The 55,886-nt window shown below is 61.9% G+C and carries 57 protein-coding genes (1 of these 57 running past the window's edge); 15 read left to right on the plus strand and 42 right to left on the minus strand.

Annotated features, from left to right (window positions below):
- The 10 genes from WKI89_RS08925 to WKI89_RS08970 form a co-directional block, all read right to left on the minus strand.
- Positions 1-959 (minus strand): transaminase (locus tag WKI89_RS08925; protein ID WP_337868896.1); only part of this gene is annotated, 959 nt, incomplete at its 3' end.
- Between the two features lie 12 nt (positions 960-971).
- Positions 972-1,403 (minus strand): aminoglycoside 6'-N-acetyltransferase, encoded by a 432-nt coding sequence (gene aac(6'), locus WKI89_RS08930; protein ID WP_337868898.1) that lies wholly within the window; start codon positions 1,401-1,403, stop codon positions 972-974.
- A complete protein-coding gene (locus WKI89_RS08935; protein ID WP_337868900.1) occupies positions 1,400-2,941 on the minus strand; it encodes an amidohydrolase in 1,542 nt (513 codons plus the stop codon). The genes aac(6') and WKI89_RS08935 overlap by 4 nt, the downstream gene beginning before the upstream one ends.
- Before the next feature lie 195 nt (positions 2,942-3,136).
- A complete protein-coding gene (locus WKI89_RS08940; RefSeq protein WP_337868902.1) occupies positions 3,137-3,433 on the minus strand; it encodes a hypothetical protein in 297 nt (98 codons plus the stop codon).
- A gap of 70 nt (positions 3,434-3,503) precedes the next feature.
- Entirely contained in the window at positions 3,504-3,806 is a 303-nt protein-coding gene (locus tag WKI89_RS08945) for a nucleotidyltransferase family protein (protein WP_337868904.1), read from the minus strand.
- Between the two features lie 132 nt (positions 3,807-3,938).
- On the minus strand, positions 3,939-4,595 hold the full coding sequence (locus WKI89_RS08950) for a GNAT family N-acetyltransferase (RefSeq protein WP_337868905.1): 657 nt from the start codon (positions 4,593-4,595) through the stop codon (positions 3,939-3,941).
- 9 nt (positions 4,596-4,604) lie between these two features.
- A complete protein-coding gene (locus tag WKI89_RS08955; RefSeq protein ID WP_337868907.1) occupies positions 4,605-5,633 on the minus strand; it encodes a spermidine/putrescine ABC transporter substrate-binding protein in 1,029 nt (342 codons plus the stop codon).
- A 51-nt stretch (positions 5,634-5,684) separates the two neighbouring features.
- The gene (locus tag WKI89_RS08960) at positions 5,685-6,641 is read right to left on the minus strand and encodes a threonine/serine dehydratase (RefSeq protein WP_337868909.1); all 957 of its coding nucleotides are present in this window, start codon (positions 6,639-6,641) and stop codon (positions 5,685-5,687) included.
- 7 nt (positions 6,642-6,648) lie between these two features.
- On the minus strand, positions 6,649-8,001 hold the full coding sequence (locus WKI89_RS08965; RefSeq protein WP_337868910.1) for an aminotransferase class III-fold pyridoxal phosphate-dependent enzyme: 1,353 nt from the start codon (positions 7,999-8,001) through the stop codon (positions 6,649-6,651).
- A gap of 151 nt (positions 8,002-8,152) precedes the next feature.
- On the minus strand, positions 8,153-9,424 hold the full coding sequence (locus WKI89_RS08970; protein ID WP_337868911.1) for a serine hydrolase domain-containing protein: 1,272 nt from the start codon (positions 9,422-9,424) through the stop codon (positions 8,153-8,155).
- Between the two features lie 288 nt (positions 9,425-9,712).
- On the opposite strand from WKI89_RS08970, the gene WKI89_RS08975 reads away from it, so the two are divergent.
- Together WKI89_RS08975 and WKI89_RS08980 are read left to right on the plus strand one after the other, a co-directional pair.
- On the plus strand, positions 9,713-11,332 hold the full coding sequence (locus WKI89_RS08975; RefSeq protein ID WP_337868915.1) for a hypothetical protein: 1,620 nt from the start codon (positions 9,713-9,715) through the stop codon (positions 11,330-11,332).
- A gap of 851 nt (positions 11,333-12,183) precedes the next feature.
- Positions 12,184-12,630 (plus strand): hypothetical protein, encoded by a 447-nt coding sequence (locus WKI89_RS08980; protein ID WP_337868917.1) that lies wholly within the window; start codon positions 12,184-12,186, stop codon positions 12,628-12,630.
- 49 nt (positions 12,631-12,679) lie between these two features.
- Here the strand turns inward: WKI89_RS08980 and WKI89_RS08985 are convergent, their stop codons facing one another.
- From WKI89_RS08985 to gabT, 5 genes are all read right to left on the minus strand, one after another.
- Positions 12,680-13,708 carry a spermidine/putrescine ABC transporter substrate-binding protein gene (locus tag WKI89_RS08985; RefSeq protein ID WP_337868919.1) on the minus strand — a complete coding sequence of 343 codons (1,029 nt, stop codon included), beginning with the start codon at positions 13,706-13,708 and terminating at the stop codon, positions 12,680-12,682.
- 310 nt (positions 13,709-14,018) lie between these two features.
- Positions 14,019-14,804, minus strand: coding sequence for an ABC transporter permease (locus WKI89_RS08990; RefSeq protein WP_337868921.1), 786 nt, complete (start codon positions 14,802-14,804; stop codon positions 14,019-14,021).
- A 214-nt stretch (positions 14,805-15,018) separates the two neighbouring features.
- Complete coding sequence (locus WKI89_RS08995) at positions 15,019-15,924, minus strand: ABC transporter permease (protein WP_337868922.1); 906 nt, start codon at positions 15,922-15,924, stop codon at positions 15,019-15,021.
- Positions 15,917-16,972 carry an ABC transporter ATP-binding protein gene (locus WKI89_RS09000; protein WP_337869054.1) on the minus strand — a complete coding sequence of 352 codons (1,056 nt, stop codon included), beginning with the start codon at positions 16,970-16,972 and terminating at the stop codon, positions 15,917-15,919. Before WKI89_RS09000 ends, WKI89_RS08995 begins: the two co-directional genes overlap by 8 nt.
- A 96-nt stretch (positions 16,973-17,068) precedes the next feature.
- Entirely contained in the window at positions 17,069-18,373 is a 1,305-nt protein-coding gene (gene gabT / locus WKI89_RS09005; protein WP_337868923.1) for a 4-aminobutyrate--2-oxoglutarate transaminase, read from the minus strand.
- A gap of 71 nt (positions 18,374-18,444) precedes the next feature.
- Here gabT and WKI89_RS09010 point away from each other — a divergent pair, with 71 nt between their 5' ends.
- Positions 18,445-18,687, plus strand: a complete 243-nt coding sequence (locus tag WKI89_RS09010) for a hypothetical protein (protein ID WP_337868925.1) — start codon at positions 18,445-18,447, stop codon at positions 18,685-18,687.
- Positions 18,688-18,705: 18 nt separating this feature from the next.
- Positions 18,706-19,389: a TIGR02466 family protein gene (locus WKI89_RS09015; protein WP_337868927.1), complete on the plus strand. Its 684-nt coding sequence runs from the start codon at positions 18,706-18,708 to the stop codon at positions 19,387-19,389.
- On the opposite strand, the gene WKI89_RS09020 is transcribed toward WKI89_RS09015, so the two are convergent.
- Both WKI89_RS09020 and glyA read right to left on the minus strand, forming a co-directional pair.
- The gene (locus tag WKI89_RS09020) at positions 19,383-19,784 is read right to left on the minus strand and encodes a hypothetical protein (protein WP_337868928.1); all 402 of its coding nucleotides are present in this window, start codon (positions 19,782-19,784) and stop codon (positions 19,383-19,385) included. The genes WKI89_RS09015 and WKI89_RS09020 overlap by 7 nt on opposite strands.
- 191 nt (positions 19,785-19,975) lie before the next feature.
- A complete protein-coding gene (gene glyA / locus WKI89_RS09025; protein WP_337868930.1) occupies positions 19,976-21,208 on the minus strand; it encodes a serine hydroxymethyltransferase in 1,233 nt (410 codons plus the stop codon).
- Positions 21,209-21,260: 52 nt separating this feature from the next.
- On the opposite strand from glyA, the gene WKI89_RS09030 reads away from it, so the two are divergent.
- Entirely contained in the window at positions 21,261-21,515 is a 255-nt protein-coding gene (locus WKI89_RS09030) for a hypothetical protein (protein WP_337868932.1), read from the plus strand.
- A 4-nt stretch (positions 21,516-21,519) separates the two neighbouring features.
- Positions 21,520-22,413 (plus strand): EamA family transporter, encoded by an 894-nt coding sequence (locus tag WKI89_RS09035; protein ID WP_337868934.1) that lies wholly within the window; start codon positions 21,520-21,522, stop codon positions 22,411-22,413.
- Here the strand turns inward: WKI89_RS09035 and WKI89_RS09040 are convergent.
- Together WKI89_RS09040 and WKI89_RS09045 are read right to left on the minus strand one after the other, a co-directional pair.
- Positions 22,364-22,753, minus strand: a complete 390-nt coding sequence (locus WKI89_RS09040; RefSeq protein ID WP_337868935.1) for a DUF6036 family nucleotidyltransferase — start codon at positions 22,751-22,753, stop codon at positions 22,364-22,366. The two genes, WKI89_RS09035 and WKI89_RS09040, sit on opposite strands and share 50 nt — an antisense overlap.
- Before the next feature lie 116 nt (positions 22,754-22,869).
- Positions 22,870-23,073, minus strand: a complete 204-nt coding sequence (locus WKI89_RS09045; RefSeq protein WP_337868937.1) for a hypothetical protein — start codon at positions 23,071-23,073, stop codon at positions 22,870-22,872.
- A gap of 88 nt (positions 23,074-23,161) precedes the next feature.
- Between WKI89_RS09045 and WKI89_RS09050 the strand changes: the two genes are divergently transcribed.
- Positions 23,162-25,312 (plus strand): alpha-amylase family glycosyl hydrolase, encoded by a 2,151-nt coding sequence (locus tag WKI89_RS09050; protein WP_337868939.1) that lies wholly within the window; start codon positions 23,162-23,164, stop codon positions 25,310-25,312.
- Here WKI89_RS09050 and WKI89_RS09055 read toward each other — a convergent pair whose 3' ends face one another.
- From WKI89_RS09055 to WKI89_RS09105, 11 genes are all read right to left on the minus strand, one after another.
- On the minus strand, positions 25,313-26,254 hold the full coding sequence (locus WKI89_RS09055; protein WP_337868941.1) for a hypothetical protein: 942 nt from the start codon (positions 26,252-26,254) through the stop codon (positions 25,313-25,315).
- Positions 26,235-26,909 carry an ABC transporter ATP-binding protein gene (locus WKI89_RS09060; RefSeq protein ID WP_337868943.1) on the minus strand — a complete coding sequence of 225 codons (675 nt, stop codon included), beginning with the start codon at positions 26,907-26,909 and terminating at the stop codon, positions 26,235-26,237. Before WKI89_RS09060 ends, WKI89_RS09055 begins: the two co-directional genes overlap by 20 nt.
- Before the next feature lie 11 nt (positions 26,910-26,920).
- Positions 26,921-28,156 (minus strand): FtsX-like permease family protein, encoded by a 1,236-nt coding sequence (locus WKI89_RS09065; protein ID WP_337868944.1) that lies wholly within the window; start codon positions 28,154-28,156, stop codon positions 26,921-26,923.
- A gap of 46 nt (positions 28,157-28,202) precedes the next feature.
- On the minus strand, positions 28,203-28,934 hold the full coding sequence (locus tag WKI89_RS09070; RefSeq protein ID WP_337868946.1) for an outer membrane lipoprotein-sorting protein: 732 nt from the start codon (positions 28,932-28,934) through the stop codon (positions 28,203-28,205).
- Positions 28,935-28,981: 47 nt separating this feature from the next.
- A complete protein-coding gene (locus WKI89_RS09075; RefSeq protein ID WP_337868948.1) occupies positions 28,982-30,217 on the minus strand; it encodes an FtsX-like permease family protein in 1,236 nt (411 codons plus the stop codon).
- A gap of 63 nt (positions 30,218-30,280) precedes the next feature.
- Entirely contained in the window at positions 30,281-30,769 is a 489-nt protein-coding gene (locus WKI89_RS09080; protein ID WP_337868950.1) for a MarR family transcriptional regulator, read from the minus strand.
- Between the two features lie 140 nt (positions 30,770-30,909).
- A complete protein-coding gene (locus WKI89_RS09085) occupies positions 30,910-31,266 on the minus strand; it encodes a hypothetical protein (protein ID WP_337868952.1) in 357 nt (118 codons plus the stop codon).
- A gap of 9 nt (positions 31,267-31,275) precedes the next feature.
- Positions 31,276-31,725 carry an Hsp20/alpha crystallin family protein gene (locus WKI89_RS09090; protein ID WP_337868954.1) on the minus strand — a complete coding sequence of 150 codons (450 nt, stop codon included), beginning with the start codon at positions 31,723-31,725 and terminating at the stop codon, positions 31,276-31,278.
- A gap of 109 nt (positions 31,726-31,834) precedes the next feature.
- Positions 31,835-32,782, minus strand: a complete 948-nt coding sequence (locus WKI89_RS09095; protein WP_337868956.1) for a universal stress protein — start codon at positions 32,780-32,782, stop codon at positions 31,835-31,837.
- Positions 32,783-32,828: 46 nt separating this feature from the next.
- Positions 32,829-33,965, minus strand: a complete 1,137-nt coding sequence (locus tag WKI89_RS09100) for a VLRF1 family aeRF1-type release factor (protein WP_337868958.1) — start codon at positions 33,963-33,965, stop codon at positions 32,829-32,831.
- Between the two features lie 197 nt (positions 33,966-34,162).
- Positions 34,163-34,981 carry a BTAD domain-containing putative transcriptional regulator gene (locus WKI89_RS09105; protein WP_337868960.1) on the minus strand — a complete coding sequence of 273 codons (819 nt, stop codon included), beginning with the start codon at positions 34,979-34,981 and terminating at the stop codon, positions 34,163-34,165.
- Between the two features lie 277 nt (positions 34,982-35,258).
- Between WKI89_RS09105 and WKI89_RS09110 the strand changes: the two genes are divergently transcribed.
- On the plus strand, positions 35,259-35,696 hold the full coding sequence (locus tag WKI89_RS09110) for a universal stress protein (protein ID WP_337868962.1): 438 nt from the start codon (positions 35,259-35,261) through the stop codon (positions 35,694-35,696).
- 244 nt (positions 35,697-35,940) lie between these two features.
- Here the strand turns inward: WKI89_RS09110 and WKI89_RS09115 are convergent, their stop codons facing one another.
- The 7 genes from WKI89_RS09115 to WKI89_RS09145 form a co-directional block, all read right to left on the minus strand.
- On the minus strand, positions 35,941-36,399 hold the full coding sequence (locus WKI89_RS09115) for a CBS domain-containing protein (RefSeq protein WP_337868964.1): 459 nt from the start codon (positions 36,397-36,399) through the stop codon (positions 35,941-35,943).
- Between the two features lie 10 nt (positions 36,400-36,409).
- The gene (locus WKI89_RS09120) at positions 36,410-36,859 is read right to left on the minus strand and encodes a universal stress protein (RefSeq protein ID WP_337868965.1); all 450 of its coding nucleotides are present in this window, start codon (positions 36,857-36,859) and stop codon (positions 36,410-36,412) included.
- A 14-nt stretch (positions 36,860-36,873) separates the two neighbouring features.
- Positions 36,874-37,851, minus strand: coding sequence for a universal stress protein (locus WKI89_RS09125; protein WP_337868967.1), 978 nt, complete (start codon positions 37,849-37,851; stop codon positions 36,874-36,876).
- A gap of 279 nt (positions 37,852-38,130) precedes the next feature.
- Positions 38,131-39,858, minus strand: coding sequence for a DNA polymerase/3'-5' exonuclease PolX (gene polX, locus WKI89_RS09130; RefSeq protein ID WP_337868969.1), 1,728 nt, complete (start codon positions 39,856-39,858; stop codon positions 38,131-38,133).
- Positions 39,855-40,661 (minus strand): hypothetical protein, encoded by an 807-nt coding sequence (locus WKI89_RS09135; RefSeq protein WP_337868971.1) that lies wholly within the window; start codon positions 40,659-40,661, stop codon positions 39,855-39,857. Before WKI89_RS09135 ends, polX begins: the two co-directional genes overlap by 4 nt.
- Positions 40,658-43,093, minus strand: a complete 2,436-nt coding sequence (locus tag WKI89_RS09140; protein WP_337868972.1) for an ATP-binding protein — start codon at positions 43,091-43,093, stop codon at positions 40,658-40,660. The genes WKI89_RS09135 and WKI89_RS09140 overlap by 4 nt, the downstream gene beginning before the upstream one ends.
- On the minus strand, positions 43,086-43,778 hold the full coding sequence (locus WKI89_RS09145; protein WP_337868974.1) for an alpha/beta fold hydrolase: 693 nt from the start codon (positions 43,776-43,778) through the stop codon (positions 43,086-43,088). Before WKI89_RS09145 ends, WKI89_RS09140 begins: the two co-directional genes overlap by 8 nt.
- 212 nt (positions 43,779-43,990) lie before the next feature.
- Here WKI89_RS09145 and WKI89_RS09150 point away from each other — a divergent pair, with 212 nt between their 5' ends.
- The gene (locus WKI89_RS09150; RefSeq protein ID WP_337868976.1) at positions 43,991-44,773 is read left to right on the plus strand and encodes an NYN domain-containing protein; all 783 of its coding nucleotides are present in this window, start codon (positions 43,991-43,993) and stop codon (positions 44,771-44,773) included.
- A 130-nt stretch (positions 44,774-44,903) separates the two neighbouring features.
- Here WKI89_RS09150 and WKI89_RS09155 read toward each other — a convergent pair whose 3' ends face one another.
- The 3 genes from WKI89_RS09155 to WKI89_RS09165 form a co-directional block, all read right to left on the minus strand.
- Complete coding sequence (locus WKI89_RS09155) at positions 44,904-45,209, minus strand: ferredoxin family protein (protein ID WP_337868977.1); 306 nt, start codon at positions 45,207-45,209, stop codon at positions 44,904-44,906.
- A 77-nt stretch (positions 45,210-45,286) separates the two neighbouring features.
- Entirely contained in the window at positions 45,287-45,571 is a 285-nt protein-coding gene (locus WKI89_RS09160; protein WP_337868979.1) for a hypothetical protein, read from the minus strand.
- A 112-nt stretch (positions 45,572-45,683) separates the two neighbouring features.
- Positions 45,684-46,859, minus strand: coding sequence for a hypothetical protein (locus WKI89_RS09165; RefSeq protein WP_337868980.1), 1,176 nt, complete (start codon positions 46,857-46,859; stop codon positions 45,684-45,686).
- Positions 46,860-47,030: 171 nt separating this feature from the next.
- On the opposite strand from WKI89_RS09165, the gene pdxH reads away from it, so the two are divergent.
- From pdxH to WKI89_RS09180, 3 genes are all read left to right on the plus strand, one after another.
- The gene (gene pdxH / locus WKI89_RS09170; RefSeq protein ID WP_337868982.1) at positions 47,031-47,663 is read left to right on the plus strand and encodes a pyridoxamine 5'-phosphate oxidase; all 633 of its coding nucleotides are present in this window, start codon (positions 47,031-47,033) and stop codon (positions 47,661-47,663) included.
- A 220-nt stretch (positions 47,664-47,883) separates the two neighbouring features.
- Positions 47,884-48,699, plus strand: coding sequence for a SprT family zinc-dependent metalloprotease (locus WKI89_RS09175; protein WP_337868983.1), 816 nt, complete (start codon positions 47,884-47,886; stop codon positions 48,697-48,699).
- 132 nt (positions 48,700-48,831) lie between these two features.
- The gene (locus tag WKI89_RS09180; protein WP_337868985.1) at positions 48,832-50,904 is read left to right on the plus strand and encodes a prolyl oligopeptidase family serine peptidase; all 2,073 of its coding nucleotides are present in this window, start codon (positions 48,832-48,834) and stop codon (positions 50,902-50,904) included.
- On the opposite strand, the gene WKI89_RS09185 is transcribed toward WKI89_RS09180, so the two are convergent.
- Positions 50,876-51,547: a phosphoribosyltransferase gene (locus WKI89_RS09185; RefSeq protein ID WP_337868986.1), complete on the minus strand. Its 672-nt coding sequence runs from the start codon at positions 51,545-51,547 to the stop codon at positions 50,876-50,878. The genes WKI89_RS09180 and WKI89_RS09185 overlap by 29 nt on opposite strands.
- Positions 51,548-51,767: 220 nt before the next feature.
- Between WKI89_RS09185 and WKI89_RS09190 the strand changes: the two genes are divergently transcribed.
- Together WKI89_RS09190 and WKI89_RS09195 are read left to right on the plus strand one after the other, a co-directional pair.
- Positions 51,768-52,760: an ATP-binding cassette domain-containing protein gene (locus WKI89_RS09190; RefSeq protein WP_337868989.1), complete on the plus strand. Its 993-nt coding sequence runs from the start codon at positions 51,768-51,770 to the stop codon at positions 52,758-52,760.
- A 61-nt stretch (positions 52,761-52,821) separates the two neighbouring features.
- Positions 52,822-54,420 carry an FAD-dependent oxidoreductase gene (locus WKI89_RS09195; RefSeq protein ID WP_337868990.1) on the plus strand — a complete coding sequence of 533 codons (1,599 nt, stop codon included), beginning with the start codon at positions 52,822-52,824 and terminating at the stop codon, positions 54,418-54,420.
- A 29-nt stretch (positions 54,421-54,449) separates the two neighbouring features.
- On the opposite strand, the gene WKI89_RS09200 is transcribed toward WKI89_RS09195, so the two are convergent.
- Positions 54,450-55,109: a hemolysin III family protein gene (locus tag WKI89_RS09200; protein ID WP_337868992.1), complete on the minus strand. Its 660-nt coding sequence runs from the start codon at positions 55,107-55,109 to the stop codon at positions 54,450-54,452.
- 451 nt (positions 55,110-55,560) lie between these two features.
- On the opposite strand from WKI89_RS09200, the gene WKI89_RS09205 reads away from it, so the two are divergent.
- Positions 55,561-55,886, plus strand: the 5' end (the start) of a protein-coding gene (locus WKI89_RS09205) for a glycoside hydrolase family 5 protein (protein WP_337868994.1). The gene runs 1,081 nt beyond the window's last position; the window shows 326 of its 1,407 coding nt (coding positions 1-326); it begins with the start codon at positions 55,561-55,563; its stop codon lies off the right edge, out of view.

The following is a 55,886-nucleotide window of genomic DNA, read 5'->3' on the forward strand; positions in this document are numbered from 1 at the left end:
ATTCCGCCAGTATCGGCATAGGGGGGCTGGATGACCGCCTGGGCCCGCCGGCCCACTTCCTCGCTAAATCCGTAGGCGGCGCTGGGAATGCCGCTGCCCAGGGGCTTGCCCACCGTAAGCATGTCGGGCTCGAGGCCGTGCGCGCGGGTATAGCCGCCCGGCCCCGCCGAGAGGGTGTGGGTCTCGTCCAGGATCAAAAGCGTACCGTAGCGGCGGGTGAGCTCGCGCAGGGCCTGATGAAAGCCGGGGGCGGGCTGCACGATGCCCACGTTGGTCATCACCGGCTCGGCCAGCACCGCCGCCACGTCGCCGGGGCGCAGGGCCTCTTCCAGGGCCTCCGGGTCGTTCCATTCCACCACCTTGCTGGTGAGGGTGGGGTCTACCTGCGGCCCGATGTTGCCGGGACGGCTAGCGGGCTTGCCCTCTACCAGCCAGGCATAAGCCTCGTCCACGGTGCCGTGGTAGCAGCCGTGGAAGACCAGCACCCTGGGCCGGGCGGTGATGGCCCGCGCCAGCCGGAGGGCAAAGCGGTTGGCGTCGGTGGCCGAGAGGGCAAACTGCCAGTACTTCAGGCCAAAGCGGCGCTGCAACTCCTCGGCCACCCAGAGGGCGTTTTCGCTGGGCAGCATGGTGGTGATGCCCTTGTGGAGCTGTTCGGCAATGGCCGGTAGCGCGGCGGCAGGGGCGTGGCCGGTCATGGCCCCGGTGTCGCCCAGGCAGAGGTCAATGTATTCGTGCCCGTCCACATCGCGGAAAGTAGCACCCCTGGCCTCAGCCACAAAGATGGGGAAGCCCCCCGGCCAGCGGGTCATCCAGTGCATAGGCACGCCCGCGAGGAGGGAGTTTTTGGCGCGCTGGTAGTGTGCCTGCGAACGCGGGTGCTGCTCGGCAAAGTGCTGCTGCTCGGCTTGCATCAGGGCCCGAACTTTGCTGCGGTCTATGGTTGCGGTATGGCGCATGGCACCTCTCCTTCATAGAGATTTGCGAAAACAGACGATGCGCTCTACTTCCTGGTAGCCCAGACGCGCGTGGGCCTGGTGGCTCTGGGTGTTGGATAGCTCGCTGTCGGAGGCCATCTCGCTACAGCCTTTTGCCCGGGCCCAGTCCTCGGCAGCCTGCACCAGCCGGCGCCCGATGCCGGTTTTACGGTGCTTTGGCGCAACATACCAGCCTTCCAGGTAGCCCACCGGGCTGCTCTCGCAGCCCTCGGCATAGTCTCGGAGCGAAACCTCCACAAAACCGATAAGCTGCCCGTTTTGCTCGGCCACAAAGCTGGTGAGGTGAGGGTGGTTCAGGATTTTGCTTACCTCGAGCTCGAAGTCGGCTGCGCTGTCGGGCCACAGGGCCGTACGGAGGGCGAAGTAGGCGGGTAGGTCGGCGGGGTGCAATGGGCGGATGGTCATGGACTCACCTCTCCGCCCACCACCGTCTGGTAGATGCGCAGGCTATAGGGGTCGCGCAGGTTGCCCTCGAGCACCACCAGATCGGCCCACTGGCCCACCTCCAGACGCCCCCGGTGGGCCCCGTCGCCCTGGGCTACGGCCCCGCCCACGGTGTAGGCCCAGAGGGCTTGCTCGAGGGTCACCTCGTTACCCTCCACCAGAGGCTCCCGCAGGGCGGCTTGCAGGCCCTTGAGCGGCTCCACCTGCTGTACCACCGGCCCATCCGAACTGAAGGCCACCGTGAGGCCTGCCTCGAACATGGCCCGCAGGTTGAAGCAGCGCGCCAGCCAGGCCTCGGGCACGTAGCGCAGGTAGTTGGCCCGCAGCTCGCGCAGGAAGATGGGCTGGGGTACGGCAATAATCCCCAGCTGACGGGCCTTGTGCAGGTGCTCGGGGCCGGCCAGCCCGAAGTGCTCGATGCGGTGGCGCGGGCCGGGCGCTTCCTGGTACAGCCGCTCGTAGACCCGCAAAACCTGATCCAGCGCCCGGTCGCCAATGGCATGGGTGCCGATGCGAAAACCCGCGCGGTGGGCTTCCAGGGCCAGCTCGAGCAGCTCTTCTTCCGCAAAGCGCAGGATGCCGTACTGGGGGGGCTCGAGGGTTTTATAGGGCTGCGAGATGGCCGCCGTGGCCCCCGAGAGGCCCCCATCGGCAAAAAACTTGACCGAGTCGCAGCGCAGCCAGTCCGAACGGTGCTTCTCGGGCAGCGGGAAGGTCTCGCTGCCCCCGTCTGGGCGGCGGATGTAGAGCAGATTAACCCGGATGGGCAGCTCGCCGCGGGCCTCCAGGGCCCGGTAGGCCGCGTAGAGCGGGGGGTCTACGGCGGGGTCGGTGGCGCTGGTGATGCCCAGGCTCTGCAGGTATTCCAGGCCCGCCTTGATCCACTGCTCGTACTGGGCCTGGCTGGGCTCGCCCATGGCCTTGAACACCAGGCCGTAGGCGGTCTCGTAGAGCAGGCCCCGCTCAAATTCGATTTCGCCGCCGGGCACGTGGGTTTGGGGGGTGATACCAGCGCGCTGTAGGGCCTGGGAATTCACCGCGTGGATGTGGGCGCAGGTGCGGGTGAGCAGCACCGGGTTGTGCGGGGCCAGCCGATCCAGCGCGGCCTTATCGGGCATGGCCCTCTCGGCCAGCAGGGCCTCGTTCCAGCCGCGCCCCCACAGCCACTCACCGGGCTTTAGCATCTTGGCCCGCGCCTCCACAAGGCGGTAGAGCTCTTCCAGACTGGGCACCCCCCGCAGGTCGAGCAGGGTGGTGCGGAGCTGCCCCACCTTCCAGATGTGGACATGCGCGTCGTTGAAGCCCGGCAGCAGGGTGCGGCCTTCCAGATTAATCCGCTTGGTGTCGGGATTGGCCAGGTTTTCCACCTCCGCTAGCCGGCCCACTGCGGCGATCTTGTCATCGCGGACAAGGAGGGCCTCGAGGGGCTTTAGAACGTAGCCTGACCCTTCAAGGGTAGGGGAGAGGATGTTACCGCCAAACAGGAGGTGCTGGGGCATGGGGTTATTGTATGGCTTTGGGGGCTCGAGTTTATCTATACGGATCAGCCGCAGTCGTGAAACAGTGGTATGTTGCATGTGTTGGCTAGTTACCCTCTTGTTCCAGGATTTTCTCCAATCGCAAAGCAACCTTGGGCAGTTCGACGGTAACTATCGCCCATACGATGTCTAGGTTCACCCCAAAATAATGGTGAATCAATCGGTCTCGAACACCGGCCATGCTCTTCCAGGGAATACGGGATATTTTGCCCTCAGCGTAGCGGATAGCTTCTTGGTTGCTTCGCCAACAACCTCAAGATTGCGTATAACTGCATCCTGGGTCTTCTCATACCGTTTCCGCTTGAATCCTTCACCGTTGGACGCAGTCAGAGGTGAAGGATTCAAGCCGACCGAAGGGAGTAGAAAAGCATTTCGGTAGTATCGTTTAGGCTTGTCAAAGTGAACGACACTACCGAAATGCGTATCATCGGCCAAGAATGCTTCGTAGGTCATCCCCGCGGTATAAGACATCATTCTGCGAGCGGCCTCTTGAATGTCGCTCAGTAATTCACGATCCGCTCACTCAGACATACTCGATGCTCCCAGCAATGTCCTTGGCGATGGGGGCTACCCTAATCCCCTGTATGCCTGCCGGCGTGAGTATATCCACCTGGCGACCTAATAATCCCTCGAGATACTCGGCCAGCTCAACGAACCTAAAGCCAATGGGTCGCTCAAACTCCACGACCAAATCCACATCACTTTCGTCCGTGGGTTGTCCTCTGGCAAAAGACCCAAACACACCAATCCGTTGTACCCCATAAACGTCGGAGAGATGGGCACGGTTTTGCTTGAGCAAGGCCAGGGTTTGTTCTTTTGATAGCATGTTCGCTTCCTAAAAGATGAACCAAACTGTGTTTAACCGAATATCAATTGTGAACGAACCGAGTTTGATGAGGCGAACCAGATTGGAAGTTAGGGAGTTTGTGTGCCATGAATTCATTTCATCTTTGCCTTATCATAGCAACCGCTCCGGATTCCGCCACACGATAAACACCCCGTAGTTGCCACAACTGGGGTCGTCGAGGTAATCCGGCATAATGCCCCACACACAGTAGCCCCGCTTGAGCTGTACCGAGAGCACCGGGTCGAACATCTCGCCGCGCACCACTTTTTGCACGTACTGCTCGATGGCCAGGTCGCGCTGGTAGGGGGCGTAGCCCTTGGGCATGGCCCCGGCCACGTGGCCCTCGAGGCCCAGGCGGCGCACCAGGTTTTGCCGGGCGGTGTAGAGCAGGGTGGAGAGGCCCAGGCCGCGGTACTCGGGGTGGACGCCGATGTCGGCGCCGTAAAGCCAGTCGCCGGTGGGGTTGTGGGTGGTGAGCCAGTTGCCGCCCACGGCCTCGAGGTAGCGGTGCTGGAAGTGGCTAAAGTCTACCTGGGTGCAGAGGTCGGTGGAGCAGGCCGCCACCTTGCCGCTCGAGCGTTCGATCACGGCGTGCTGGCCTTCGGGGAAGACCTGCATATGGGCTCGGTAATGCTCGGCAGTAATGAGTTGGTCTTTGGCCAGTGACGGGAAAGATGCCTGCTGGATGGCCTCGAGGGCCTCGGCCATCCAGGGCTCGGACTGCACCACGGCAAAGCGCTTATCGGGGCTTTGGAGGAGTTCAATCATATTTTTGGGCTAGCGGCTTTTGACCCGTGTCCAGGCTTCGTCCAGCACGCGGTTGTTGCTGCCCTGATCGAGGATGAACTCGAGCACCCTCATCTGCGCCTCGGTGGGCCAGATGGCGGGGTTCTTGAGCATCTCGGGCTCCAAGAGCTTCTTGGCCGCGGCATTGGGGGTGGCCGACTGCTGGTACTCGGCCAGGCGGGCCCCAATCTTGGCGTCCAGAATAAAGTTGATAAACCTGTGCGCGGCCTCGGGGTTGGGGGCCTTGGCCGGGATGGCCATGCTGTCAATAAACAGGGTGCTGCCCTCGCGGGGGATGGTGAAGCCGTAGCGGGGGTTGCCCTCGGCGGTGCGCAGGGCGTCCTGGTTGTAGACCACCGCCGCCACAATCTGGTTGGCCAGGAGCAGCTTGGTGGCCGAGACCCCACCCTGGAAGCCCTTGAAGTTGCGGCTTTGTTTGGCTGTTAGAAGGGTGTTTATCACCCGGCGAATCTGGGCGGGGTCGGTGTTGTTGACCGAGAGGCCCAGGTAGCGCTGGCCAATGCCCAGCATCTCGCGCGGGGAGTCCATCAGGGTAAAGGGCCCTTTCTGCTGCTTGGGATCGAAGAGCACGCTCCAGGAGGCAGGCGGGGTTTTGAAGATATCGGTGCGGTACATCAGGCCCACCGTGCCCCACAAATAGCCCACGGTGTAGCGGTTTCCGGGGTCGTAGGGCGGATTGGCAAACTTGGGGTCGAGGTTTTTCAGGTTGGGGATTTTGCTCTTGTCTAGGGGTTGCAGCAGCTTTAGGTTAATCAGCACCGGCACAATAAAATCCGAGGGCACCACCAGATCGAACTGGCTCACGCCCCCGGCCTGGAGTTTGGCCTGCATCTCCTCGTTGGATTCGTAGTAGGTGATGCGCACCTTGATGCCGGTGGCCTGTTCGAAGTCCCTGACGATGCTGGGGTCAATGTAGTCGGTCCAGGTGTAAAGCTGGAGGGTCTGGTTCTGGGCCCAGGCCAGGGACATGGCTACCACAAGGGCAAGAATCGTTCGCATGGTTGGCTCCTTTTTTTCGTCAAGATACCGTTTGGGTGTGTGCCCGCGCAACTAACACAGCACCGTTTGCAGGGCCGATAGCCCGATGTTGGCCCCGCAGATCACCACCACCACCCGCTGCCCCCGGTAGCGCGCGGCCCTTTTGAGCAAAGCGGCCAGGGCCACCCCGGCGGCCCCTTCCAGAAGCTGGTGCTGGGTCTCGATAAAAAGCCGCATGGCGGCCTTGATTTCTTCCTCGCTTACCGTAACCCAGTCGTCCACCAGGGTTCGGCACAGCTCGAAGGTGATGGTGTTGGCCTCGAGGCCCCCCGCGCTGCCGTCCGAGAGGGTGGGCTGGGCCTGGATGAACACGATGCGCCCTGCCTGCACCGAGGCCCACATGGCCGCGTCGTTTGCCGGCTGGCAGCCGATTATCTGGGTTGCTGGGCTGAGCGACTTAAGGTACGCGGCGATGCCGGAGATCATCCCCCCGCCCCCCACCGTCACGAAAACGGCCTGGGGGGGCTGGGGTAGCTGCTGGGCGATTTCCAGCCCGATGCTGCCCTGCCCGGCGATCACCTCGGGGTCGTTGTAGGGCGAGATGTAGGTCAGGCCGTGTTGGGCCGCGTAGGCCCGAGCATATACCTCGGTGTCGTCGCCGCTGTTACCGAAAATCCGCACCTCTGCGCCATAGTGCCGAATGGCCTCGAGCTTGGTGGGGCTGGCCCCCTCCGGCACAAAGACCAGGCCCCGCGCGCCCAGCTTGGCCAGACCAAAGGCCACCCCCGCCCCGTGGTTGCCGCTGCTGGCCGCTACCACGCCTTGTTGCAATTGCTGGGGGGATAGCGAGAGCAGCTTGTTCAGGGCCCCCCGCACCTTGAAGCTTCCGGTGGGCTGAAGGTTTTCCAGCTTCAAGTGCACCTCGGCCCCAGTGATGTGCGAGAGGGCCGGCGAAAGCTCCAGCGGCGTCTCGCGCAGGTAGGGCCGCAGGCGGGCGTGGGCCTGCCGGATGGCCAGGGGCCAGTTCATGCTGGGCTCAGGCCCCCACCGCCAGGGTCTGGTAGGTCTCGCGGATGGCCCCGGCCACCACCCCCAGGGCCTCGCGCAGCATGGCCTCGGGGATGTCGAGGGCGGGCAGGAAGCGGATGCAGTTGGTGTAGAGCCCGGCCCGGATCAGAATCACCCCGCGGCGGGAGGCCAGTTGGATGGTTTGCATGGCGAACTCCTGCCAGGGTTCTTTGGTTGTGGGGTCTTTGACGAACTCGAGCGCCATCATGGCCCCCAGCCCGCGCACGTCGCCCAGCACCGGGATTTCTTTTTGCAGGGGTGCGAAGCTCTCGCGGATGATCCGCTCGATGTGTTGGGCCTGCTCGAGGAAGCCCGGCGATGTCAGGATTCGCAGGGCCTCGAGGGCCGCCGCGCAGGCCAGCGGGTTGCCGCCGTAGGTGCTGCCTACCCCGCCCAGATGGGGGCTGTCCAGAATCTCAGCCCGGCCAGTGACGGCGCTGATGGGCAGGCCGGCCCCCAGACTCTTGGCGCTGATGAGCAGGTCGGGCACCACCCCGCTGTGCTCGATGGCCCAGAGCCTTCCGGTGCGGCCCGAGCCCGACTGAATCTCGTCGGCGATCATCACCGCCCCGGTCTGGTCGCAGACCTCTCGAATCTTGCGCAAAAACTTGTGCGGCACCGGGATAAAGCCTCCCTCGCCGATCACCGGCTCTATCACGATGGCCGCCAGGGCCGAGGGGTCAATGTGCGCGGTAAGGGCGTTTTCCAGGTTCCAGCAGGCCCAGTCTACGTACGCCTCGGGGGTCATGCCCGGCGGGGTGCGGTAGAGGTTGGGCACCGGCAGCCGGTAGACCTCGGGGGCAAAGGGGCCAAAGCCCTTCTTGAACAGGCCCCATTTGCTGGTCATGGCCATGGTCAGGTTGGTGCGCCCGTGGTAGGCCCCCTCGAAGACGATAATCCCAGGGCGTCCGGTGTAGCGGCGGGCAAACTTCACGGCGTTTTCCACCGCCTCGGCCCCGCCGTTGGCCAGAAGGGTCTTTTTGGGGAAGTCGCCAGGGGTGATGCGGTTCAGGGCCTCACAGACCGCCACATAAGGCTCGTAGTTGGCCACGATGCTGCACATGTGCAAGAGCTCGTTTGCCTGGGCTTTGAGGGCCTCCACCACGCTTTGGGGGGTGTGCCCTACGGCCAGTGCCCCAATGCCGCCGGCCAGGTCGATGAGGGTGTTGCCGTCCACGTCTTCCACCAGCGCGCCGTGGGCTTTCTTAACCGCGATGGGGTTGGCCTGGGCCAGCGCGCTCGAGACGGCGGCGGCCCGGCGGGCCTGGAGTTCCTGGCTTCTGGGGCCAGGGATGGGGGTTTTGAGCTGGATATAGGCCATAGATTCCTCTAATAGTTGCTAGTCGCTGGGCCGACCCCCGGCAATGCTCGAAGGGGTCGAAACAGGGCTGGTCAAAGGGTCGAAGCAGGCAGACCAGGGCTTACCAGGCCAGTGGGGGCGGGATGCACGCCTTTTGCACATCCATTTGCCTTTAGCTTAGCAGACCGTACAGCGCGCTTAAAACCTGCTCTTCCCAGCGGGTGTAGGCCGAGTAGAGGCCCCTATGCTGGGCGGGGTCACAGCCCTGGCCCCCCAGGATGTACACCAGCGCGTGAGCGGCCTCGAGGTCGAACAGCAGGCCGCTCAGAAGGCCATAGGCATCGCCTAAGTGGCCGAACCAGGGCCGGGGGTGGCCCTGCACCGGGCAGTCCTGGCCCGGCTGGTTGGTAAAACGCCAGACCCCCAGCCCCCAGCTTAGGGCCTGGCCGTTCATCGAATCGCCGTTGGAGCCTTCGAAGATCCATTGGGCTTCCATCATCTTTTGCAAAGTTGCCGCCTTCAAGAACGGGGTCGGCCCCACCCGGCCTTGGTGCAAAAAAAGCTGGGCTATCCGGGCCAGCTCGAGGGCCGAGGCCCGCAAGCCCCCTTGCGGCGAGAAGAAGGTAGAATTGGTTCCAGGCCGGTAGGTATTTAGATCAACGGTAATAAAGCCATTGTCGGGCCGGTCAGGGTTTGGTGTGACGGGGCCCGCAGGAACCACCCCGCGGTGGTCGTCCACCTGCGCCACCCAGGGGCCAGCCGGGTTCCATACCCCGCCGGTTTGCTTGCGGTAGAGCACCGCTAAGTTGCCCAGGGCTTCCGGGGAAAGGCGGCTAGGGTTGAAGCCACCCCCCAGGCCCAGGGGGCGCAGCACCTCGTTCTCCATGAACAGGTCGAAGCGTTGGCCCGACGCGCACTCCAGCAGGGTGCCCAGCACGCCGGTATTAAGGTTGGCATAGCAGGCGTAGCCGCCGGGCGGGTGGGCCGGGTCGAAGTGAGCGCCCCCCTCAAAAAAACGCCCCTCTGGATGAAAAAAGTCCTGCAAGGTGTAAGGGCTGGGAATGGAGTAGCGCGAGCCGTCGCGCAACGAGGAGGTATGCGAGAGCAGGTGCCGAACCCGGATGGTCGCCTGTGGAAACGCCGGGTTGCGCAGGGGAAAGCCCAGGTACTGGCTGACATCGGCCTCGAGGTCGAGCTTTCCCTGCTCCACCAGCCGCATGGCCCCCAGCGCCACTACCAGCTTGGAGATCGAGGCCACCCGGAAGCGGGTCTGATGGTTCACGGGCAGACTTTGGCTGGGGTCGGGGTCAATGTGGCGATACCCAAACGACTGGGCATAGACGACTTCCCCGCTCCGAACCACCGCTACCTGTAGGCTGGGAACGGCACAAAAGGAGTTGCCGAGCAGCGGTAGTAGGCTTTGGCTAACCTTTTCAGGCCCCATTAGCCCAGATTGTATCGGGTGCGTGCAGAGGGCTTTTCACAAAAATGTACCAAGTATATACGGTGCCCACCCAACTTGACTATAACCTCCAACCCTGCCATACTGAATCAGGCTATCTCGAAATGTAGCCTGAACTATGGAGGTGTATTCAGCCATGCGTGTTTCTGTCGTTGGTCGTTGGTCGTTGGTCGTTGGTCGTTGGTCGTTGGTCTAGTCCTGTTGCTGGCGGCGTGCGGGACGCAGCAGGTCAAAACTGCATATGATGCACAGCCATGGGATGGTGAACCGGTGCCGCTGGCCCTGGCCCAAGCCCTGACCCTGGGGATGAAGGTTTCTGCGGGTGGTGTGAGCCTGCAGGAAGCGAAGGGCTACAAATTTGCCCGCGAAACCGTTTATGACCTCTCCCTCAAACCTTTGCATCACCTGTTGTTGGTGGGTCCAGAAACCGCCGATTTTTGGAGCACCATCGCCAACCCCAAAGACAAAAACTACGCGCTGTACGCGATTGGTGCAACAGATAAACGTAGCTTCTTTTCGTTCATCCTGCCTGCCGCCAGCTTCAAGAGCCTGACCGAAACACGAGCCAGGGCAGGATCGTTCAAGCGCTTCTTGAGTCCAGCGGCAGGGGTGCTGTACCTGGAAGACAACACAGGACGGGTTTGGGATGTGAATACCGCTACAGAAGTGAGCGCCGAGCAGATGCAGGTGTGGCGCCAAGCCCAGCGGGTGCTGTTCGAGCAGCGGCAGAAGGATGGGATTCTGGACAAAATTAAGGAAGACTGGGACAGACTTCGCGCTGAAGCCAGCCAGAAGGGACTGGCCCAAAGCGGGGGGCTCCCCACCCTGGACGAGGTTACCCTGCCCAACGGCCACCTCGACGTGCCCAAACTGCTAAACGCACTGGAAGCCCAGAAAGCCGCCAGGGGGGTTAGCGCCAACTACACCAACGAACGGGCCTGGTGCATGGGCTGGTTCTGTGCGGGTATGGGTTATGCCAGTGTGGTGCGCAAGAACCGCTACAATGGTGACCTGGCGAATAACAACCTCTACAACCCGGATAACCCCGAAGACTGCACCACAGCCAACAAGTGCCGGATTACAAGCGACATTCGTAACGCGGACTTGGGCAACTGGCAATATATACCTAATTTCCGCACCGTTCCAGATGGCGGTTACTGGGGTGCTTGGGATTTTGGCCTTTCTGGGTTGCCACCGCTGGAGTATGTTGGTTGTGGGCCTATGTCCATCGTGCGCGTTTTTGCATGGTATGCCACTCAGCGGAGTGCATTTGGCAGTGGTGCGAACGTGAATTTCGTAAATGCGAACGCTACGCCCCCCAGTTCAGCACGGGATGTTGCCCACCAGATGTTTGAACCGGTTCACCTAGGTGGAAATGCGTATCAACCACGCATAGCCCGCTACACCGATACCTGGTTCTTCATGGGAGGTGGCATGACCCGCGATACCAACATAATTCCCGGTGCCAACAACTGGATTCGAGATAATGCCAGCATAGAGGGCAAAAACTGGGAGATGCGCGGCAGCCACAAAGCTTTTGTTAACTTTGTATATGCCGGAGCTACCCTGACCATCGTTGGGCTTCCCATCGCCTGGATAGACTTCAGTCAACATACCTGGCGCGTGCGCGATATAGCGCGTGGCAAGATTGGTCGGGACAATGAACCGGTGATTGCGCTGTATCCCACCGGAGGAGGTGGGGGCCTCGAGGGTCACTATGCCATGTCCCAGGCTTACATTGTGCATGAGGGCTGGTTCTCTGCAAATGTGTTGCTATGGATTACCAATATTCAAGAAGATTGGAAGAAAGATGCTCGGGCAGGAAGTTTTGTTAACGTGACCGATATGGCCGCTTACTACAGTGGTGCGTACGGCATGTACCGGAGGTAACCTCAATGTACAAGTGGCTTCTAACTGTGCTTGCTTTGCTATTGACAGCATGTCCTGTTTTTTCCTTCCATAATGCGCCTGCCATCCCAATTGAATACAGAGCAGCGGGGGTGTGCCAGGGGGTGGAACTAACCAATAACAATGCTGATGGCCAATGGAGCATTCATTACATGCGGCGACCTGAACCTCATAACACCAATCTTCCATCAGGACAGGCTGTTCGTATCCCCGATCCCAACCCCTCACCTGAGTTGACCTTATATGTGATATCGAGGGAATTAATGAGGACCGGTTCTGAGTTTGAGGTCGATCTCAGCTGGCGGTGTTTGCCGGATAAGCAGCCCGAACGGGTTCGGTTTACCTACCGCTGGTCTCGTGAGGGATTGGTAATCACAGAGGATGCCAGCCTGGCTTCTGGGCTTAGGATTGTTCAAGAGAGCCGAAACGCTTGGTGAGTGCGGCAACAGATACCCCCAAGCCTTGGCCCGATATTCCGCACCCTCCTCACTCCAGGTGGCAATATGCCCGCAAGATATGGATTACCGCAGCGCTGCACATTGATAGACTTCAGTCAACACACTTGGCGGGAACGCGGCATTGTGTGTGGAAAAATTGGTCGGGACAATGAACCGGTGATTGCGATGTATGGGCTGGGCACTTTGGGCCACTTTGCTATGTCCCAGGCCTACATTGTGCACGAGGGCTGGTTCTCGGCGAATGTGTTTCTGTGGATCAGGAGAGAAGCAGACTACAGGAGGCAAGATATGTTGCAAGGTAGTTTTGTCAACGTTACCGACATGGGCAGTTACTATAGCGGGGCATATGGAATGTACAGGAGGTAGGTGGTTGCGATGAAGTTTTACTGGCTGTTTCCCCTCCTGGCCGTTGCCTTAGCAGGATGCGTGTGTTGTTACACTGTACCTAGCACCGAAGCAGAATACACATCAAAAGGGGTATGTTCGGGGGTTGAGCTGACGACCAACAACCAAAAAATAACGGGTATTCGCTACATGTACAGTACAGAGGGTAGAACAGACTCGGTACTTCTGACACCAGGCCAGCCTGTGCGCATTCCAGACCCGAACCCTGAGCCCAGGCCAACCTACTATGGTCTTGGTTTTGATGGCCCTGTGCGCAACTCAGCGGAGGTAGACCTTACCTGGAGGTGTTTGCCGGATAAATCGCCCTTAAGGGTACAGTTTATCTATTATGTCGGCCAGTTCCCGAAAAAAGAGCTGCGGATTACGGAAAACCCGGCCTCGCCCCACGGATTTGACATCGAAGTGGTGAATCTCTAGTGTGCGAGCACCTCAGATCAAGGACACTGCAAGGAGGGGTCAGCAGGTTTTACCGGCTCTTGACGGCCGTCCAGACCTCGTCGTAGAGGCGGGTGTCTTTGCCCAGATCGAGCACAAACTCGAGCTTCTGCATGGTCGTGGTATCGGGATAGATGGCCGGGTTCTTGCGGTCTTCGGCGTTGATGAAAGGCAGCGCGGCCTTGTTGGGGGTGGCGTAGCGGTTGAAGTTGGAGAGCTGGGCCCCAATTTTGGCGTCCAGAATAAAGTTGATGAACTGGTGGGCGGCCTCGGGGTTGGGGGCTTTGGCCGGAATGGCCATGTTGTCCAGGAATAGGGCAGCTCCTTCCTTGGGTACCACAAAGTTCACGTTGGGGTTCTCGGCAGCGGCCTTGAGGGCATCGCCGTTGTAGACCACCGCGTAGGTGGCTGTGCCGGCGACCAGGCGGTTCTTGGCCCCCACGCCGCCTTCAAAGCCCAGGAAGCGGGGGTTTTTCTTGGCATTCAGAAGCACCTGGCCGGCGGCCCGCACCTCGGCGGGGTTCCGGGTGTTGATGGACTTGCCCTGGAAGCGCAGCGCCGCCCCCAGCATCTCGCGGATGGAGTCCATCAGCACGAAGGGCTTATCGGCCCCGGGCCCCAGAATCACGCTCCAACTGGTGGGGGTGGGGACGCGGTCTTTGCGGTACATGATGCCCGACATGCCCCACTGGTAGGCCGCGCTGTAGCGGTTGCCGGGGTCGAAGGGCGGGTTGGCAAACTTGGGGTCGAGGTTTTTCAGGTTGGGGATTTTGCTTTTGTTAAGGGGCTGGATTAGCTTGAGCTGGATCAGGGTGGGGATGATGTAGTCGCCCGGTACGATGACGTCGTACTGCGAGACCCCCCCGGCCTGGAGCTTGGCCAGCATGTCCTCATTGGATTCGTAGAGGTCAATGCGTACCCGCAGGTTGAACTTTTGCTCGAAGGCTTTGATGATGGCCGGGTCCATGTACTCCGACCAGATAAAAAGCCGCATTTCGCGTGGCTGAGCAAACGCCAGTGACAAAGCCAGCAGGGTCAATAGGGCCACAAAACCTTTCATCAGGGGTTCCTCCTTATACCAACTCTACGCGTGAGTGACGCATATGGCATCACTCACTTGCCGCTTAGGTTCCGGCTGTGCTAGTGCTTCGCACCAGGATCGCGTAAGCGACTTTGCCTGGGCGCATCCGAGGGTCTCTTCCATAGCTTTTCGGGTCAGTCATGCGCAGAACCTGTGCTACATTTTACTGCAGTCTATCGGTGTGGGTTGAAGTAATTATTAGCGAACACTACCGATTGGCCGCGTCCTGGCAGGCCCTGTGTGGGATGGTTCCCTCAGGTGGAGCAAGCTCGCAGATCAAAAAAAGCCATCAGCGACGGGTCAAACGTTCGGAGGTCAGTACCAGCAAAACGGTCGCCAGAAAGATCAGGGTCGAGAGGGCGTGAATTTCCGGCGTGACCCCCCGCCGCACCGAGGCGTAGATGAGCAAGGGCAGGGTTTGGGAGGTAGGGCCAGCGGTGAAAAAGCTAATCACGAAGTCGTCCAGCGAAAGCGTGAAGGCCAGCATGGCCCCGGCCACAATACCTGGGGTCAACAGGGGCAGCAGTACCCGGCGTACATAGTAGCCATAGCTGGCATAGAGGTCGCGGGCAGCCTCGTCAAGGTCGTGCCCCAGGCTCTTGAGGCGGCTTCGCACCGTGAGGGCCACAAAGGCCACCTGGAAGGTGACGTGTCCCAGAACCATGGTGGTCATGCCCAGCTCGAAAATGCTCGAGAGGGTTCGCAAGGCTCCAAAGGCGACCACCAGCGCCACAGCCAGGATGATGTCGGGCGTAACCACCGGAAGATAGAGAATATTCTCCAGAAAACCCGAGCTGCGGCGAGGCCAGGGATAGCGCTCCAGTGCAATGGCCAATAGGGTGCCCAATACGGTGGCAATGAGGGTGGAGACCACCGCCAAGAACAAGGTGTTGCGGGCGGCCTCGAGGATATCGGGGTTGTTCAGGAGCCGCACATACCAATCCCAGGTGAAGCCGCTCCACTGCATCCCGTAGCGGGTTTTGTTGAAGGACAGAACGGCCACTGCCAACATGGGCAGATACAAGAATGCCAGGGTAGCCAGAGCAGTGAGGCTGATCCAGGGGTTCAGGCGCACGGGCCGCCTCCGATTGTGTTCAGAGTCGAGGGTCTTGGCTGTGCTGCGGCAAGGTTGACAGACGGGTGGAGAAGCGACCTTGAACCAAGCCCACCCCCGGCACCGTACTCGAGCGGCTTCTGGCCTATGCATCGTGCAGGCATATCGTGAAACCACTGAGCGTCGAGTGCTGGCCTGACCCTCGACCCTTGACCCGTGGCTCTCGACCTTCGCCTCATACCAAATCCACATCCTTGCCCCGGCGGCGATAGATAGCCAGCCCGATCAGGGTCATGAGCATCAGGCCCAGGCTGATCGCGGCCCCATAGGGCCAGTCGCGGCTGGCGTAGAACTGCTGCTGGATCAGGTTGCCCACCAGCAGGTACTTGGCCCCGCCCAGCAGGTCGGGAATCACGAACATGCCCATGGCCGGGATAAAGGTCAGGATGATGCCCACCGTGAGGCCCGGCAGGGTCTGGGGCCAGATGGCCTGGAAGAAGGTGCGGATGCGGCTGGCGTAGAGGTCCTGGGCGGCCTCCACCAGGCTCCAGTCCAGCCGCTCCACGCTGGAGAAGAGCGGCATCACCACAAAGGGTAGAAAAGCCGTAATCATGCCAATATAAACCGCCAGCGGGCTGGGGTAGAGGCCGGAATCGGGGGCCAGCAGGCCCAGGGCCTGGGCCAGTTTGGCGAAGGGAAGGTCGGGGGCCAGGAGCATCTGCCAGGCGTAGGCGCGGATGACCAGGTTGGTCCAGAAGGGAATAATCACCAGGGCCAGCCAGAGGTAGCGGGTGCGGGGGGGGCGGCTGGCGATGAAGAAGGCCAAGGGATAGGCCAGCACGATGCAGATGAGGGTGGTCACGAAGGCCACCCAGAGGCTTCGCAGCAGAATCAGGATGGTGTCGGGGCTCCAGCCGAAGATGCCGTAGCCCAAAAGGCGGCGGTAGTTTTCCAGGCTGAAGTTCCAGACCACCTCGCCGTACGGTCCCCGCTCGGCAAAGGAGAGGGCCACCAGCGAAAGACCGGGGATCACCAGCAGGCCCAGAATCCAGATGGCGGCGGGCAGCAGGAACCACAGCCCCCGGCGGTAGAGCTGGGCCGGGGTGGTCAGCTCGCCGAACCAGACCACGCGCCTATTCATCCAGCACCACCAAGGAATCTACAGGTAGCTCGGCCCAGAGTTCCTGCCCGGCCTGCAGGGTGGGGTGGGGGGTGGTGCGCACCCGGAGTTCGCAGGGCTCGAGCCAGACCTCCTGATAAGCCCCGCGATAGACCGCCTCGCGCACCCGCACCCGGAGGGCGTTCTGCCGGGGTTCTACCTCGGATAGGCGCACCCGCTCGGGCCGAATGGCCACATAGCCCTCGTCCCAGGGGGGGGTCTGGCTCAGGGCCAGCTTGCCGTAGGGGGTGTCGAGGCCCAGGGGCAGCCTTTGGCCCCGAATCAGGTTGGCCGCACCCAAAAACTCGGCGGCGTAGCGGGTGCGGGGCCGCTCGTAGACCTCGTCCGGGGTACCGACCTGCTCGAGGTGGCCCATCCGCATCAGGGCGATGCGATCCGAGACCGCCATGGCCTCGTCCTGGTCGTGGGTGACCAGGATAAAGGTCAGGCCCAACTGCTGCTGGAGCCGCCGGAGCTGTACCTGTACCTCGGCCCTGAGCTTGGCGTCGAGGGCGCTCATGGGCTCGTCCAGCAAGAGCACCTGGGGCTCGTTGACCAGGGCCCGGGCCAGGGCCACCCGTTGCTTCTGGCCGCCCGAAAGCTGGTGGGGCAGCCGCTCGGCAAAGCGCTCGAGCTGCAACATCTCCAGGCCGTACCTCACCCGTCGCTCCACCTCGGCCTGGTTCATGCGGCGGCTTTTGAGGCCAAAGGCGATGTTTTCCCGCACCGTAAGGTGTGGAAACAGGGCGTAGCTCTGAAACACCGTATTGACCGGGCGGCGGTTGGCAGGGAGGGGTGTAAGGTCTTGGCCCATCAGCACCACCCGGCCCTCGCTGGGCACCTCGAGGCCGGCAATAATCCGCAGCAGGGTGGTTTTGCCGCAGCCCGAGGGCCCCAAAAGGGTGAAGAACTGGCCCGCAGGCACCTCGAGGCTCACCCCGCCCAACGCGGTAAAATCGCCGAATTTTTTGACCACGTTCTGTATGGAGAGGGACTCCCCTGTGGCCGGAGGCCGTATGGCGGCGGTCATGGTTGGCGAACAGATTACCAGAGGGGGCCGGGGGTTGACCAGGGTGGCCATCGAAAAAACCCGCCCCCTACAGGAGGCGGGCCTTGCACACCGGGGCTATTTGGCTTCGTTCAGGGCTTGCTCGAGGCTGGCCTCCAGAATCTCCAGTCCCTTGCGGGCCTCGGCCTCGCTCACCACCAGCGGCACCAAGCAGCGGATCACGTTGGCGTGCATTCCTGCCTTGAACAGCAGTAAGCCCTTCTCGCGGGCAACCTCGAGCAGCCGGTTGGTGAGCTGCGGGTCGGGGCTCTTGGAGCTGGGATCTTTGACCAGCTCCATGGCGATCATGGGCCCCAGGCCGCGCACATCCCCCACGCTTTGGGGGAAGCGGGCCTGAATTTTGCGGAAGCCCTCGTGCAATAGCTCGCCCAGCCTCTGGGCTTTTTCCAGCAGGTTTTCCTGCTCGAACACCTCCAGCACGGCCAGCGCGGCGGCACAGGCCAGGGGGTTGCCGCCAAAGGTGCTGCCCAGCCCGCCCACCGCAGGTGCGTCCATAATCTCGGCCTTGCCCAGCACCCCCCCGATGGGCAGCCCGCCGCCGATGCTCTTGGCGAAGCAGATCAGGTCGGGCTCCACCTCGGCGTGCTCGATGGCCCAGAATTTGCCGGTACGGCCAATGCCGGTCTGTACTTCGTCGTCAATGAAGACGATGCCGTGCTTCTGGGTGAGGCTTCGCAGGGCCTTGAGGAAGGGCTTGGGGGCCGGTACAAAGCCACCCTCACCCAGTTGCGGCTCGATGATGATGGCGGCCACCCGCTCGGGCTGAATCTGGGTATCGAAGACCTCGTGCAGCCCGTCCAGGGCCTTGCGCGTGTCTATCCCGTGGTACTCGCTGGGGTAGGGGGCGTGGTAGACCTCGGGGGCAAAGGGGCCGAAGTTCTGGCGGTAGGGGTTGGACTTGCCGGTCAGGGTCATGCCCATCAGGGTGCGCCCGTGGAAACTGCCGCGGAAGGCGATCACGCCGGGCCGGTTGGTGAAGGAGCGGGCGATCTTGATGGCGTTCTCGGTAGCCTCCACGCCGGTATTCAGAAAGAATGCTTTCTTGTCGCCGGAGATGGGCGCGGTGGCCGAAAGCCGCTCGGCCAGCTCGATGTAGGGTTCGTAGGCCACCCCAGGAAAGCAGGTGTGCAGGTAGCGGTGCAGCTGCTTTTCCACCGCCTCCACCACCCTGGGGTGGTTGTGCCCTGCGTTCAGCACCCCAATGCCGCCAAACCAGTCCAGGTACTCGTTGCCGTCCACGTCCCAGATCTTGCCGCCCTCGGCGCGGGCGATCACGATGGGGTGTACCTGCGAGACACCGCGGGGGACAATTTTATGCCGCCGCTCGATGAGGGTTTGGTTTTTGGATGGGGTTTGGGTCATAGGTTTCCTCCAGCCGCTCCTAGAGTCTAAACCTCCGGGCAGGCCTTGTGTACCCCGTGTAGAATCACGCTATGCTTACAAAAGCCCTGCAAACCCTGGGCCTGCTCTTTTGGACAGGTTTTCTGGTCTACTTTACGGCCTACCTCTTCTCGCTCGGCTACCGGGTGCAGAACCTGGCCCAGTGGGCCCTGATTGCCCTGATGCTCCTGGCCTGGATGGCGGTATGGGCCGGCCATGGCCGCTGGCTGGGGTTGCTGGTGGGGCTACAGCTTGGGCTGGTGGTGCTTTTGTACCTGCTGAGCCTGCGGCCTTAGATTAGAGCGAGGTGCCTTATGAACACATCCCCGGTGCAGTTGCTCTGGCCCACCCCCATCCTGGTTCGTAAGTTTGAAGATGCTGCAGTGGTGAACCCCGAGCTCGTCCGCCTCTTCTACCGCGAACTGGGTGAGCAGGGCTTGCAGGGAACCGTCTACAGCAGCTCGGATGACATCCTGGTGCGCTACCAGCACCCGGCCCTGCAGGCTTTGTTTAGCTTTATCTCCGACTCGGTTTTTGAAATTGCCCGCGCCCTTAACGGGCCCATCTGGCAGCAGGCCGGGGTCAAAAACCTGCGCATGGAGGTGGTGGGGGCCTGGTTCCAGATTCAAAACCGCTTTGGCTTTCACGACATCCACAACCACGGCAACTGCTCGTGGTCGGGGGTTTACTACGTGCAGCTAGACCCCGTGCAAAAGCGCCAGCAGCACCCGGTGCTGGGAGCGCTCAACGGCATCACCCGCTTTTACGCCCAGCACCTCAATCTGTTGGGTGGGGCTCATATGGACATGGGCAACGCCTACCTCCAGCAGTCCACCTTCGACGTAACCCCCGAGGAAGGGGTGCTGGTGGTGTTTCCAAGCTGGTTGCTGCACAAGGCTATGCCCTACGACGGCGAGCGCGACCGGGTGATTGTCTCCTTCAACGCCCAGGTGCACGGCGAGCAGGGCAACAAGGCCTTCGAGTACGGCTTTCACTGAAAAGTGATGGTAAAGGAGGTCGGTACACCGTAGCGGAAGGTGCAGCGATAGGGCTGCCGGATACTGGCCCCTCGGTTGTCAGTGGTATCTACAAAAGACTCGAGGCTTTGTATGCCGTTCTCAGACTTGAGTGCCCGTAGATCGTGCCAGAAGCCAGGAAATAGAGTATTGACCGACGAACCCAGCTCCGTTTTCACCTGGGCATAACAGGTCTGGATGGCTTCGTAGCGGGGGAAGAGAAATGCCAGAGCAACCCCCACGAACAGCACCAACACCACCCCAAACACCACCAGCGACTCGAGGCGGGCCTTTTCCCTGGCCCGCAGGCGTTCACGTTCGGCCCGGGCTTCTCGCTCGAGGCGGGCGCGCATTTCCATGGGGGTTTCTTCAGGCACGGCTCTCTCCCAAAGTTGGGGCTGATCCGGGATTGGCAGTCTGGTTGAAAGATGCTTTATATGGGCTGATAGCTTGTCGGAGCATAATTCAGGCGTTGACCAGAGGACGTCCGGCAGCTACTTGATTATGAACTATGACCAAGATAACGAAAATCCCCCCAGGCGGGGGGACGGCCTTGTAACGCAGGCGTTTACGGCAAGGGAAATTGCGAAGCAAAAGCCTTCACTTCCGCGCGAAGGGTTTCGGCATTCTCACCCCCCAGGGCGCGGTCTATCAATTCGGCGATCTTGGGCATGTGTTCTTCGGTCATGCCGCGGGTGGTGACGGCCGGGGTGCCGATGCGGATACCGCCGCCGTGGATGATTTTCTCGGTGTCGTAGGGCAGGGTGCTTTTGGAGATGGTGATGTGGGCGGCATCTAAGAGCCGGGTGGCCTTGGTGCCATTAAGGCCCTGGGGGCGCAGATCTACCACAAAAAGATGATTGTCGGTGCCCCCCGAGACGATGCGGTAGCCGCGCTTTTGCATCTCGGCGGCCAGGGTTTGGGCGTTCTGGATGATCTGGGCCGAGTAGGCTTTGAACTCGGGGCGTAAGGCTTCTCCAAAAGCCACGGCTTTACCAGCGATAACGTGTTCCAAGGGGCCGCCCTGGGTGCCGGGGAAGATGGAACGATCCAGGATGGCGGCGATCTCGAGGTCGTCCGACAAAATCAGGCCGGAGCGTGGGCCGCGCAGGGTCTTGTGGGTGGTGGAGGTCACGACGTGGGCATAGGGCAGGGGGGAGGGGTGCAGGCCCGCCGCCACCAGCCCCGCGATGTGGGCGATGTCAGCCATCAGGTAGGCTCCCACCTCGTCGGCAATCTCGCGGAAAGCCTTGAAGTCGAGGATGCGGCTGTAGGCGCTGGCCCCGCAGATAATCATTTTAGGTTTGTGCTCGAGGGCCAGGGCCCGTACGTCCTCCATGTGCAGTAATTCGTCTTCCTGGCGCACCTTGTAGCCAAAGAACCTGTAGTTGATGCCCGAGAAGTTGACCGGAGAGCCATGGGTGAGGTGGCCGCCGTGCGACAGATCCATGCCCAGCACGGTGTCGCCGGGCTTGAGCAGGGCGGCGTACACCGCAATGTTGGCGCTGCTGCCAGAGTGGGGCTGCACGTTGGCCCAGGCCGCCCCAAAAAGCTGCTTGGCCCGTTCAATTGCCAGGGCTTCCACCTGGTCTACGATTTCGCAACCGCCGTACCAGCGCTTGCCGGGATAGCCCTCGGCGTACTTGTTGGTGAGCACGCTGCCCACGGCTTCGCGCACCTGGGCCGAGGTGAAGTTTTCCGAGGCGATGAGCTCTAAGCCGTTGCGCTGGCGCTCTTCCTCCTGGCGGATTAGGTCGAACACCAGTTCGTCGCGCAGTTGGGATTGGGGGGTCTCGATCACCCTTCAAGTATAGCAACATGAAACAAGGCGCCAAATCCAGTAGACTGTAGACATGAGCGTTTTGGGGCGTATCTCCTTAATTCTAGGGCTTATCCTTCTGATCGTTGCGATTATCCTGGCCACGTTGAATTTCATCATCATCCGCGACTACCTGGTAGCCCTCACGGCCCAGCGCAGCCGCGACTTTTACAATGTGAACCCCCGCCTCTGGATTACCTATCTGGTGATCTTCGGTTCGGGCTTGCTTCTGGGCTTGGGAATGGTCTGGAGTATGATGGCCCGCCGCCAGAGCCGGGCCACTGAGTAAAACTTTGGCAGGCTACCTCTATGTCTTGGCTGCCGCTTGCTTGTGGGGCCTGCTGGGGGTGGTGTCCAAGTGGGCTTTTGAGCAGGGGGTCAGCCCCCTCGAGGTGGCCTTCTGGCGGGCTGCTCTGGGGGCGGTGCTGTTTGGGGCGCAGGCGGCGCTGATGCAAAAAGTGCGCCTCGAGCGCGCCGATGGCTGGGCGGTGCTGGGTTTTGGGCTGGTGGGCATCTCGCTTTTTTACGGGGCCTACCAGCTTGCCATCGGGAGCGGCGGGGCGGCCCTGGCCGCGGTGCTGCTCTATACCGCCCCGGCCATCGTGGCCCTGCTCTCCTGGCTTTTTTTGCGCGAGCCCATGGACGCCCATAAGGTGGGGGCGGTGGGCCTGACCCTATTGGGCGTGGCCCTGGTCAGCCTGCAAGGGGGCGGGGTCAGGGTTACGCCGGCGGCGGTGTTCTGGGGCCTGCTCTCGGCCCTGACCTATGCCACCTACTACCTGTTTGGCAAGCTCTACCTGAACAAATACAGCACCCCCACGGTGTTTTTGTACGCGCTGCCGGTGGGGGCGCTGGGGCTGCTGCCGTTTGTGCATTTTGTGCCCAAAAACGCCGAAGCCTGGGCGGCCATCGCCTTCCTGACCGTAGCCTCCACCTTTTTCGCGGTCACGCTCTATTTTGCCGGCCTCCGGCGCCTGGAGGCCACCCGGGCCTCGGTGGTGGCCACCATCGAGCCGGTGGTGGCGGCCTTGGTGGCCTGGCTGTGGTGGGGCGAGCGCTTTAGCCTGCTGGGCTACCTGGGGGCCGGGCTGGTGCTGGCGGGGGTGGTGTGGATGGTGCTCAGGCCGCAGACTGGCGCTACGCCTCTTCGTCCGACTGCAAAGCCTGAACGTCCTCGAGGTCTTTAGGTCGCCCGGCAGCAATTTTAGAAGCGACCAGATCGTCGAGCGATACCACGTAAAAAATTTGGCCTTGATAGGTCATGGTGGTTTTGCGCTCCCAGGCGGTATCGAAGTGCAGGCCCGGTGTGTGGGTCTGCACGTCAATGCGGATGCGGTCTTTGAAAACGGTGATGTCGTTGCTCAGTATTTCTTCCGGGGAGACCAGGGCAGCGGAAGCAATCCCAGCCTCATATAGGGCATCCAGCAGTTTTGCTGCATTTTCCGGCGTTGCCTCTATCAGTAGGTCGAGGTCGAAAGTGGCCCTGGGAACGCCGTACAAAACCGCGGCGATTCCACCAATGACCACATACCCTATCGCGGCCTTCGCTATTTTTGCCGCTGCTCCCAGCGGCAAAAAACAAGCGCTAAAAAGCACATATGACGAATGGAATTGTGCGGTTTTTTCTGAAGGCCGCTCTTACGTCATGGGCGTTCAACGGCGCGAATACGTTTTTGAGGAGACGCAGCATCGTCCTTGGCCGCCTTCGCAAGCGCGCTGGGATTATTTTGCAGAATGAGATCGGTCATCATCACCAGGTAATCCATCCGCTCCTCGAGCGTCAGGGAACGGAACCAGCGGGCCTTGGCCTGCAGGGTTTCCTCTGCGCGGTCATGGGAAACGCTCACCCTCACATTCTAGATTGTATCAAGAAGCCCTCGAGCCCAGAAACGTCTTGTAGGCTGGAGTGACGAGGGACTGGTTTGGAGGTAGACGATGCAAGGACGTAAGCTCTGGGCTTTACTGTGGCTGCTGCTTCTGGGCTTCTCCTGGGCCCAGCAGCAAATTGCCGTTACCTTCACCTACGACCCCCCCTACGGCCTCGAGGTGCGCTCGGTGAGCCTGCGCGGTAGCTTCAACAACTGGGCTGAGCTGCCCATGCAGAAAACCGAGGACGGGGTCTGGCAGGTCACGGTGGAGCTGCCGCCGGGCCCCATCCAGTACAAGTTCTTTATCAACGGGCAGTGGCCCAAAGACATGTGCGAGGACGAGACCTTCGGCACCCCGCAGGTGGACGCCGAGGCCGAGGGCTGCGCCGAGGATGGTCAGGGGGGCCAGAATGCCGTGCGGACAATCGGGCGAGCGGCAGAAAATCCTACCGATAGCAGCGGGCTGGCCTTCGAGCACGACCCCAGCCAGCCGCGCTTCATCTCGCAGGCGGCAGGCCGCCTGTCGGTGCGCTTCCAGGTGCCGGTGGATAGCATCCGCTCGGCGGAGCTGCGGGCCGACCGCGACTACCCCTTTGCCCTGCAACTGAGCACGCCTGATGGAGAAACCTGGCGGGTGGCCCTGCCGCCCGCGCTCCGGCAGTACCGCATTGTGTTGGTGGATAAAAATGACCAGGAGCACACCTTTGGCCCCTTCGAGGTGCCGGCCCAGGCCTTCCGGGCGGTGGACTGGGTGGCGGGGCGGGTGGGGTATCAGATCTTCCCCGAGCGCTTCTGGAACGGCGACCCCCGCAACGACCGCCGGGCCCTGGAGGCCACCCAGGCCCGCTTCGACCAGACCTGGAGCGGCCAGCCCCCCTACCTCTCGCGCTGGAGCGACCCGCCCGGCGACTACCACTGCTGCCAGCAGTACTTTGGCGGCGACCTGGCCGGGGTGCTGGAGCGCCTGCCGCACCTGCGCGCGCTGGGGGTGAACCTGATCTACTTCAACCCCCTTTTCGAGGCCGGCTCGGTCCACGGCTACGATACCCACGACTACGTGCGGGTCTCGCCCAAGTTCGGCGACAACGCCCTGCTCAAGCGCCTGCTGAACGAGGCCCGGCGCCAGGGCATCCGGGTTATCTTCGACTTCGTGCCCAACCATACCGGCCTGGGCCACTGGGCCTTTCAGGATGTGGTGAAGAAGGGGCGTGAATCGCGCTACTGGAACTGGTACTTCATCCGCCGGTGGCCCTTCACCCCCGGCGACGGCCGCGCGTATGTGGGCTGGGCCGACCTGGGCAGCCTGCCCAAGCTCAACACCGCCCACCCCGAGGTACAAGACTACCTGATCCGGGTCTCCAAGTTCTGGCTCAACTTCGGCTTCGATGGCATCCGGGTGGATGTGGCCAACGAAATCTCCACCGAGTTTGTGCGCAAATGGCGGGCCGAACTCAAGGCCCTGAAGCCCGAGGTGTATCTGGTGGGGGAGGTCTGGGATCTGCGCCCGCAGTATGTGCAGGGCGACCAGTTCGACTCGCTGATGAACTACACCCTGGGGCGCGGGGGCTCGCCCCCGGCCCTGGGGGGTATCCTGGGGTTTGCCAAGGGGGGCCCTTTGCAGAGTGGGCGGCGCGTGCTGGGCGAGCTGGCCCGGGTCTACGCCACCTACCCCGAGGCGGTGGCCGCCATGGGCTTCAATCTGATCGGCTCCCACGACACCCCCCGCGTCCTGACCGACCTGGGCGGGGGTGGTTTGCGCGACACCCCCGGCCCGGAAGCCCTGGCCCGGCTGCGGCTGGCCTCGGCCATGCTCTATGCCCTGCCGGGGGCCTCGGTGATCTTCCAGGGTGAGGAGTGCGGTTTTACCGGCGAGCGCGGGGTGTGGCCCATCAACGAGCTGTACCGCTACCCGTTGCAGTGGGACCAGTGCCGTGCCGACGTCCTCGAGCACTACCGCTCGCTGGGCCGCTTCAAGGGCCAGCTCAAAGCCTTCCAGAGCCCGCTTTTCCGCACCTACCTGGGCGAGGGCACGCGCCTGGCTTTTTTGCGGGGGGAGCCGGGGCCGGGCGAGGTGCTGGCGGCCTTCAACAGTGGCCTCGAGGCCGCTCCGCTGCCCCTGCCCCCCGGCCGGTGGCGCGACGTGGTGGAGGGGCGGATCTACCAGGGACAGGTGCTTTTAGCCGGGCTGGGGTGGCGCTACCTCGAGCACACCCCGTAACTACCAGGAGCCCTGGACGCTCAGATTGAGCAACAGCCGCCAGGCTTGCGCACCGAACTGGGCTACCAGGCGGATGTCCAGGTCTTGCTCGGCCAGGCTGTGGAGGTAGCCGGCGCTGAGCTGAATCTGCCAGGGGCTGGAAAGCAGAAGGTCAGCGGCCAGGTTCCAGCTAGCCTCTTCTTGGGGAAGAAGCCACTGCCCGGCTAGAAAAAAGCCCGCAGGCTGGAGTGGCGGAAGGCCTGCGTAGCCGCCCTCGAGGGTCCACACCCCCTGGCCCAGGCGGCCGCTCAGGCCCAGGGCGTAGCGGGCCTCGAGGGGCTCGAGCAAAAGCCAGCCCTCCCCGTAGATCACCAGCTCCGCCACGGTGCCGCTGCCGCCCAGGCCCAGCACCCAGCGGGCGGGGTAGAGGGCGTGGGCCTCGAGCTCGAAGTGGCCGAACTCCCGCCGCAGGCTGAGCACCGGCAGCCACCGGCCCGCCTCTTCCAGCACCGCCAGGCGCAGCCGGCTGGCCTCGGGGTTCCAGCTCACCCGGGCCCCCCAGCGGCCCTGGCGGTTGCCCAGCGGGCTGAGGGGCTCGAGGCTAAAGGGCAGGCGCAGGCGGGCGACCTCGAGGGGCAGGCGCTCGAGGCCCGCGCTCAGATCCAGTTCGCCCTCACGGTAGAGCGCGTACAGCTCGGTGAGGCCGGCCTCGGCGGTCACCGCACGGGAAAAGTTCACCCCCGGATCGAGCACCAGTTGAAAGCGCAATGGGTTCAGGTCGTAACGGGCCTCGAGGTGGGCCCCCAGGCCCCAGCTTGCCTCCAGCGGCAGGTGGCTGAAGACCAGAGCGCTGCTGAAGCGGAGCTCGAGCCGGGTCTCCAGGTTCTGGGCCAGCCCGGGCTGGCAGCCGCAGGCCAGCCACAACCCCAGCAACCACGCATGGCTAGGCCGCAATCTGCCCATCCTCGAGCCGCACAATCCGGTCTACCCGCTCCAGCAAGCGGGGATCGTGGGTACTGAACAGGAATGTGATCCCCTGTTGGTGGTTGAGTTGGCGCATGTGTTCGATCAGGGCCAGGCCGGTCTTGGAGTCGAGGTTGGCGGTGGGCTCGTCGGCCAGGATGATTTTGGGCTGGGCGGCCAGGGCCCGGGCCACCGCCACGCGCTGCTGCTGCCCCCCGGAAAGCTGGTTGGGCCGGCGATGGGCAAAGTCTTTCATGCCCAGGGTCTCGAGCGCTTGGAGGGCTTTCCCCTCGCGGGCTTCCTTAGCTTCGCCGCGCAGCTCGAGCACAAAGGCCGCGTTCTCCAGCGCCGTCAGTACTGGAATCAGGTTGTAGGCCTGAAACACAAAGCCCACGTTCCACAACCGCAGATCGGACAGTTGGGTTTTGGAAAGGCCATCAATGCGCCGGCCCCCCAACCAGACCTCGCCCGAACTGGGCTTGTCGAGACCGCCCATCAGGTGCAAGAGGGTGCTCTTCCCACTGCCCGATGGCCCAGCCAGCGCGGTAAATTCACCCGGATGAACCTCTAGGCTGACGCCGCGCAGCGCGGGGGTTTCGATGGCATCCACCTTGTAGACTTTGGTCAGATCCTTAACCTGCAAAACGGGTTTCATTCGCTACCTTTCTACGCGGTAAAACGCATGGCTTCTACCGGTTCTAGGCTGGCCGCGACCCTAGCGGGCCACCAGGCGGCCAGCAGGCCAGTGGCCAGGACAAAGCCCAGGGTGATGGAGATGTCCCAGGCCCGCAGGCTCAGATAGACCATCGAGGGCAGGCCAAATTCACCGCCAACTTCTCCATATAGCGCCTCGAGCGAGAATCCCCCCGAGAGGGCCGCAATGGTGAGCAATCCCAGGACCCCACCTACCAAAGCCCCGCTCAAACATAGGAGCAGGCTTTCCAGTACCACCATCCGGGTTACTTTGCTTGGGCCTGCACCCAGCGCCACGATCACGCCGAACTCGCGGGTGCGTTCCAGCAAGCCCAGGTAAATGGTGTTGACCACCAGCAGCCCAGCCAGCCCGAAAAAAATCGCGGCAAAAATTAGCACCAGCGGCTCGAGCAGGTTGAAGATTTGTGCGATGGCCGGACTGGCCTGCCGCCAGCTTTCTAGGCTCAGGCCTGGCTCCAGGCTGGCGGCGAGTTGGGGCTGGAGGGTGGCCAGCCTGGCATCCTGGCTAAAGCGGGTGAAGGGAAAATGCAACTCGATGCGGGTGGCGCTGCCCGGTGCGGCTAGCTCCTGCGCGGCGGCCAGCGAGATGAATGCACTGCGGGTTTCGCTGGCGGCATCGGGAAAGCGTAGCAGCCCTACCAGCTTGTAAGCCCCAGCGCCCCGTCCCAAGGTGCCAGGGGCATAGACATAGACCGGATCGCCCAGCCCTACCTTGAGCGCTCTTGCCAGCGATGCGCCCAGGGCAATGCCGAGGGGATCGCCTGTTGCCGGCAGTTGCCCCTCGGCCAGGTACTGTTTTACAAAGCGTTCGCGTAGTTCGGGGGGCTGCTCGTCGCCAATCAGCAAGACCCCCCTCGAGCGGGTCTCGCCGGCGATGAGGGCGGGAATCTCGAGGGCCACCACCCGCTGCGCCTGGGTCTGGGTTGCCAGCCGGGCCTCCACCTGTGCCACGTTGGGAATGAGCAGGTCGCGGAACTCGCGCTTTTCACGGTAATCGGATACCCGCACTTGCAGATGCCCTACCGAGGCAGTGAGGTTATTGTAAATACCGTTTTCCATTGCACCCAAAAAGCTCAGGTAGACCAGGGTGAAGAACACCGCGAGGCCTACCGCCCCCGCTGTCATCAGGCTGCGTCCCTTATGCCGCCAGATATTGCGCCAAGAAAGGCTGAACAGGTTGAACATCATGACCTCGTTTCTGCTCTTTATCGCGGTATTCTTTCTGAAAACCGCTCTAGCAGCCGGCCTCGAGCGCCCGCACCGTAAAGCAGCTTTCGGGGATGTTCACCCCAAATTGGTAGTCGCTATAGACCACACTGGTGCGGTGGCCTGGACGTAGCAAATCTTCCACCGTGGTTTGCACCGGGAAACTGCGCCCGCTTACCTCCACATACTGGGCAAAGCTAATTTTGCGTACGGCCTGGCCTCGCTGGTCGAAGAACAGCACTTCGCGCGGCACAAAACCAGGTTTGCGGGCCTGCAAGACCACCTTGCCATAAGGGGTAGGGGCCTGGGGCCGGGGCGTGAGCTCGAGGGTGATGCTATCGGCGGTTTCGGCACTGATCCGAGCGGTGAAGTCCTGCTCGAGGTCGCGCCCCGCCAGGTCGCTGTAGGAGAGGTCGGAACCCAGGAAGCTATCGCTGCGCCCGCTGGGGGGCAGCCGCAACACCCGTTTGAGGGTGGGGTTGTAAATCTGGATGTTGTCCCCCACCCGCAAGAAGGCTTGCCCGGCCTCGCGGGCTGGGGCTTTGACCCAGGTGATGGCCCGCTGATTGCCGTCCGAGACCACCTCGAGCACGTACTGGGTTTGTCGGTCAGGGCGGGTTACGCTCAGGGTCAGGGTGGCCCGCACGCTCCCCCCACGCTGGTTGTCCACAATGGCTTTCAAGACCGCCTGTGGGTCGGTGGCTGCACTGCCCAGGCTGCACAAGCCCAAGATCAAAAGCAACCAGAGTCGTACCTTCATAGAGTTCCTCCCCTAAAAGTTGAGGGTGATGGTGCGGCGTTGGTGGCCTACTCTGTGCGCATGGCCTCCGCTGGATTGAGCCGCTGCACCCGCCGGGCTGGGATCAGAATCGAGAAGAACGCAGCCAGCACGATGGTGAGGGCGGCATAGAGGGCATAGACCGGGCTTTGGGCGGTGTAGATTTCGCTGCCGGTGCCCAGGATTTCAAAAGCGCCGCCATAGCTGGCAAAAACCGGGCCCAGCACGTTTTGGGTCGCCATCCAGAAGTTGAGTGCGTAGCCCAAAATCAGCCCCACCACCCAGCCGATGCTGGTGGCAAACACCGTCTCGAGTGTGATCATCTGCGCTAGGCGATGGGGATTCATGCCGATGGCCCCCATCATGCCAAACTCGCGGGTGCGTTCAAGCACGCTCACCAGCACCGTGCTGGTCACGGCAAGTGCCGCGAACAGGGAAAAAATCATCCCGATAAAGAAGGTAGAACTCTGCTTGGTGCCAATCGCCGAGGAGAGTCCGCCCAGCAACTGGGTCAGGTCGTAGGCCCGCAGGTTTTGCGGCAGCACCGGTTGTAGAGCCTCGGCAATGCGGGCTTCCTGACCACGGGTCACATCGAGCGCCACCCCGGTCGCGGTTTGCAGGCCGGTGAGTACCCGAGCATCCTGAATATGCACCAACACCGTCCCCCGGTCTACCGGGGCAATGCCCGATTTCACCAGCCCCACCACCTGCAACCCCAGGGCTTGCGGCCCGGCCAGCGCCGAGGTATCTAGCACTACCCGTTCACCTAGCCGCGCATCCAGCCGCTCGGCTAGGTGCTGCCCCAACACCACTTCACCAGATTTTTCCAGCATGCGCCCCTGGGCAATGGCGGTGGGGATGTTGCTCACCTTGGCCTCGAGCGCGGGGTCTACCCCCCGGGCTCGGGCCGCGTCGGCGGTGTAGGCCGAGCGGATCAGGGTGGGGAACTCAAGCCGGGGCGCAGCGGCATTCACGCCGGGCTGCGTTTGTACCTGGGCTAGAAAGTCCAGGCTGGGCAAGCCTTGTTCGGGGTCGGGGTCTTCGAAATATTGTGGGGTGGTGATGAGGGCTGGAGCACTCAAAAAGCGGGCATTGCCAATCTGCACCGACTGGGTAAAGCCATCCTGTACTCCCCAGAACAACACAGTGGTGATGGTGGCATAGGCCACCACCAGTACCAGCAGCAAGGTGCGCCGCCGATGCCGCCAGAGGTTGCGCCAGGCCAGCCGGGGTAGGGCCATCAGGCTTGCACTGGGTTGGTTCATCTCTACCTCCTATAAAACTTCAAGCAGCAATTGGGCCTGGGTTGGGTTAAGCCGCCGGGCGGCCTATATTGATGCTCCAACCTTCGTCTTGGTTTTGGACGGCTGTTTTCGCTCCAAACGTTCGACCACCCCACGCAATTCCAACTCGAAGAATCTGAATAGATCACGCATCTCCTCGAGGCGTACGCGCTGTTCGGGCGGGGCGGTTTTCATCAGCATAAGGCCCTTCTCGGCCAGTTGGGTATAGATCGAAAGAGCGGATAATCGCTTTATGGTTAAGTCTGTCCAGGCTCCGGGGCGAATGCGGTAGAAGTCTTGCCGACTGCCCCGCTTGGGCACCCGCTCAATCAACATGCCCTGAGCTAGAACCCGGGTCATGGTGCTGATGGAAGCCTTGCTAGCCCCAAGTGCCTGCGCCAGCTGGGTTGCGCTCTGTTCAGGTGGGTCGCAAACCATCAACCAACCTAAAATGCGCCCGGCGATGCGTGGCGTGCCAGTTGACTCGAAAACCAACGCAAACTCTTCTACAAAATCGTGCAAGGCGTCGGACATACCCCCGAGTTTAGCTAGTTTTGTAAGTTTAGTCAATACTGAACAAAGCTAACGACAGGCTTTGTGAATGCCGATTCGACGAAGCATGTAGAAACGGGGCGAAATCAAGCTCACCCCGTTTCGGACGATGGGTTTGCAGGTCAGGTAGCCGTTCTGGGGGTTCCCAGCCAGTCGTAGATCAGCACCACCGCAGCAATCAGGTTGACCACGATGTTCCAGCCGCCGGTGGGCAGGCCCAAAAAGCTGCTGCTGAAGAATCCGATGAGGGCCAGGGCGGCATAGACCAGACCAATCACTGCGGCCATCATGTGGGCCAGCCGATCACCGGTAAAGTAGCCATACAGCAGGGCTACGGCGGTAATCAGGTAGACGATGGCCAGGCTGGTGTTGCTGGGAATAAATCCCAGGATCAGGCCGTTGGGTGCGAAAAACAGACCCAGGGCGGCCAGCAGAGCAAACACCAGTCCCATGAAAAGGTCAATTCTTTGCGCCGTCATATGTCCTCCTTACACCTTGGCAGGGGTCTTGATGGGGATGGGTTTGGCCTTGGCCACCTCACTCTTGGGCAGGGTGAGGGTGAGTACCCCATCCTCGAACACCGCCTCGGCTTGATCGGTCAGCACCTCGCTGGGCAGGGTTACCGAGCGCTCAAAGCGGGTGTAGCGGTGCTCGCGCAGGTGGTAGTTGCGTTCTTTCTTTTCTTCCTCCTTCTTGGCCTCACCGTAGATCCGCAGCACGTCGCCGCGTACTTCAATCTTGATGTGCTCGGGTTTGAGGCCGGGAATCGAGGCTTTCACCACGATGTTGTTTCCTTCTTCGTAGATGTCGAGCGGCATGGCCGCCACCTCTTTGTCGAGGAACGGAAACTCACGACGGAACAGGCTTTCGTCAAACAAGCGCTCGATTTCCCTCCGCATGTTATCCATTTCGCGCCAAGGGTCGAAACGAGCCAACATACACATGCCTCCTTTGGTCTTTTTGGCGTGGGTGGCTGCACGCCAGATTGGGACTTGGGCCTACCCTCTGGTGTTCCGAGCTGCCACCTAACCCGAAACCCAGAGGTATTTACCGTCCAGCATGGGCTTCTTCAGCCACAGCCTGATCCACATTGGGCGCTGCCGGAACGGGACGAACCAGCAGCACCGGCACCGGGGCGTGATGTGACACCCCCTCGGCTACACTGCCCAGGAGCAGGCGTTCCAGCCCGGTGCGCCCGTGGGTGCCCATCACGATCAGATCGCTCTGGTTATCACGGGCAAAGTCTACAATCACCTCGGCTTCCCGCCGGGTCTGGGCCTTGAGCAGGGCCATTTTGACCTTCGGGGTTCTGGCCAGTTTGCGGGCGTTCTCCACAAGGGCCACCCCCTCCTCCTCCATTGCCCGCAGGGTGTTTTCCCAGTTGAAGGCGTTCATGCTGGTACCGTAGGGGCCTACAACCGGAGCGGGCAGTGGGGGAATCACGTGCAAGATTTGTAGTTCTGCCTCGAGCTCTTCTGCCAGTCGGTCGGCTAGCTCAAAGGCTGGGCGGCCTGCTTCGCTGCCGTCTATGGGGGCCAGGATACGCTGGAACAGGCCGGTGCTGGGTTCTACCTGCCCATCTCCCCGCACCAACATTACCGGTATTTTGGCCAGCCGGCTGACCCGCTCGGCCACGCTGCCCAAAAGCATCCGACTGACCCCTTCGCGCCCATGGGTTCCCATCACAATCAGATCGCACTGGCTGCGGTTGGCCAGATAGACGATGCCCTCGGCAATGTCGTCGTCGTGCATGGGTTCGGTGCGCAGGTCGAGCTGCATCTGCCGGCCCAGCTCCTCCCAGGGTTCCAGAATTGCCCGAGCATGCCGCTGCATGGTTTCGGATGGAGCGGACAGCCCCCAGTAGGCTGGTGGAACCTTCAAGACATGCGTAACCACCGCTGTGGCCCCCAGCTTCTTGGCAAAAGCCAGACCTACCCGTCCGGCCCGCTCGCTGCAGGATGAACCATCCACCGCAATTAGGATTTTGCGGAACATGGCACCCTCCTTTCTCTATCTATAGCCAGCCCCCGTTACCAAACCATTACCAGCGGGGCAGCCCGCCCAGACCGCCAAAGGCCTTGAGCAGACGGGCCTCGGCAGGCCCCTGCACAAACTCGAGCCGGGTTCCATAGGCAGCGGCCAGCTCGGGAAGTACCTGCTTGAGGTCAATATCCTCGATGCGCCCGGCCCCGTGGGCCACCGCGCCCTCCATGCTGCCTCCCACCCAGCCATCCGGGGCGCGGTAGACCTTGTCCTCGGGGTTCCAGGGGGCCACCAGCAGATACAGGCGGCCCTGCTGCAAGAGCTCAAGGGTCTGATCCAGCCCGGCCACCCCCCGTTCGGCCAGCTCGTCCAGGAGCTTGTTTTCCCGTTCGCGCTCGAGGGGCTCCAGCACCTCCTGCACCCGCTTCAGCACCTCACCGGCCTGGGCGCTGGGGGTAGGCAGGGAGGGGAGGGTGGCAATGACCCGCTCACGCAGCCGGCGGGGAAGCAGTTCTTTGAATACCTGCACATCGGCTTTAGGGCCCATCAGCACCAGCCGTTGAACGTTGCGCTCGTTTAAGGTCTGCTCGAGCAGCCCGGCTAGGCGTTTGTAGAAGCGGTGGGTCCAGGCCTCGAGCCGGCGTTCGAAGCGGTCGGTGTTGGCGGCGGCCCGGTGGATGCCGCCCTGGCCGTAGCGCCGACCCTGGCTGTCTTCGGTGAGCTGCTTCCACTCTTGAGCCCCTACAGCCCTGAAGGCGCCCGGCAACTCCTCAATCTCGCCCAAGTACACCTCGAACATGCGCCACTTCTCGCTATCGAGGAAAATCACTCCAATCCGCTCGTACTCATCCAGTAGGTACAGAATTGGGGTCAAGTAGGGCTCACCCCAACGGGCTTCTACCCCTTGCACCAACGGCAAATCCACCTGCAGGTCGTAGATTTCTATCCAGCCACTAGCAGCAAAGATAACCCGGCTGCGGGCTTGGGGTGCGTCGTGCTCGAGCGCCTCCAGCACCTTCTTACTTACCTCCGATGGAGTTCGTATAGCCTCGAGCACAGCCCTGGTTCTTAGCACATAGGCTTTACCCTGGTTGTCGGGGTTGGCCGGGTTCACGTCCAGATACAACGACAATACCGGAGCCACCCTCGGAGCCACAAACTCGCGGATGTAGCGAGTACCTTCTTGGGTCAACATGATAACCTCCTTGCTTTGTCGTAGTCGTTACCTATATCGAAGAGATACTTATACCCTCCCCAAGCTGATTGAACTCCAGACCAATTACCCATCCATTACCGAACTAGGTTCGGCTTACGCTGTGGCTCGAGGTCGTATGCGTTGCCCACAACCGTCAAATTTGAATGTTTCTAGCCTGCCCAACGTACCTTGATGCATCAAGCCTGTGGGCTTTTAGCGCTTAGGCCACGCGCCTCGTGATAAGGGAGGATGGGACTGCCCTGTTTGATGTGTTCGGCCAGCTCGTGGGTTTCGGGCATGGGTGTGTCGCCTAATTCTTCGTGTAGAAATTTTACAAAGCGGCGATAATGCTCGATGGCTTTGTAGCGATCTCCTAAGGCAGCTAGGCACCACATCAGACGCTGGTGATAGTTCTCCCCAATATAGGGATCAGCTTTCAAGGCCCGCTCGAGATAATCGCTGGTGGCTCGCCAGTCTTCCTGGTCGTAATAAATCAGGGCAACCTCCAGCAGCGCTTGTACGTAGGCCGTTTTGTGCTCTTCGCGGGCTTGTGAAACCCAGTTGGTTGCGAAACCCGGCAGATAATCGCCCCGGTAGAGCGAGATGGCCTTGTTGTAGGCTTTCAGGCGGGCTGTTTCACAGGCGGTGTGGTGTCCTTCGCTGAGGGCCTGGTAGAAACCAAACAGATCGGTGCTCTGCAAAACGGCTTCAGCTAGGCGATAGCGCCCGTGCTCTTCCAGGATGGCCTCGGGGTTACCCAGCGCAGTACGAATGCGAAAAATGGTTACCCGAAAGCGGTTGTTGGCCACCGGGTCGGGGTCGAGGCCCCATAGGGTCTCGAGGATTTCCCCCTTGCTGCGGCCTTCGGGATAAGAGAGTAGATAGAAGAAGAGTTCCTCGGCGGTCTGGGCATGCCACTGCGCGGGATGCCCCGCCACCAGCACCTCCACCTGGCCCAGGGTGCGTACCCGGAGCGCAGGCACTGCCTGTTCTGAACGGGACTGCAACCTTTTCATGGCTTAAGTCTGTTACAAATCCATTACCGCTTCATCCGCCAAAGGGAGTAGAAGTGTCTGAGGCAATGTTTGGAAGGCTATCAAAAGAGGTGAAATTTTGTTCGTAAAAGGTTCGGATGGCAAGTGTCTCCTGCTGTGGGTTTGCCCCCTTGTGGTGTCCTTGAAGAGAAGGTTGCCATAACCCCCAACACCCAGCCCTGCAACCAGCGGTAACACCTTGGTAATGCCCTGGATGCATTTTGGACTCAGGTAGGTATTGAACCAACAGGAGGTGCTTGTGTTTCGTCACATCTTGGTACCTGTGGGTCTGGGAGCGGGCAGCCAGGCTGCCGTTCAACACGCTCTCAATCTTTCCCGTTGGCTGGGCTGCAAGGTGACGCTGCTGCATGTGCTCGAGAACGCCGATGATTCGGTTTCCGAGACCTTCGCTAAGATGGCCCAGGGGGCGCGTCGAAAGCCTACCGTGTTGCTGGTGGAGCCCCAGAGCCAGAGCATTGGCGAGGTGGTAGCCCAGACAGCCCAGCAGACCCATGCCGACCTGATCGTTATTGGCTGCCATGACACACCCCGGCAGACTTCGGAGGTGCTGGGGGCAGCGGCCCAGAGTATTGTGGCAGGCTCTAGAGTACCGGTTCAGGTGGTTCCCGGTGCAGAGTTGCTACAGGGCAAAACCTGGCCACAACGCTTTGCAGTCGGTGAAGTGCATGAGATATAGCTCACAGAGCGGTCTTGCAGCGCTACCTAGTTTTATCCGGTGCAGGAGGACGCTGAACCCGTTAAGCCGACCCCCTCCAGTGTGCCTGTTATTTCCGATGACGCCCATCAGAGCGGTTCCCACGAATGCCCAGTACAACGGTTTTTTGCATAACCACATCTTTTTTGAATTCGGTAGTAAATTACCCTGCGTCGCGTAGGGAAGTGGTTGTGGTAAACGCGAAGAGTGGCACTTTATGCATCCCTCACGCTCCATACCCCTGCTGCATCACCTTCAGCAGGTCGAAGCGGGAGATGATGCCCACCACCCTGCCCCGCCGTACCACCGGGATGCGGTTGATGTCGTGTTTGAGCATCAGGGCCAGCACCCGCTCCAGCGAAGCCTCGGGCGAGACCGTGACCACCGGACTGTGCATGATGTCCTGGGCCCGCAGGTTACGTGCCGCCTTGTAGACCTTCTCGACCTGGTCGGGGTAGAGCCAGTTGCTGAGCACATTGGGGCTCTCGAAAAGGGAGAAAGGAACCATTCGCCCTGGGTGACGGCAAAAATCACCCTGGGTGATAATGCCAGCTAGCCGGCCTTTCTCATCCACCACTACCACGGAGCCGACGCGGTGCTCGAGCATCTTCTGGGCTACCTCGGTGAGTGGGGTCTGTGACGAGACGGTGACAATCGGCTTGACCAGGATATCTTTGGCTTTCATAGCCAACCCTTTAAGGGTGGTGTGGTTCGCGCATGCGCACCACCAACACCGGCTTGGGGCTCCGCTGCAAAACTTTTTGTGTCACCGAGCCCAGCAAGAGCCGATCCAGCCCGCTGCGCCCGTGGGTGCCCATCACCACCAGGTCGTGCTCGGCAGCCTCCTCCACAATCACCTGGGCGGCATTGCCCTGCTTGAGTTCGGCCTTGGCCGGAACCTCCAGGTACTGGGCGAAGCCCTCGGCCCGCTCGAGGGCCTGCTTGCCAGCTATCTCGAGGTCACGGGTGAGGTCGGGGTAGTAAGGGATGGTCTCGGGGCCAATCAGGATGCGCGGTATCACCGGCTCCACCACATACAGCAAGGTGGCCTCGGCCCCCAGGCTTTTGGCCAGCTCGAGGCCTGCCTTAACAGCGGTTTCGCTAGGGGCACTGCCATCGGTCGGAATCAGAATTTGTTTGTACATGGTTCCTCCTTGCTTTAGCGCTCCCCAGGCGGGGGGAGGTGTCGTTCTTCGGGGTGGGTCAGGGCGGCAGGGTTGCGTACCAGCAAAATGGGCTGGCGGGCCTCCTGGGCTACATCCTCGGCCACGCTACCCAGCAAGAATTTACGCAGGCCGGTACGCCCTTGGGTGCCCATCACGATCAGGTCGGCTTTTTCCTCGTTGGCCACTTCGCAGATGCGCTCCCCAATCAGGCTCCGTCCGGCCTCCCGCAGTATGGTGTGCACTTGCGTGCAGTGTTCGCAGCGCTTTGTGGCTTCTTTCAAGATGAACTCGCCTTGCTCGCGCAGGCGGGCTTGCTCCTGGGATAGTTGGGCCTGTAGTTGGGCCTGGTCGGCAAACATCCAAGCCCGCCCTGCACTCAGGTATAGCTGGGTCAGATCGGGTACCACGTACACCACCGAGAGCTTGGCCTTCAGGGCCCCGGCCAGTGCATCGGCGTGTTGCAGGGCCAGCTCGCTATAGACGCTGCCGTCAAAGGCTACCAAGATGCGCTTGAACAAGGTGGGCTTGGTATCGTCCCCACGCACCAGCAAGAGCGGTGTGGGGGCCAGGCGGGCCATGCGTTCGGCCACGCTGCCCAGCAGCACCCTGGGCAGGCCGGTGCGCCCGTGGGTGCCCATTACCACCAGGTCGCAGCCATGGGCAACCCCAGCATCCACCAGAGCTTCTGCAACGCCTGGGCGGCTTTCCGGCTGGGTACTGGTGAGCTGGGTGGCGCAGGCAACCTTGAGATACTGGGCTTTGCGCTCCCACTGCTCCAACAAGGCCCGCCCCACCGTGCGGGCTCGCTCGAGCGCTTCCTGGTAGTCGTGTAGCTCGCGGTAGCGCTGCGGCTCAATGACGTGCACAAACACCACCGAAGCCCCCAGCCGCTTGGCAAGGGCCAGGCCCACGGCTGCGGCATACTCACTTGGAGGTGAGCCATCAATCGGAAGGAGAAAGCGTTTGTACATTCCTGCCTCCAAAGATCGCCTGCAAAACCCTGCTTCTGAGCCTAGAGTACGGTAGGCAGCCCACTACTGCATCTTTACCTTAGCCTGCAGAGCGGTGTGTGCCAAGGGTTATCAGTCCTCGGGGTGACAAGGGGTGCCAGCTTGGTTCTGTGTTGGCATCGGGCCATTTTACAAAACGTTCTGCCCTGCACCTATCACGGTGATTCCTATTTTTCGCCGGTTCTGGCAACATAAAACGCGTTCAGCACGTTTTTTGGGCTTTTGAGGATTGCTGGCGTATTACCCCCGCACCTCCCGAAGCCAGTCCAGGAGGGCCGCCAGCGGGTGGGTGTTGAGAACCTGGGCCGGCCCCAGCCAGGCCCGCTGGGCGGTGCCCACGGCCAGCTCCATAAAGCGCAGGTGGTCGAGCTGGTGAGCATCGGTGGAGAGGGCAAAGCGCACGCCCATCCCCCCGGCCTGCCGGGCCAGGGTGTCGGGCAGGTCCATGCGGTCGTAGTAGCCGTTGATCTCGAGGGCCTTTCCCAGGGCTTTGGCCCGGTGAAAAATCTTCTCCCAGTCGGCCTCCAGGCCCTTGCGTACCCCCAGCATCCGGGCGGTGGGGTGGGCCAGGATGTGCACACAGGGGTGCTCCAACGCCCGCAGGAGGCGCCGGGTCTGCTGGGCACGGCTCAGGTTGAAATGGGAGTGAACCGCCACCAGCACCACCTCGAGCTCCCGCAGCACCGGCTCCGGGTAGTCCAGGGTGCCATCGGCGGCCACCTCCACCTCGGCCCCGGCCAACAGGTAGGGCTTGCCGCCGGTTTTTTCGTTTACCTTGCGAATTTCCCTCAGGCGGGCCTGCACCTTCTCCAGCGGCACCCCGTGGGCCACCTTGAGGCTCTGGGAATGGTCGGTGATGGCCAGGTAGGCATAGCCCAGCTTCTGGGCGGCCTGGGCCAGCTCGAGCAGGGTGGCTTTGCCATCCGACCAGCGCGAATGCACCTGAAGGTCGCCCCGAACCTCCTCGAGCTGCACCAGCCGGGGTAGCTGTCCGGCCTGGGCGGCTTCAATTTCGCCGCTGTCCTCCCGCAGAGGGGGCGGAATCCAGGGCAGGCCCATCGCCCGGTAGACCCCGGCCTCGTCCTCACCTGCCAGGCGCGCCTCCCCCCGCCAGACCCCATACTCGTTGAGCTTAAGGCCCTGCTTCTGGGCGAGGGTGCGCAGCTTGATGCTGTGGGCTTTGGAGCCAGTCAGGTACTGCAGGCCGCTGCCCCACGCCGCAGGGGGCACGGTCTTGAAGTCCACCTGCAGGCCCCCCTGCAAAAAGACCGTGGCCCGGTTCTCGCCCACTGCTTCCACGTCGGCAATGCCCGGCAGCCGCACCAGGGCCTCGAGCACCTGGGCTGGGGTCAGGGTGGCAATCAGGAAGTCCAGGTCGCCCACCGTCTCGCGGTAGCGGCGGAATGAGCCGCAGATCTCGGCTTGCTGCACCCCCGGCTGGGCGCGCACCTGCTCGAGCAGGGCTCGAGCCTGTCCAAGCACCGCCCCCAGGGGTCTTCGCTGGGTGGCCGTCTCGGCCAGGGCCAGGTTTTCCAGCAAATGCTGGCGCTTCTTCTCGCCGAAGCCCGGCAGGCCCAGCACCTGCTTGGAGGCCAGCGCGGCCTGGAGTTTTGCCAGCGAGTCTACCCCCAGCCGCTCCCATAGGAGCCGGGCGGTTTTGGGCCCCACCCCCGGCACCCGCAGCACCTCCAGTACCCCCGCAGGCACCTGCTGGGCCAGCTTGCTGTGGGCCTGAAGGGTGCCCGTGCGCAGATACTCCTGAATCTTGGCGGCCAGGTCGGGGCCGATGGAGGGAAGGGCCTGCAGGGCTTCTTCTCCCTGGGCGGCAATGGCCTCGATGGGGGTCTCGAGGTCGGCCAGGGTGCGGGCAGCCTGGGTGTAGGCCCGCACCCGGAAGGGGTTCTCGCCTAGGAAGGCCAGCATCTCGGCCATCTCCTGAAACCGTTGGGCAATCTCGGCGTTTTTCATCGCACCACCAGCAGCGGCGCCGGCAGGCGGGCCAGCAGGCGTTCCAGCCCCTCCCCGGCCAGCAGGGGCAGGCTGGCCCCTACCACCAGCCCATCGCAGCCGGTGCGGGTAAAGACCTGGAGCAGTTGTTCCAGGTCAACCTCCCGCAGGTGCACGGGCTGAACCAGGGCACCCCGCTGGACCTGCCAGGCCTGCAGTGTGGAGGCCAGGCTGTTTTCACCCAGCATCACCACCGTCAGGGGTTGGGAGGGGTTTTCCATGAAGGCCCAGGCCGCCTCCAGTAGGGCTTCGGGGTTGTGGGCCTGGGAGTGCAGTACCACCATCGGATGCCGAAACGGCGCCCCCCGCGGCTGCAACAAGACCCAGCGCGCCCCCTGGGGCAGCACCAGCCGCAGCGCGGCGGGGGTCGGTACGGCCAGGCCCATCACCTGGCCTGCCGTACCAATCACCCACAAATCCTCCTGGGCTGCCCACTCATTCAGGGCCCGCTCGAGCTCCCCCCGCAACACCTGGGCCTGCCAGGCCACCCCCAGCCGCCGGGCGGCCTGCTCGAGCTCGGCCTGGGCCTGGGCCGCGAGGGCTTGGAGCTGGGCTTCCAACCGCGCCAGGTCTACCCCGCTGCCCCAGGGGCTTACCTGGCGGGCCACCGGCAGGCGGGCCCAGCGCAGCAGGCGGGGGTCTTCCAGGAACAGCCCCTGCACCTCGGCCCCCAGCCGGGCGGCCAGTTCCACCGCCGCCGCGATGCTCTGGGCGTCACGGGCCGCCACATCCAGGGCCAGGATGACCCGGCGAATCCGGTTCATGTGCTCCCTCCCGTCGTGGGTGCAGCAAAAGCCCGTATCTGCTCGGCAAAGGCCATCAGTTGCGCCTCTATCCGGGCATTCAGGCTGCCCTCGGGGAAGCGCCCGTCTTCCCCCCGTTCCCCGGCCTCGAGGCCGGTCAGAATTTCCAGGGCTGCATCTACCGTGTCCACCGCCCAGACTTTGAACTGCCCCTGCGCCACGGCCTCCACCACCTCGGGGTTGAGCATCAGGTGCTGGACGTTGGCCCTGGGGATAATCACCCCTTGCTCGCCGGTCAGGCCCGCCTCGCGGCAAACCTCGAAGAAGCCCTCGATTTTCTCGTTGACCCCCCCGATGGGCTGGGCCTGGCCGTGCTGGTTGACCGAGCCGGTAATGGCAATCCCCTGGCGGATGGGTACCTGGGCCAGGGCCGACAGAATCGCGCACAGCTCGGCCATGGAGGCGCTGTCGCCCTCCACCCCACTGTACGACTGCTCGAAGACCAGGCTGGCCGAGAGCGAGAGGGGCCGCTCGCGGGCGTAGCGCTCGCCCAAAAACCCGGCCAGTATCAGCACCCCCTTGGAGTGCAGGGGGCCACCCAAGGCCACCTCGCGCTCGATATCCACCACCTCGCCCTTGCCCAGCCGCACCCGTGCGGTGATGCGGGTGGGGTGCCCAAAGCTATAACCCCCCAGGTTAAGCACGCTCAGCCCGTTAATCTGCCCCACCCTGGCCCCGCGGGTGTCCACCAGCAGGATGCCGCGCCGCACCGACTCCTGCAGGCGTTCCTTGAGGCGGCTGGCCCGGTAGACCTGCTGGTCTATGGCTTGCTGCACATCCTGGGCCGCAATGACCGGGCGTCCGGCCTGGGCGGCCCAGTAGTCGGCCTCGCGCAGCAGGTCGAGGAGGGCCTCGAGCGCGGTCGAGAGCTTGTGGGCATCGGAAGCCAGGCGTGAACCGTGCTCGATCACCCGCGCCACCGCCTCTCTTTCCAGGGGCCGCAACTGCTCGCGCTGGGCCAGCGAAGCAATCAGCCGCGCATAGGCCTCCTCCCCCTGGGGGGTGCGGTCCTGGGCATCCTCGAAGTCGGCGGCCACCTTGAACAGCTCGAGGAAGTCGGGGTCGTAGGCCGAGAGCAGGTAATACAGCAGCCGATCCCCCACCAGAATCACCTTGACCTGCAGGGGAATGGGGGCCGGTTGCAGGGTAACGGTGCTGGTCAGGCCCAGTACATCGCTCACCGAGCGAATCTGGATTTCTTTGGCCCGCAGGGCCCGCTTGAGCTCCTCCCAGGCATACGGCTGCAACAGCACCCGCCGGGCATCCAGAATCAGATAGCCCCCGTTGGCGCGGTGCAGGGCCCCCGGACGAATCAGGGTAAAGTCGGTGACCAGGTTGCCGAACTGGGCGCGGTACTCGATGCGCCCCAGCAGGTTGGCCAGCGAGGGGTAGTCCTCCTCCACCACCGGGGCCCCCCGGCTGCCGGCGTTGTCCACCAGCAGGTTCACCCGGTAGCGGTCGAAGCTGCGGCTGTCGGCGAGCATCTTGCCCAGGGCGGCCTCGAGGGGGTTCTCCGAGTCGCTGGGGTTCGCCAGGAACTGCCCGGCGTTCTCGATCAGGTCTTGCTCGACCACTTCCAGATACCCCAGCACCTCGGGCAGGTCGAGGTAGGAGGCCCGCACCCCGCCCAGTAGATGGGCGATGGCATGACGGGTCACCTCGCGGTTGAGTTCACGGATTTTGGCCCGCCGCTCGCTCTCCCACTGCGGGGCTTGTTGCAGGATGGCCTCGAGCTTCTGGTGCAGGGTCTCCATAGCAGCCTGGATGCGCCTTTGTTCCTCCTCGGGCAGCTTCTCGAACTCCTCGGGGGTGATGATTTCGCGGTCGCGCACCGGGGCCAGCCCCATGCCCATAGGGGTGCGGATGATGGCGATGCCCTGCTGGTTGGCCTCGGCCTGGAGGGCATCGAAGCTAGCCTGTTGTTTTTGCTTGAGCTCCTCTTCGATAATCTGCCGCCGGGTGCGGTAGTCCTCACTCTCGAAAGCCGCCGGGATGGTCACCCGTAGCTCGTCTACCAGGCGCTCCATGCTTGCTTTGAGATGGGCCCCTCGTCCGGCGGGAAGGCGCAGGGTTTGGGGTTTGTGGGACTCTAGGAAATTATGCACGTAGACCCAGTCCTGGGCGGGGGGCTCTTGCTGAGCCTGGGCCTGGGTAAAGTGCCGCACCAGACTGAGCTTGCCAATTCCCACTGGCCCCAGCGCGTACAGGTTGTAGCCCTCGTGTGGAACCTTTAGACCAAACTGGATGGCCTGGGCAGCCCGCTGCTGACCCGTTAACTGCGCAAGAGGCTCGAGTTCGGCGGTGGTACGAAAGTTGAGATGGCGTACGTCGCAACGGTTTCGTAGCAGCTCCACCGGTAGCAAGTTTGCCTGCAAGACCCCTGGTTCAGGCATACCTCTCACCCCTTGCGGTGTTATTCAGGTGATGGGAAAACCAGTCACAAGCCAGTCGGGCCACTTCCTCGAGCTTCCCCGGCTCCTCAAAGAGGTGGGTGGCCCCCGGTACGACCACCAGTTTTTTCTCACAGGTGAGATGCGCGAAGGCCTGTTGGTTGAGCCCGAGTACCTCCCCATCCCACCCACCCACAATGAGCAGCGTAGGGGCCTTGACCCTTTCCAGAGCATCCCCCGCCAGGTCGGGCCGCCCCCCACGGGAAACCACCGCCCGAATCCGGTCGGGAAGCCGCGCTGCCGCCACCAGGGCCGCCGCCGCCCCGGTGCTGGCTCCAAAATAGGCTTGCTTGAGGTGCTGGGTTGAGGGATTCAGGGCCAGCCAGTCCGTCGCGGCTACCAGCCGCTCGGCCAACAAGCCAATGTCGAAGCGGTACTGCCGAGTGCAATCGTCTAGTTGTTCTTCTTCATAAGTTAGCAAATCGAATAATAAGGTCGCCAGCCCTGCTTGCTGTAATTCCTCAGCGATGTAGCGGTTGCGCGGGCTATGCCGACTGCTACCGCTACCGTGTGCAAAAATTACCATCCCGCCTGCCCTTGCGGGAATACCCAGATTGCCTTGAAGCACGGCTTCGGAATCGAGTGGGATCAGGATGGGTTCGGACTGAATCTGTTGGGTTCTACGCATAACTCACCTCATCTCCATAAAACTGCGCCCCTCCAACCCTGAAGCCAGTCTGGAGCGGGGGAATTACCAAGGCGTTACCAGGCTTTTGTCGAATATCTCAAACACCACTTGTGAGATGGCATCACGCCAGGTTCTATACTTGGATTGGGGCTCGTACAGGACAAGCCTATAAAGCGTGGAAATCTATGGCAGGCCGATCTGAAATCAAAAACATGGCGCTCTTTTGCGATTTCGAGAATATTGCGTTGGGAGTACGGGAAGCCAAGTATCCCCAGTTCGACATTCAGAAAATCCTCGAGCGGCTTTTGCTCAAGGGCAATATTGTGGTTCGCAAGGCCTATTGCGACTGGGAACGCTATAAGGAATTCAAAGCTGACATGCACGAGGCCGGTTTTGAACTGATCGAGATTCCCCACACCCGCCTCTCGGGCAAAAACTCCGCCGATATAAGGCTGGTGGTAGACGCCCTCGACCTCTGTTATACCAAGTCCCACGTAGACACTTTTGTGGTGATTAGCGGCGACTCCGATTTCTCCCCGTTGGTTTCCAAGCTGCGGGAAAACAACCGGCTGGTGATCGGGGTAGGGGTCAAGAAGTCAACCTCGGACTTGCTGACCGCGGCCTGCGACGAGTTCATCTTCTACGACGACCTGGTGCAAGAAGAGGCTGCCAAAAAGCGAGTTGCTCGGCCTAGTAAGCAAGAGCCCAAGGTCAAAGCAGCCGATCAGAAACTCGAGCGCGACAAGCAACAACAAGCCATCGAACTAGTGCTCGAGACCCTCCTAGCCCTGCAAGCCGAGCGTGGCGAGGAGGAACGGATACTCAGTTCGTTGGTCAAACAAACCCTCAAGCGCCGCAAACCGGGCTTTAACGAGGCCTCTTACGGCTTCCGCTCGTTTAGTGCCCTGTTGGAGGAAGCCCAGCGCCGGGGGCTGCTACGCCTGGAGCGCGACGAGCGCTCCGGGGGCTACATCGTGCATCCTCGAGGCGAGTAGTAAGTGTCTCCATAGTTGAAATGCGAGATCCGATCCCCAAAGATCAGTGGAGAATTGCGTCAGGTACGCCTTGCCGATTCCACTGTTTTGCCAATCTACCCTGGCGCAACCTATTCCTCTACAGATCTACTCAGGGGTTGCGTGCGCCGTTGATGCCCCACTTGGCCTGGAAAGCAGTCCAGTTCATGGCAAAGTAGTCACGATTTTTTTCAATGTAACCTCGCCACTGAGCCGGTACATCCTGCTCAATAAAAATTGCCGCAACAGGGCACGCAGGAACACAGGCGCCGCAGTCTATGCACTCGTCGGGGTGGATAAAAAGCATCACCTCGCCTTTGTCTTCTTCGAGGGTAGGATGAATACACTCTACCGGGCAGACCGCTATGCAGTCGCGGTGTTTGGCACCCACAGAGGGTTCACAGATTACATGGGGCATGTGTACCTCCTTTGCGATCAAGCCTGTAAATTGATCGCAAAAACTCTCTGTTTAGGTATAAATACCTCTTGAAATGCTCACTTTGAGCGCCTCCGGCTGCCCGCAAAGACCCCGCCCGAGAATCCGCTGATGCCCAGCATGAAGCCGAAGTCATACCACAGACCGGCGTTGGGGTAGGCGTAGATCCGCAGGTCGTTGGGGAAGAGACTGATGATGAAGGTGATGGGGGCGATGAAGCCGTGCCACAGCCCTAGCCAGAATCCGGGGCCACCCGGCTGCGGGGGCGTGGACTGGGTGGCGGTGCAGGCGACCAACAGCAACACTATCAGCCCGTACAACAAGATTTGTCGGGTTTTATGCATATTTCCCTCCTTTGCTACTCGAGCGCAATCACGATCCGCTCGTTCTTAGCGTGCTCCTCAATCTCGACCAGAGTGCCCTGCATGTCAGGCCGCTCGGCTCCATTTGCACCCCCTATGGCTGGGTTTCTTCGATATCGTCGGTCTGGGGCGCTGGTTGCTTGCTGGTGTGGGCCACTCGAGCGAAGATGCTCCCCACCTCCCACTCGGCACTGGCGGCTTCGTTGAGCCAGGCGGCGACCTGGTTGGCCTCGGCCTGCGAACGAAGGCCTTTCTGAATGGTTTTCTGTACCGAGCGGTACAGTTGAGCGGCCCGCTCGAGCAGGTTCGCCGCTTGCAAAATCCCCTCTTCTTCGGCGAAGTGTACTCGCAGGAAATCGGCATTATCGCGGCGGGTGTAAGCTGCCGAATCAAGGAATAAGCACATCTCCTGGGGGTTGATGCTGCGCCAGTGCTTCTGGATTTGGGTGGCGGTCTGGGCGATGGCGTCGGCCCCCTGCTTGGGGCCGTATTTCTCGCCCCCCATCAAGAGCCGGGCGTTGCGCCGCCAGACCGGCTTGAGGTCGGACTGCGTGGGCCAAGGCTCGAAGAGCGCGAAGGCATAGCGCCAGGGCTGCTTGAAATGCCTGGACTGACTGAGGGCGGCCTCGAGCAGCTTCTCGTCCGAGACCCACAAGCCCTGTTCCCCTGGGGCACGGAAGCCGGGCTCGAGAGAACTTCCCTGCATCGCCACGGTTTCGTAGTAGTAGAAGCCGTTCTGATCGTAGCCCACCAGCAAATTGCTATGCGGGATGAAACCTCTCACGCCATACAGCACAGCGTAGTCGAGCGGGACATGCAGCGGGTGACCTCTGGAGAGGTAGAAGCGCAGCGCCCGCAGATACAGCTTGGGGTCGCGGGTCACGTAGTAGTGGCGCACCAGCCCCAAGTAGGGCGCGGCTACCGCGTGGCCGGGCTCGGGGTCGGTAAAGGGCGAGAAACCGATTTTGGGTAGAGCGCTGGCCCCGTAGGTGAATCCCATCAGGAAATTGATCTCGTCCCTCGAAGCCGTTCTCCCTTGCTGATGCGTGATCATCTGTAAGGTGTTGGCTTGGCAGTAGGTCTCGCGGGTGGAGCACCAGGGTACATCTTGCAGATGGTGATCAGGAGGGAAATACCCCAGTTGAGATTCGCTGAGCTGGATAGGTGCGTAGTTCTTGGTGAAATACTGCCGAACAAACGAGCGTAGCAGCAGCCTCCAGCCGACCCACAGGCTCAAAACAGCCAAGAGCACAACCCATACCCACACCATAACGACCTCCTTGGACGGTCACCGGTTCCAGGATGGTGCCGGGCGATTACCAGGACATTACCAGTCCATGCAATACCAGGTTCTGAACAGGGGTTGACCTATCATGCAGGGGCCCTTCAGTGTAAGCGGGCCGGGTGGTATGGCCTCCCAGAATCGCCCCATAATAAAACCATGCTCCGTGATCTTCGAAGCGACTATACCTACGGAACCCTCAGCGAGCAGGAGGCCGACCCCAACCCCTTCCGGCAGCTCGAGCGCTGGCTGGCCGAGGCCCTCGAGACCCACCTCTACGAGCCCCACGGTATGACCCTCTCCACGGTGGGCCTGAACGGGCGGCCCAGCAGCCGGATGGTCTTGCTGCGGGGGCTGGATGAAAGGGGGTTGGTGTTTTTCAGCAACTACCAAAGCCGCAAGGGACGGGAGCTCGAGGCCAACCCCTGGGCCTGTGCCAACTTCTGGTGGCCGCCCCTGGAACGCCAGGTGCGCGTCGAAGGGCAGGTCGAGAAGGTCGAGCCCGAGCTTTCCGATGCCTATTTCGCCAGCCGCCCCTACGACAGCCAGATTGGGTCGGCGGCCAGCCCGCAAAGCGAGGTGATTGCCAGCCGGGAGGCGCTCGAGCAGCGCATCGCAGAGCTCAAGGCCCGCTACCCCGAGACCGTGCCTCGCCCGGCCCACTGGGGAGGATACCGCCTGAAGCCCGACACCTTCGAGTTCTGGCAGGGTCGCCCCAGCCGCCTGCACGACCGGCTGGTCTACCGCCTCCAGCTCGATGGGAAGTGGAACATAGATCGGCTGGCCCCCTGAAAGCGGTGCTCACGAGCGCTTGCTCCAGAGCTTGCTCCAGAGCTTGCTCCAAGTGCCCTGCTAACTGGCAAAGGGTGTATGAGAAGCGTGATGAGACGAAACATTAAGGGTTATGTTATGTAAAAACAATAATAACACACATACAAATAGCCATTTGATTAATTTTGCAAGCCCTCATCTCACCATTTGATTTGCGCGTTCTGGATAGGATAAAGCCCGGATGCCAGACACAGAAAAAGCCACCCTGTACTACCAGAACAAAACCATCCGCTATACCATCCGCCGCAGTGCCCGCCGCCGGACGGTGGGAATTACTATTGATACGCAGGGGGTACGGGTTGCTGCACCTAGGCGTATGCCCCTCGAGCAAGTGATCGCTTTGGTCAACACCAAAGCCCGTTGGATCGCCGACAAACACACCGAGTTTAAGAGCCGCCTGGAGCCGCGCAAGCGCTTTGTGAGCGGGGAGGAGTTTCTGTATCTGGGCCGCCGGGTTAGCCTTCAGGTACAGTCCGAGGATTCGCCCCCTCGCCACCGGCGGGGTCGCAGCAAGCCCAACTCCTCGATTCAGCCCGAGTTATTTGATTTCAACTTTTTGCCTACCAAACCCCGACCCAAAGCGGCAGTGGCCCTTAAGGGTAACGTGTTGCATGTACAGGCCGATGTTTCCTCAATGCAAGGTACTAAAGAGGTGCGCAAAATTCTGGAGGACTGGTACAAAGCCCGTGCCGAAGAAGTAATTGCCCGCCGGGTGCAACACCATGCCGATCAACTGGGATGGCGCATGCCCAAGGTGCTGATCCGCAACCAAAAAAAGCGTTGGGGGAGTTGCAACGCCAAGGGTGAGTTGCGCTTCAACTGGCGGTTGGTGATGCTGCCCCTGTCGGTACTGGACTATGTGGTGGTGCACGAGATGGCACACCTCAAGGTTCTCAACCACAGCCCCCGCTTCTGGGCCCTGGTCGAGCAGATCATGCCCGACTACAGGGCGCGTCACCAGGCCCTGCACGAGTTGGGAATGGGTCTGTACTGGTAAGTGTCTCCATAGTTGAAGTGTGATACCGTTTCCGCTTGAATCCTTCACCTTTGAGTGAAATCAAGGGTGAGGTTCCGAGCCGACCGAAGGGAGTAGGAGTGTATTCCGGCAGTATCGTTTAGACTTCTAAAGGTGAACGATGCTGCCGGAATGCGTATGAGACCTTCATATCCCCCCGCCCCCACCGCAAAGGTGGTCGAGGAACTGCACGGGGTGCAGATTCCCGACCCCTACCGCCCCCTCGAGGACCCCCAGGCCCCCCAGACCCGGGCCTGGATCGAGGCCCAGAACCGCCTGACCTTTGGCTACCTCGAGCGAATCCCTTTGCGGGAAACCCTCAGGCGGCGGCTCGAGGAACTCTGGAACTACCCCCGCGTGCTCAGTTTCTTTAAGCGTGGGGGCCGCTACTTTAGCCTGCGCAACGACGGCCTGCAGAACCAGAACGTGCTGTATGTGCAGGAACACCTGGAGGCCACCCCCCGCGTTCTGCTCGACCCCAACACCCTCTCCGAGGACGGCACGGTGGCCCTCAGCAACTATGCTATCAGCCGGGATGGGCGCTACCTGGCCTACGCCCTGAGCAAAAGCGGCTCGGACTGGCTCACCTGGAAGGTGCGCGAGGTGGAAACGGCCCAGGACCTGCCCGACGAGATCCGCTGGAGCAAGTTCAGCGGCGCGGCCTGGCTGCCCGATGGCAGCGGGTTCTTCTACAGCCGCTACGAACAACCCGCCGAGGGCACCGACCACACCGGGGCCAACTACTTCCAGAAGGTCTATCTGCACCGCTTGGGCACCCCCCAGCAGCAGGACGTGCTGGTCTACGAGCGGCCCGACCAGAAGGAGTGGGGTTTTCAGGCCTTCGTGACCCACGATGGGCGCTACGAGTGCCTGCACGTGTGGCGGGGCACCCACCGCGAGAACCTGTTTTTCTACCGGCCCCATGGCTCGGAGGAGCCCTTTGTTGAGCTGGTGGGCGAGTTTGTGGCCTCGTTCGAGTTCATCCGCAACCAGGGCTCCCGCTTCTACTTCAAAACCAACCTGGAGGCCCCCCGGGGCCGGGTGGTGGTGGTGGATGTGGCCCAGGGGGGGCTGGAGACCCTGGAGACCCTGGTGCCCGAGGGCGAGGACCCCCTGAGCTTTGCAGAGCCCGCGGGGGACGGGCTGGTGCTGGGCTACCTGCACCACGCCAGCCACCGGCTGGAGCTGGTGGACCTCGAGGGCCGTTCCCGGGGCCGCCTGCCCTTGCCCACGCTGGGCATGGTGCCGCTGGTGGCCGGCGAGGAGGACGAACCCGAGCTTTTTTACGGCTTCACCTCCTTTTTGTACCCCCTCACCCTCTACCACCACCACCTGACCACTGGCCAGACCCGTCCCCTGTTCACACCGCCCTTGCAGTTCGACCCCAGCCTGTACGAAACCCACCAGGTGTTTGTGCCCAGCCGGGACGGTACCCGGGTACCCCTGTTCCTGGTGCACAAAAAGGGGCTCCAGCTCGACGGACAGAACCCCACCTTGCTGTACGGCTACGGGGGCTTCAACATCCCCATGACCCCCGCCTTCAACCCAGGGCGGCTGGTCTGGCTCGAGCAGGGTGGGGTGTTTGCCCAGGCCTGCCTGCGCGGGGGCGGCGAGTACGGCGAAGACTGGTACCGGGCCGGCGCTTTGGAGTACAAGCAGAACGTCTTCGACGACTTTATCGCCTGTGCCGAGTGGCTCATCGCCCAGGGCTATGCAAAGCCCCAGCGGCTGGCCATCCAGGGGGGCTCCAACGGGGGGCTTTTGGTAGGCGTGGCCCTCACCCAGCGCCCGGAGCTGTTTGGGGTGGCGCTGCCGGCAGTGGGGGTGCTGGACATGCTGCGTTTCCACAAGTTCACCATCGGCTGGGCCTGGGTCTCGGATTACGGCTCGCCCGACAACCCCGAGCACTTCCGCTACCTGCGGGCCTACTCACCCCTGCACAACCTAAAGCCCGGCACCCACTACCCGGCCACCCTGATCACCACCGCCGACCACGACGACCGGGTGGTGCCCGCGCACTCCTTCAAGTTTGCGGCGGCCCTGCAGGCGGCCCAGGGCGGCCCGGCCCCCATCCTCATTCGCATCCAGACCAAGGCCGGGCATGGGCTGGGCAAGCCCACCCGCATGCTGATCGAAGAACAGGCCGACATCTACGTCTTTACCCTGCATCAGATGGGCCTGGCCTAGCCGAGGCGGCCTGCAGCAGGGCCAGTACCTCCTCATCCGAGGTCTGGGGAAAATGCTCGTACCACAGGCCAACCGCCTGAAAGAAAGCCGGGGTTTCCAGGCAGACCACCTCATCTACCAGGGCTTGCAATTCCGCCACCGTGTCGGGCGGGGCCACCGGCACCGCCACCACCAGCCGGGCGGGATTATGCTGTCGGGCTGCGGCAATGGCGGCCTTCATGGTGGCCCCGGTGGCCAGCCCATCGTCCACCAGCAGAACGGTTCTGCCCTTCAGGTCGGGGAAAGGCCGGTTGCCGCGGTACAACCGCTCACGGCGCTGTAGCTCGGCTCGCTGCTGTTGCTCGACGGCGGCCAGGGTGTCGGCCGAAACCTGCAAACTGTCCACAATCTCCTGGTTGAGCACCCGCCCCCCGCCCGAGGCGATGGCCCCCATGGCCAGCTCCTCGTGGCCGGGGGTGCCCAGCTTGCGCACCACCCAGACCTCCAGGGGTGCGCCAAGCCGCCGGGCTACCTGAAAGGCCACCGGCACACCCCCTCGAGGTAAACCAAACACCAGCAGGTTGGGCTGCCGGTCGTAGCCCAGCGCCACCAGCCGCTCGGCCAGCAGCGCACCGGCCTGGTTGCGGTCTTTGAAGGGTTTCATATCACCTCTGCGCGTGAGTGGCGCATAAAGCGCCACTCACTTGCCGCGCCACGAGGCGCGTCCGGGGGGTCTCTTCAGTTGTTTTTTGGTCGGTTATAAGCAGAATCGGTCTCATTGCGGCCTCCTTGGGATACCCTGTTCATTCATAACCTTACACACGGACGTTACCAGAGGATTACACCCCGGATTCGCACTGCCCTAACGGGCTATACTGCTTCAGGTGAGCCAGATTCGGGCCGAACACCTCTCCAAGTTCTATCCGGTGGCCCTCAAAGAGCCCGGTTTTGTGGGCACCCTCCGGCACTTCCTCAAGCGCAGATACCGACAGGTCGAAGCGGTCAAAGACATCTCTTTCCAGATCGAGCCGGGGGAGGTGGTGGGCTTTCTGGGGCCCAACGGGGCCGGCAAAACCACCACCCTCAAGCTTCTCTCGGGCCTGATTCACCCCAGCGCGGGGCGGCTCGAGGTTGCCGGGCACCAGCCCTTCAAGCGGGAGCACGCCTTCTTGCGCCAAATTACCCTGGTGATGGGCAACAAGCAGCAGCTTATCTGGGATCTGCCGGCAGCCGATAGCTTCCGGGTCAACGCCGCGGTGTACGAGATTCCCGAGGGCGAGTTTAAGAAGCGGGTGGCCGAACTGAGCGAGATGCTCGCGCTCGAGGGCAAGCTGAACCAGCCGGTGCGCAAGCTCAGCCTGGGCGAGCGCATGAAGGCCGAGCTGCTGGCCGCCCTGCTGCACCGGCCCCAGGTTTTATTTCTGGACGAGCCCACGCTGGGGCTGGACGTGAACGCCCAGGTGGCGGTGCGGGAGTTTTTGCTCGAGTACAACCGGCGCTACCGGGCCACCATACTGCTCACCAGCCACTACATGGCCGATATCACCGCGCTGTGCGAGCGGGTGTTGATGATTCACCAGGGCCGGCTCATCTACGACGGGGGGCTGGAGGGCTTACTCGGGCGCTTCGCTCCCTACCGCGAGGTGCACATTCAGCTTGGCAAGCCCATCGAAAAAGACCGCCTGGAACAGTTTGGCGAGGTGCGGGCCTGGGAGGGGCTCGAGGCCCGGCTGCTGGTGCGGCGGGAAGACCTGGTCACCCGCGTGAGCCGGCTGCTCAACGAACTGCCCGTAGACGACCTGGAGGTGCGGGAGCCGGCCATCGAGGAGGTGATCGGACGGGTTTTTGCCGATACCCGGCTGGTGAGCGATGGCTAGGAGGCTCACCCCCCTGGGGCGTTGGCCCAGCCTTCGGGGTCTGGGTTAGTCTGGTGGTGCTATGGAGCGCACCCAACTGCTGGAGAAACTCGCCTCGGAAACCTTCGACGTGCTGGTGATTGGGGGTGGGGCGACCGGGGCCGGGGTGGCCCTGGAAGCGGCCAGCCGGGGCCTCAAAACCGCCCTGGTCGAACGCTACGACTTTGCCGAGGGCACCTCGAGCCGAAGTACCAAGCTGATTCACGGGGGGGTGCGCTACCTGGAAATAGCGGTCAAAACCTTCGACCGGGTGCAGCTCAATCTGGTACGGGACGCATTGCATGAACGATCCATCATGCTACGAAATGCGCCCCACCTCTCGCGCCCGCTGTGGCTTTTGACCCCGCTGTACAAGTTCTGGGAAGCGCCCTACTACTACACCGGACTAAAGCTATACGACCTCCTGGCAGGCAATGCCCGCTTGCAACCCGCCCAGTACATCAGCGCCAAAGGAACCCTCGAGCGTTTCCCTTCCGTTAATCCCAAAGGCCTCAAGGGTGCGGTGGCCTATCAGGACGGACAGTTCGACGATGCCCGCTTCAATGTGGAACTGGCCCTGACCGCAGCGCAGCAGGGTGCAGTGGTGCTCAACAACCTGGAAGTAACCGGGTTGCTCAAACGAAACGGCAGACTATCGGGCGCAGCCGTCAAAGACCGCCTGTCCGGGAAGGAAATCGAAGTTTCGGCCCAAGTGATAGTTAATACCACCGGCCCTTTTTCAGACAATATCCGGCGTATGGACGACCCCGAGGCCCCGCCTTTGCTCAAGGCCAGCTCGGGTATTCATATTGTGCTGGACAAAAAATACAGCCCTCCCAATACCGGCTTGTTGATCCCTAAAACCGAGGATGGGCGGGTGGTGTTTGTGTTGCCCTGGCTGGGGGGCACCTTGGTGGGTACCACCGACGACCCGGCCCCGATTGTGGATCATCCCAGGGTGACGGAAGAAGAAATTGCCTACGTGTTGCGACAGGTGAGGCCCTACCTGGGGGATATCCCACGGGGGGCGGTGCGCGCAAGCTGGTCGGGCCTGCGCCCCCTGGTTTCGCGTCCCGATGCCGACACGGCCAAGCTGGCCCGTGACCACCTGATCCAGCAGAGCGCCTCGGGCCTCCTGACCCTGACCGGCGGCAAGTGGACCACCTACCGCAAAATGGCGCTGGACCTGGTGAACTACGCGGTCAAGAAATTTGGTTTGACCGCAGGTGAGTCGCGCACTGAGCAGATCCCGCTCCTGGGAGGGCAAGGTTTCAGCGCTGACGGGGCGAAAGAGCTCGAGCAACAGGGCTTTTCCCTCGATGAAGCCGAGCGCCTGCACCATGCCTATGGCGCCCGTGCCGCCGCCGTGGCTCAGATTGCCGCCGAGGGCTATGGGAATCGGCTGGCAGTGGAGTGGCCTATCCTCGAGGCCGAAGTGGTCTACGCGGTGCGCCACGAGATGGCCTGTACTCCCCTGGACGTGCTGGCCCGTCGTACCCGGCTGGCCTTTCTGGACACGCTGGCAGCGCTGGGTGCTCTGCCCAGGGTAGCGGAGTTGATGGGTCGGGAGCTTGGCTGGAACAGCGAACGCATCGCACTGGAAGCAGAAAAAGCCAAGGTGCAAATTCTGAGTGCAATTTGAATGATGCCCACCTTTACAACGTGTGTGCCCTAACCAGGGACTACCTGCGACCACACCGCCACGAAGTGAAAGCTGCTGCCCATCAGCACAAAAAGATGCCAGATGAAATGGGCATAGGGCAGGCGCTTATTCAGGAAAAAGTAGGTTCCCATCGTATAGGCCAGTCCCCCGGCCACCAACCAGAACAAGCCCCAGCCGGACATGGCTTGCATCAAGGGCTGAATAGCCACCACAATCAGCCAGCCCATTGCCAAATACAGCAGGGTCGAGATCAGCTCGAAGCGCCCGGTAAAAAAAATTTTGAACCCAATGCCCAGTACCGCCAGACCCCACACCACCCCAAACAGGCTCCAACCCCAAGGGCCGTGGATGGTCACAAGGGTAAAAGGGGTGTAGGTTCCGGCAATCAGCACGTAGATGGCACAGTGGTCGAGGATTTCCAGACGGGCCTTGGCTTTGGGGCTCAGGGCCCCGTGGTATACGGTGGAAGCCAGGTACATCAGAATCAGCGCCGCGCTAAAAACACAAGCCCCCACAACCTGCCATACATTGCCGTGCAGCGCAGTAAAGGTGATGAGCACCGCGCAGGCCGCCACGCTCGCTACCACCCCCAGGCCGTGGGTGAGGGTGTTGAGCCGCTCTTCTCTGCTGCGTATCAGACGATGGGTTGTCGGATCTACCTGGGCCATATACCTACCCCTGGGCCAGCATACGCGATAGAAGCCGAGGGTATGCAAGCAGCGAACTGCCTCGAGCCTTCCGCAGCCGCCGGATGTTGCTGAACTTGGGATTTTGGGTATCCGGTTTCATAGAGATACTCATTAAATCTCAACGAGGCACATCTTTGTGAAGCTAAGCGGGCTTCCTTCCAAGGGGCGGTATCGCCCTCCGCTACGCGGATAACTTCCAAGGGGCGGTATCGCCCTCCGCTACGCGGATAACTTCCAAGGGGCGGTATCGCCCTCCGCTACGCGGATAACTTCCAAGGGGCGGTATCGCCCTCCGCTACGCGGATAACTTCGGTCGGGGTGAACCATCTTTGTTCATGAGACGGTTCACCCAAACTCGGTATGAAAAGCCTAAAGACGTATGACCTCGACTCTCACCTGCCATGCGTTCGTGGAGTCGTAGGGTGGGAACATGAGGCTCCTAGCACTGGGTGTTGTTTCGCTGACCCTAGGATGGACAGGTTGCGACTCGGCGCAGGTGCAGCCGCCGGCGCCACCGGCCGGCGATATCTTTCAGCTCAACCGCGCGTTGGGCCGAGGGGTGAACTTTGGCAACGCCCTCGAGGCCCCCAAAGAAGGGGAGTGGGGCCTAACCCTGGAGGAAGGTTTTTTCGATCTGGTCAAGCAAGGCGGCTTCAAGACCATCCGCTTGCCCATCAGTTGGACCCATCACGCCAGCAAGGCCGCCCCTTACACCATCAACCCGGCTTTCTTCGAGCGCGTGGATTGGGCCATCGC

The sequence above is a fragment of the Meiothermus sp. genome, assembly GCF_037443965.1.
Classification (GTDB): domain Bacteria; phylum Deinococcota; class Deinococci; order Deinococcales; family Thermaceae; genus Meiothermus.

Coding starts and splice junctions, on each gene's coding strand:
- WKI89_RS08935 (WP_337868900.1), bottom strand. CDS start 2,941: ATGCCCCAGCACCTCCTGTTTGGCGGTAACATCCTCTCCCCTACCCTT.
- WKI89_RS08940 (WP_337868902.1), bottom strand. CDS start 3,433: ATGACCTACGAAGCATTCTTGGCCGATGATACGCATTTCGGTAGTGTC.
- WKI89_RS08945 (WP_337868904.1), bottom strand. CDS start 3,806: ATGCTATCAAAAGAACAAACCCTGGCCTTGCTCAAGCAAAACCGTGCC.
- WKI89_RS08950 (WP_337868905.1), bottom strand. CDS start 4,595: ATGATTGAACTCCTCCAAAGCCCCGATAAGCGCTTTGCCGTGGTGCAG.
- WKI89_RS08955 (WP_337868907.1), bottom strand. CDS start 5,633: ATGCGAACGATTCTTGCCCTTGTGGTAGCCATGTCCCTGGCCTGGGCC.
- WKI89_RS08960 (WP_337868909.1), bottom strand. CDS start 6,641: ATGAACTGGCCCCTGGCCATCCGGCAGGCCCACGCCCGCCTGCGGCCC.
- WKI89_RS08965 (WP_337868910.1), bottom strand. CDS start 8,001: ATGGCCTATATCCAGCTCAAAACCCCCATCCCTGGCCCCAGAAGCCAG.
- WKI89_RS08970 (WP_337868911.1), bottom strand. CDS start 9,424: ATGGGGCCTGAAAAGGTTAGCCAAAGCCTACTACCGCTGCTCGGCAAC.
- WKI89_RS08980 (WP_337868917.1), top strand. CDS start 12,184: ATGAAGTTTTACTGGCTGTTTCCCCTCCTGGCCGTTGCCTTAGCAGGA.
- WKI89_RS08985 (WP_337868919.1), bottom strand. CDS start 13,708: ATGAAAGGTTTTGTGGCCCTATTGACCCTGCTGGCTTTGTCACTGGCG.
- WKI89_RS08995 (WP_337868922.1), bottom strand. CDS start 15,924: ATGAATAGGCGCGTGGTCTGGTTCGGCGAGCTGACCACCCCGGCCCAG.
- WKI89_RS09000 (WP_337869054.1), bottom strand. CDS start 16,972: ATGACCGCCGCCATACGGCCTCCGGCCACAGGGGAGTCCCTCTCCATA.
- gabT (WP_337868923.1), bottom strand. CDS start 18,373: ATGACCCAAACCCCATCCAAAAACCAAACCCTCATCGAGCGGCGGCAT.
- WKI89_RS09010 (WP_337868925.1), top strand. CDS start 18,445: ATGCTTACAAAAGCCCTGCAAACCCTGGGCCTGCTCTTTTGGACAGGT.
- WKI89_RS09015 (WP_337868927.1), top strand. CDS start 18,706: ATGAACACATCCCCGGTGCAGTTGCTCTGGCCCACCCCCATCCTGGTT.
- WKI89_RS09030 (WP_337868932.1), top strand. CDS start 21,261: ATGAGCGTTTTGGGGCGTATCTCCTTAATTCTAGGGCTTATCCTTCTG.
- WKI89_RS09050 (WP_337868939.1), top strand. CDS start 23,162: ATGCAAGGACGTAAGCTCTGGGCTTTACTGTGGCTGCTGCTTCTGGGC.
- WKI89_RS09055 (WP_337868941.1), bottom strand. CDS start 26,254: ATGGGCAGATTGCGGCCTAGCCATGCGTGGTTGCTGGGGTTGTGGCTG.
- WKI89_RS09060 (WP_337868943.1), bottom strand. CDS start 26,909: ATGAAACCCGTTTTGCAGGTTAAGGATCTGACCAAAGTCTACAAGGTG.
- WKI89_RS09065 (WP_337868944.1), bottom strand. CDS start 28,156: ATGATGTTCAACCTGTTCAGCCTTTCTTGGCGCAATATCTGGCGGCAT.
- WKI89_RS09070 (WP_337868946.1), bottom strand. CDS start 28,934: ATGAAGGTACGACTCTGGTTGCTTTTGATCTTGGGCTTGTGCAGCCTG.
- WKI89_RS09075 (WP_337868948.1), bottom strand. CDS start 30,217: ATGAACCAACCCAGTGCAAGCCTGATGGCCCTACCCCGGCTGGCCTGG.
- WKI89_RS09080 (WP_337868950.1), bottom strand. CDS start 30,769: ATGTCCGACGCCTTGCACGATTTTGTAGAAGAGTTTGCGTTGGTTTTC.
- WKI89_RS09085 (WP_337868952.1), bottom strand. CDS start 31,266: ATGACGGCGCAAAGAATTGACCTTTTCATGGGACTGGTGTTTGCTCTG.
- WKI89_RS09090 (WP_337868954.1), bottom strand. CDS start 31,725: ATGTTGGCTCGTTTCGACCCTTGGCGCGAAATGGATAACATGCGGAGG.
- WKI89_RS09095 (WP_337868956.1), bottom strand. CDS start 32,782: ATGTTCCGCAAAATCCTAATTGCGGTGGATGGTTCATCCTGCAGCGAG.
- WKI89_RS09100 (WP_337868958.1), bottom strand. CDS start 33,965: ATGTTGACCCAAGAAGGTACTCGCTACATCCGCGAGTTTGTGGCTCCG.
- WKI89_RS09105 (WP_337868960.1), bottom strand. CDS start 34,981: ATGAAAAGGTTGCAGTCCCGTTCAGAACAGGCAGTGCCTGCGCTCCGG.
- WKI89_RS09115 (WP_337868964.1), bottom strand. CDS start 36,399: ATGAAAGCCAAAGATATCCTGGTCAAGCCGATTGTCACCGTCTCGTCA.
- WKI89_RS09120 (WP_337868965.1), bottom strand. CDS start 36,859: ATGTACAAACAAATTCTGATTCCGACCGATGGCAGTGCCCCTAGCGAA.
- WKI89_RS09125 (WP_337868967.1), bottom strand. CDS start 37,851: ATGTACAAACGCTTTCTCCTTCCGATTGATGGCTCACCTCCAAGTGAG.
- polX (WP_337868969.1), bottom strand. CDS start 39,858: ATGAAAAACGCCGAGATTGCCCAACGGTTTCAGGAGATGGCCGAGATG.
- WKI89_RS09135 (WP_337868971.1), bottom strand. CDS start 40,661: ATGAACCGGATTCGCCGGGTCATCCTGGCCCTGGATGTGGCGGCCCGT.
- WKI89_RS09140 (WP_337868972.1), bottom strand. CDS start 43,093: ATGCCTGAACCAGGGGTCTTGCAGGCAAACTTGCTACCGGTGGAGCTG.
- WKI89_RS09145 (WP_337868974.1), bottom strand. CDS start 43,778: ATGCGTAGAACCCAACAGATTCAGTCCGAACCCATCCTGATCCCACTC.
- WKI89_RS09150 (WP_337868976.1), top strand. CDS start 43,991: ATGGCGCTCTTTTGCGATTTCGAGAATATTGCGTTGGGAGTACGGGAA.
- WKI89_RS09155 (WP_337868977.1), bottom strand. CDS start 45,209: ATGCCCCATGTAATCTGTGAACCCTCTGTGGGTGCCAAACACCGCGAC.
- WKI89_RS09160 (WP_337868979.1), bottom strand. CDS start 45,571: ATGCATAAAACCCGACAAATCTTGTTGTACGGGCTGATAGTGTTGCTG.
- WKI89_RS09165 (WP_337868980.1), bottom strand. CDS start 46,859: ATGGTGTGGGTATGGGTTGTGCTCTTGGCTGTTTTGAGCCTGTGGGTC.
- pdxH (WP_337868982.1), top strand. CDS start 47,031: ATGCTCCGTGATCTTCGAAGCGACTATACCTACGGAACCCTCAGCGAG.
- WKI89_RS09175 (WP_337868983.1), top strand. CDS start 47,884: ATGCCAGACACAGAAAAAGCCACCCTGTACTACCAGAACAAAACCATC.
- WKI89_RS09185 (WP_337868986.1), bottom strand. CDS start 51,547: ATGAAACCCTTCAAAGACCGCAACCAGGCCGGTGCGCTGCTGGCCGAG.
- WKI89_RS09195 (WP_337868990.1), top strand. CDS start 52,822: ATGGAGCGCACCCAACTGCTGGAGAAACTCGCCTCGGAAACCTTCGAC.
- WKI89_RS09200 (WP_337868992.1), bottom strand. CDS start 55,109: ATGGCCCAGGTAGATCCGACAACCCATCGTCTGATACGCAGCAGAGAA.